61 protein-coding genes, 1 tRNA gene and 2 pseudogenes (2 of these 64 only partly in view) are annotated in these 55,044 nt (G+C 59.3%); 22 read left to right on the top strand and 42 right to left on the bottom strand.

What is annotated here, in order from left to right; all coding sequences use genetic code 11:
• The 4 genes from G9X68_RS08125 to G9X68_RS08140 form a co-directional block, all read right to left on the bottom strand.
• A protein-coding gene (locus tag G9X68_RS08125; RefSeq protein ID WP_171601943.1) for an ABC transporter ATP-binding protein crosses the window boundary here: on the bottom strand, positions 1–706 show its 5' portion. It extends 392 nt beyond the left edge of the window; the window shows 706 of its 1,098 coding nt (coding positions 1–706); it begins with the start codon at positions 704–706; its stop codon lies beyond the left edge, outside the window.
• A 10-nt stretch (positions 707–716) separates the two neighbouring features.
• Positions 717–1,607: a carbohydrate ABC transporter permease gene (locus tag G9X68_RS08130; RefSeq protein WP_171601944.1), complete on the bottom strand. Its 891-nt coding sequence runs from the start codon at positions 1,605–1,607 to the stop codon at positions 717–719.
• Positions 1,604–2,563, bottom strand: a complete 960-nt coding sequence (locus tag G9X68_RS08135; protein WP_171601945.1) for a carbohydrate ABC transporter permease — start codon at positions 2,561–2,563, stop codon at positions 1,604–1,606. The genes G9X68_RS08130 and G9X68_RS08135 overlap by 4 nt, the downstream gene beginning before the upstream one ends.
• 74 nt (positions 2,564–2,637) lie before the next feature.
• On the bottom strand, positions 2,638–4,119 hold the full coding sequence (locus tag G9X68_RS08140) for an ABC transporter substrate-binding protein (RefSeq protein ID WP_171601946.1): 1,482 nt from the start codon (positions 4,117–4,119) through the stop codon (positions 2,638–2,640).
• Between the two features lie 206 nt (positions 4,120–4,325).
• Here G9X68_RS08140 and G9X68_RS08145 point away from each other — a divergent pair, with 206 nt between their 5' ends.
• The 4 genes from G9X68_RS08145 to G9X68_RS08160 all read left to right on the top strand — a co-directional run bounded on the left by G9X68_RS08145 (position 4,326) and on the right by G9X68_RS08160 (position 8,899).
• The gene (locus G9X68_RS08145) at positions 4,326–5,036 is read left to right on the top strand and encodes a GntR family transcriptional regulator (protein WP_171601947.1); all 711 of its coding nucleotides are present in this window, start codon (positions 4,326–4,328) and stop codon (positions 5,034–5,036) included.
• Between the two features lie 53 nt (positions 5,037–5,089).
• The gene (locus G9X68_RS08150; RefSeq protein ID WP_171601948.1) at positions 5,090–6,256 is read left to right on the top strand and encodes a mandelate racemase/muconate lactonizing enzyme family protein; all 1,167 of its coding nucleotides are present in this window, start codon (positions 5,090–5,092) and stop codon (positions 6,254–6,256) included.
• A gap of 64 nt (positions 6,257–6,320) precedes the next feature.
• Entirely contained in the window at positions 6,321–7,682 is a 1,362-nt protein-coding gene (locus tag G9X68_RS08155) for a mandelate racemase/muconate lactonizing enzyme family protein (RefSeq protein WP_171601949.1), read from the top strand.
• A gap of 17 nt (positions 7,683–7,699) precedes the next feature.
• Complete coding sequence (locus G9X68_RS08160; protein ID WP_171601950.1) at positions 7,700–8,899, top strand: mandelate racemase/muconate lactonizing enzyme family protein; 1,200 nt, start codon at positions 7,700–7,702, stop codon at positions 8,897–8,899.
• 107 nt (positions 8,900–9,006) lie between these two features.
• Here G9X68_RS08160 and G9X68_RS08165 read toward each other — a convergent pair whose 3' ends face one another.
• The 3 genes from G9X68_RS08165 to G9X68_RS08175 form a co-directional block, all read right to left on the bottom strand.
• A complete protein-coding gene (locus G9X68_RS08165) occupies positions 9,007–9,459 on the bottom strand; it encodes a GFA family protein (protein ID WP_171601951.1) in 453 nt (150 codons plus the stop codon).
• Between the two features lie 190 nt (positions 9,460–9,649).
• Positions 9,650–10,198 carry a sugar O-acetyltransferase gene (locus G9X68_RS08170; RefSeq protein ID WP_171601952.1) on the bottom strand — a complete coding sequence of 183 codons (549 nt, stop codon included), beginning with the start codon at positions 10,196–10,198 and terminating at the stop codon, positions 9,650–9,652.
• A gap of 11 nt (positions 10,199–10,209) precedes the next feature.
• On the bottom strand, positions 10,210–10,989 hold the full coding sequence (locus G9X68_RS08175; protein WP_171601953.1) for a type 1 glutamine amidotransferase: 780 nt from the start codon (positions 10,987–10,989) through the stop codon (positions 10,210–10,212).
• An 89-nt stretch (positions 10,990–11,078) separates the two neighbouring features.
• Here G9X68_RS08175 and G9X68_RS08180 point away from each other — a divergent pair, with 89 nt between their 5' ends.
• Entirely contained in the window at positions 11,079–11,372 is a 294-nt protein-coding gene (locus tag G9X68_RS08180) for an Rdx family protein (protein ID WP_003544579.1), read from the top strand.
• Between the two features lie 9 nt (positions 11,373–11,381).
• Here the strand turns inward: G9X68_RS08180 and G9X68_RS08185 are convergent, their stop codons facing one another.
• Positions 11,382–11,804 carry a BA14K family protein gene (locus tag G9X68_RS08185; protein ID WP_171601954.1) on the bottom strand — a complete coding sequence of 141 codons (423 nt, stop codon included), beginning with the start codon at positions 11,802–11,804 and terminating at the stop codon, positions 11,382–11,384.
• A gap of 168 nt (positions 11,805–11,972) precedes the next feature.
• Between G9X68_RS08185 and G9X68_RS08190 the strand changes: the two genes are divergently transcribed.
• Positions 11,973–12,059 (top strand) — tRNA-Leu (locus tag G9X68_RS08190).
• An 80-nt stretch (positions 12,060–12,139) separates the two neighbouring features.
• Here G9X68_RS08190 and G9X68_RS08195 read toward each other — a convergent pair.
• Together G9X68_RS08195 and G9X68_RS08200 are read right to left on the bottom strand one after the other, a co-directional pair.
• Complete coding sequence (locus tag G9X68_RS08195) at positions 12,140–12,439, bottom strand: hypothetical protein (RefSeq protein WP_206679631.1); 300 nt, start codon at positions 12,437–12,439, stop codon at positions 12,140–12,142.
• Positions 12,436–13,305: a hypothetical protein gene (locus tag G9X68_RS08200; RefSeq protein ID WP_171601955.1), complete on the bottom strand. Its 870-nt coding sequence runs from the start codon at positions 13,303–13,305 to the stop codon at positions 12,436–12,438. The genes G9X68_RS08195 and G9X68_RS08200 overlap by 4 nt, the downstream gene beginning before the upstream one ends.
• Positions 13,306–13,431: 126 nt before the next feature.
• Between G9X68_RS08200 and G9X68_RS08205 the strand changes: the two genes are divergently transcribed.
• The 5 genes from G9X68_RS08205 (at position 13,432) to G9X68_RS08225 (ending at position 16,718) form a co-directional block, all read left to right on the top strand.
• On the top strand, positions 13,432–13,671 hold the full coding sequence (locus tag G9X68_RS08205; protein ID WP_129421640.1) for a helix-turn-helix domain-containing protein: 240 nt from the start codon (positions 13,432–13,434) through the stop codon (positions 13,669–13,671).
• A 530-nt stretch (positions 13,672–14,201) separates the two neighbouring features.
• Positions 14,202–15,404, top strand: coding sequence for a hypothetical protein (locus G9X68_RS08210; protein WP_171601956.1), 1,203 nt, complete (start codon positions 14,202–14,204; stop codon positions 15,402–15,404).
• A 9-nt stretch (positions 15,405–15,413) separates the two neighbouring features.
• Entirely contained in the window at positions 15,414–16,091 is a 678-nt protein-coding gene (locus tag G9X68_RS31825) for a hypothetical protein (RefSeq protein ID WP_244956122.1), read from the top strand.
• Positions 16,088–16,420, top strand: coding sequence for a hypothetical protein (locus G9X68_RS08220; protein ID WP_171601957.1), 333 nt, complete (start codon positions 16,088–16,090; stop codon positions 16,418–16,420). The genes G9X68_RS31825 and G9X68_RS08220 overlap by 4 nt, the downstream gene beginning before the upstream one ends.
• Positions 16,421–16,424: 4 nt before the next feature.
• A complete protein-coding gene (locus G9X68_RS08225) occupies positions 16,425–16,718 on the top strand; it encodes a ribbon-helix-helix protein, CopG family (protein WP_171601958.1) in 294 nt (97 codons plus the stop codon).
• Positions 16,719–17,102: 384 nt separating this feature from the next.
• Here the strand turns inward: G9X68_RS08225 and G9X68_RS08235 are convergent.
• Positions 17,103–17,261, bottom strand: a pseudogene (locus G9X68_RS08235) (ATP dependent DNA ligase); the annotation flags it as partial.
• 144 nt (positions 17,262–17,405) lie between these two features.
• Between G9X68_RS08235 and G9X68_RS08240 the strand changes: the two are divergent.
• From G9X68_RS08240 to G9X68_RS08250, 4 genes and pseudogenes are all read left to right on the top strand, one after another.
• Positions 17,406–17,669 carry a DUF982 domain-containing protein gene (locus G9X68_RS08240; RefSeq protein WP_171601960.1) on the top strand — a complete coding sequence of 88 codons (264 nt, stop codon included), beginning with the start codon at positions 17,406–17,408 and terminating at the stop codon, positions 17,667–17,669.
• Between the two features lie 43 nt (positions 17,670–17,712).
• Complete coding sequence (locus tag G9X68_RS08245; RefSeq protein ID WP_171601961.1) at positions 17,713–17,892, top strand: hypothetical protein; 180 nt, start codon at positions 17,713–17,715, stop codon at positions 17,890–17,892.
• A 77-nt stretch (positions 17,893–17,969) separates the two neighbouring features.
• Positions 17,970–18,182 (top strand): annotated as a pseudogene (locus G9X68_RS31830) (thermonuclease family protein); the annotation flags it as partial.
• A 236-nt stretch (positions 18,183–18,418) separates the two neighbouring features.
• Complete coding sequence (locus G9X68_RS08250; protein WP_171601962.1) at positions 18,419–19,450, top strand: IS110 family RNA-guided transposase; 1,032 nt, start codon at positions 18,419–18,421, stop codon at positions 19,448–19,450.
• Positions 19,451–20,050: 600 nt separating this feature from the next.
• On the opposite strand, the gene G9X68_RS08255 is transcribed toward G9X68_RS08250, so the two are convergent.
• The 25 genes from G9X68_RS08255 to G9X68_RS08380 all read right to left on the bottom strand — a co-directional run bounded on the left by G9X68_RS08255 (position 20,051) and on the right by G9X68_RS08380 (position 43,848).
• Positions 20,051–20,239, bottom strand: a complete 189-nt coding sequence (locus G9X68_RS08255; RefSeq protein WP_168316854.1) for a hypothetical protein — start codon at positions 20,237–20,239, stop codon at positions 20,051–20,053.
• Positions 20,240–20,964: 725 nt separating this feature from the next.
• The gene (locus tag G9X68_RS08260) at positions 20,965–21,204 is read right to left on the bottom strand and encodes a DUF6894 family protein (RefSeq protein WP_168316853.1); all 240 of its coding nucleotides are present in this window, start codon (positions 21,202–21,204) and stop codon (positions 20,965–20,967) included.
• A 45-nt stretch (positions 21,205–21,249) separates the two neighbouring features.
• On the bottom strand, positions 21,250–21,678 hold the full coding sequence (locus G9X68_RS08265; protein WP_171601963.1) for a DUF1515 domain-containing protein: 429 nt from the start codon (positions 21,676–21,678) through the stop codon (positions 21,250–21,252).
• 8 nt (positions 21,679–21,686) lie between these two features.
• Positions 21,687–23,294 (bottom strand): hypothetical protein, encoded by a 1,608-nt coding sequence (locus G9X68_RS08270; protein WP_168316851.1) that lies wholly within the window; start codon positions 23,292–23,294, stop codon positions 21,687–21,689.
• A 6-nt stretch (positions 23,295–23,300) separates the two neighbouring features.
• Positions 23,301–23,507 (bottom strand): hypothetical protein, encoded by a 207-nt coding sequence (locus G9X68_RS08275; protein WP_171601964.1) that lies wholly within the window; start codon positions 23,505–23,507, stop codon positions 23,301–23,303.
• A 168-nt stretch (positions 23,508–23,675) separates the two neighbouring features.
• Positions 23,676–24,140: a lysozyme gene (locus G9X68_RS08280; RefSeq protein ID WP_130755781.1), complete on the bottom strand. Its 465-nt coding sequence runs from the start codon at positions 24,138–24,140 to the stop codon at positions 23,676–23,678.
• On the bottom strand, positions 24,115–24,369 hold the full coding sequence (locus G9X68_RS08285; protein WP_171601965.1) for a DUF7940 domain-containing protein: 255 nt from the start codon (positions 24,367–24,369) through the stop codon (positions 24,115–24,117). The genes G9X68_RS08280 and G9X68_RS08285 overlap by 26 nt, the downstream gene beginning before the upstream one ends.
• Before the next feature lie 573 nt (positions 24,370–24,942).
• The gene (locus G9X68_RS08290) at positions 24,943–25,299 is read right to left on the bottom strand and encodes a hypothetical protein (protein ID WP_171602180.1); all 357 of its coding nucleotides are present in this window, start codon (positions 25,297–25,299) and stop codon (positions 24,943–24,945) included.
• The gene (locus G9X68_RS08295) at positions 25,299–26,654 is read right to left on the bottom strand and encodes a hypothetical protein (RefSeq protein WP_171601966.1); all 1,356 of its coding nucleotides are present in this window, start codon (positions 26,652–26,654) and stop codon (positions 25,299–25,301) included. Before G9X68_RS08295 ends, G9X68_RS08290 begins: the two co-directional genes overlap by 1 nt.
• A 271-nt stretch (positions 26,655–26,925) precedes the next feature.
• Positions 26,926–29,028, bottom strand: coding sequence for a hypothetical protein (locus G9X68_RS08305; RefSeq protein ID WP_171601967.1), 2,103 nt, complete (start codon positions 29,026–29,028; stop codon positions 26,926–26,928).
• Positions 29,029–31,440, bottom strand: coding sequence for a transglycosylase SLT domain-containing protein (locus G9X68_RS08310; RefSeq protein WP_171601968.1), 2,412 nt, complete (start codon positions 31,438–31,440; stop codon positions 29,029–29,031). It abuts the gene before it with no gap.
• Complete coding sequence (locus G9X68_RS08315; RefSeq protein ID WP_171601969.1) at positions 31,440–32,441, bottom strand: tail fiber domain-containing protein; 1,002 nt, start codon at positions 32,439–32,441, stop codon at positions 31,440–31,442. The genes G9X68_RS08310 and G9X68_RS08315 overlap by 1 nt, the downstream gene beginning before the upstream one ends.
• Positions 32,425–32,823: a GNAT family N-acetyltransferase gene (locus G9X68_RS08320; protein ID WP_171601970.1), complete on the bottom strand. Its 399-nt coding sequence runs from the start codon at positions 32,821–32,823 to the stop codon at positions 32,425–32,427. Before G9X68_RS08320 ends, G9X68_RS08315 begins: the two co-directional genes overlap by 17 nt.
• Positions 32,820–34,643, bottom strand: a complete 1,824-nt coding sequence (locus G9X68_RS08325) for a hypothetical protein (protein WP_171601971.1) — start codon at positions 34,641–34,643, stop codon at positions 32,820–32,822. The genes G9X68_RS08320 and G9X68_RS08325 overlap by 4 nt, the downstream gene beginning before the upstream one ends.
• Positions 34,640–35,347: a phage adaptor protein gene (locus G9X68_RS08330; protein ID WP_171601972.1), complete on the bottom strand. Its 708-nt coding sequence runs from the start codon at positions 35,345–35,347 to the stop codon at positions 34,640–34,642. Before G9X68_RS08330 ends, G9X68_RS08325 begins: the two co-directional genes overlap by 4 nt.
• A gap of 15 nt (positions 35,348–35,362) precedes the next feature.
• Positions 35,363–35,926, bottom strand: coding sequence for a hypothetical protein (locus tag G9X68_RS08335; RefSeq protein WP_171601973.1), 564 nt, complete (start codon positions 35,924–35,926; stop codon positions 35,363–35,365).
• 60 nt (positions 35,927–35,986) lie between these two features.
• The gene (locus tag G9X68_RS08340) at positions 35,987–36,151 is read right to left on the bottom strand and encodes a hypothetical protein (protein ID WP_171601974.1); all 165 of its coding nucleotides are present in this window, start codon (positions 36,149–36,151) and stop codon (positions 35,987–35,989) included.
• 10 nt (positions 36,152–36,161) lie between these two features.
• Complete coding sequence (locus G9X68_RS08345; protein WP_171601975.1) at positions 36,162–36,947, bottom strand: hypothetical protein; 786 nt, start codon at positions 36,945–36,947, stop codon at positions 36,162–36,164.
• Positions 36,948–36,969: 22 nt separating this feature from the next.
• Positions 36,970–37,944, bottom strand: coding sequence for a phage major capsid protein (locus G9X68_RS08350; RefSeq protein WP_171601976.1), 975 nt, complete (start codon positions 37,942–37,944; stop codon positions 36,970–36,972).
• Positions 37,945–37,963: 19 nt separating this feature from the next.
• Positions 37,964–39,040 carry a hypothetical protein gene (locus G9X68_RS08355; protein ID WP_171601977.1) on the bottom strand — a complete coding sequence of 359 codons (1,077 nt, stop codon included), beginning with the start codon at positions 39,038–39,040 and terminating at the stop codon, positions 37,964–37,966.
• A gap of 35 nt (positions 39,041–39,075) precedes the next feature.
• A complete protein-coding gene (locus G9X68_RS08360) occupies positions 39,076–39,387 on the bottom strand; it encodes a hypothetical protein (RefSeq protein WP_171601978.1) in 312 nt (103 codons plus the stop codon).
• 18 nt (positions 39,388–39,405) lie between these two features.
• Positions 39,406–41,487 carry a hypothetical protein gene (locus G9X68_RS08365; RefSeq protein ID WP_171601979.1) on the bottom strand — a complete coding sequence of 694 codons (2,082 nt, stop codon included), beginning with the start codon at positions 41,485–41,487 and terminating at the stop codon, positions 39,406–39,408.
• Positions 41,487–43,058 carry a terminase large subunit gene (locus G9X68_RS08370; RefSeq protein ID WP_171601980.1) on the bottom strand — a complete coding sequence of 524 codons (1,572 nt, stop codon included), beginning with the start codon at positions 43,056–43,058 and terminating at the stop codon, positions 41,487–41,489. Before G9X68_RS08370 ends, G9X68_RS08365 begins: the two co-directional genes overlap by 1 nt.
• On the bottom strand, positions 43,024–43,497 hold the full coding sequence (locus G9X68_RS08375; protein WP_171601981.1) for a terminase small subunit-like protein: 474 nt from the start codon (positions 43,495–43,497) through the stop codon (positions 43,024–43,026). Before G9X68_RS08375 ends, G9X68_RS08370 begins: the two co-directional genes overlap by 35 nt.
• 114 nt (positions 43,498–43,611) lie before the next feature.
• Positions 43,612–43,848 carry a spike base protein, RCAP_Rcc01079 family gene (locus G9X68_RS08380; RefSeq protein WP_129418312.1) on the bottom strand — a complete coding sequence of 79 codons (237 nt, stop codon included), beginning with the start codon at positions 43,846–43,848 and terminating at the stop codon, positions 43,612–43,614.
• 164 nt (positions 43,849–44,012) lie between these two features.
• Here G9X68_RS08380 and G9X68_RS32290 point away from each other — a divergent pair, with 164 nt between their 5' ends.
• Both G9X68_RS32290 and G9X68_RS08390 read left to right on the top strand, forming a co-directional pair.
• A complete protein-coding gene (locus G9X68_RS32290) occupies positions 44,013–44,147 on the top strand; it encodes a YHYH domain-containing protein (protein WP_171601982.1) in 135 nt (44 codons plus the stop codon).
• A 340-nt stretch (positions 44,148–44,487) separates the two neighbouring features.
• A complete protein-coding gene (locus G9X68_RS08390) occupies positions 44,488–44,703 on the top strand; it encodes a hypothetical protein (protein ID WP_171601983.1) in 216 nt (71 codons plus the stop codon).
• A gap of 72 nt (positions 44,704–44,775) precedes the next feature.
• Here G9X68_RS08390 and G9X68_RS08395 read toward each other — a convergent pair whose 3' ends face one another.
• The 6 genes from G9X68_RS08395 to G9X68_RS08420 all read right to left on the bottom strand — a co-directional run bounded on the left by G9X68_RS08395 (position 44,776) and on the right by G9X68_RS08420 (position 50,636).
• Positions 44,776–45,324, bottom strand: a complete 549-nt coding sequence (locus tag G9X68_RS08395) for a hypothetical protein (RefSeq protein WP_171601984.1) — start codon at positions 45,322–45,324, stop codon at positions 44,776–44,778.
• A 21-nt stretch (positions 45,325–45,345) separates the two neighbouring features.
• Positions 45,346–46,926 carry a bifunctional DNA primase/helicase gene (locus G9X68_RS08400; protein WP_244956123.1) on the bottom strand — a complete coding sequence of 527 codons (1,581 nt, stop codon included), beginning with the start codon at positions 46,924–46,926 and terminating at the stop codon, positions 45,346–45,348.
• Positions 46,927–47,118: 192 nt separating this feature from the next.
• On the bottom strand, positions 47,119–47,892 hold the full coding sequence (locus G9X68_RS08405; RefSeq protein ID WP_171601985.1) for a DUF1376 domain-containing protein: 774 nt from the start codon (positions 47,890–47,892) through the stop codon (positions 47,119–47,121).
• Between the two features lie 226 nt (positions 47,893–48,118).
• Entirely contained in the window at positions 48,119–48,334 is a 216-nt protein-coding gene (locus G9X68_RS08410) for a helix-turn-helix transcriptional regulator (RefSeq protein WP_171601986.1), read from the bottom strand.
• Between the two features lie 167 nt (positions 48,335–48,501).
• Positions 48,502–49,440: a hypothetical protein gene (locus tag G9X68_RS08415; protein WP_171601987.1), complete on the bottom strand. Its 939-nt coding sequence runs from the start codon at positions 49,438–49,440 to the stop codon at positions 48,502–48,504.
• Between the two features lie 26 nt (positions 49,441–49,466).
• On the bottom strand, positions 49,467–50,636 hold the full coding sequence (locus G9X68_RS08420) for a tyrosine-type recombinase/integrase (protein ID WP_171602183.1): 1,170 nt from the start codon (positions 50,634–50,636) through the stop codon (positions 49,467–49,469).
• 403 nt (positions 50,637–51,039) lie between these two features.
• Here G9X68_RS08420 and G9X68_RS32295 point away from each other — a divergent pair, with 403 nt between their 5' ends.
• The 5 genes from G9X68_RS32295 to rfbC all read left to right on the top strand — a co-directional run.
• Positions 51,040–51,330 carry a poly(hydroxyalkanoate) granule-associated protein gene (locus tag G9X68_RS32295; protein WP_342355318.1) on the top strand — a complete coding sequence of 97 codons (291 nt, stop codon included), beginning with the start codon at positions 51,040–51,042 and terminating at the stop codon, positions 51,328–51,330.
• A 548-nt stretch (positions 51,331–51,878) separates the two neighbouring features.
• Positions 51,879–52,652 carry a glucose-1-phosphate cytidylyltransferase gene (gene rfbF / locus G9X68_RS08425; protein ID WP_171601988.1) on the top strand — a complete coding sequence of 258 codons (774 nt, stop codon included), beginning with the start codon at positions 51,879–51,881 and terminating at the stop codon, positions 52,650–52,652.
• Entirely contained in the window at positions 52,643–53,707 is a 1,065-nt protein-coding gene (gene rfbG / locus G9X68_RS08430) for a CDP-glucose 4,6-dehydratase (RefSeq protein WP_171602184.1), read from the top strand. The genes rfbF and rfbG overlap by 10 nt, the downstream gene beginning before the upstream one ends.
• Positions 53,704–54,939 carry a class I SAM-dependent methyltransferase gene (locus tag G9X68_RS08435; RefSeq protein WP_171601989.1) on the top strand — a complete coding sequence of 412 codons (1,236 nt, stop codon included), beginning with the start codon at positions 53,704–53,706 and terminating at the stop codon, positions 54,937–54,939. The genes rfbG and G9X68_RS08435 overlap by 4 nt, the downstream gene beginning before the upstream one ends.
• On the top strand, positions 54,936–55,044 hold the beginning of the coding sequence (gene rfbC, locus G9X68_RS08440; RefSeq protein ID WP_171601990.1) for a dTDP-4-dehydrorhamnose 3,5-epimerase. The gene runs 434 nt beyond the window's last position; the window shows 109 of its 543 coding nt (coding positions 1–109); it begins with the start codon at positions 54,936–54,938; its stop codon lies off the right edge, out of view. The genes G9X68_RS08435 and rfbC overlap by 4 nt, the downstream gene beginning before the upstream one ends.

A 55,044-nucleotide genomic window follows, 5' to 3' on the forward strand; every position in this document is an offset into this window, starting at 1 on the left:
TGCCGACGAAGCTGGCAACGAACATGTTCACCGGATGGGCAAAGACCTGCGCCGGTGAATCATATTGCTGCAGGTAGCCGCCGTTCATCACCGCCATCCTGTCGGCCATGGTCACGGCTTCGAGCTGGTCGTGCGTCACGTAGATGATCGTCGCCTTGAGGTCCTGGTGGAAACGCTTGATTTCCGACCGCATCTGCACGCGCAGCTTTGCGTCGAGGTTGGACAGTGGTTCATCCATCAGGAATACCGCCGGGTCGCGAACGAGGGCACGGCCCAGGGCGACGCGCTGCTGTTGACCGCCCGAAAGTTCGCGCGGCTTGCGCTCGAGTAGCTGCGTCATGTCGAGCACGCGCGCTGCTTCCTTGACCTTCTTGTCGATCTCGTCCCTTGGCAGTTTGCGCATCTGCAGCGGGAACGCCAGATTTTTATAGACCGATTTTTGCGGATAGAGCGCGTAGTTCTGGAACACCATTGCGATGTCCCGGTCCTTGGGGTCGAGGTCGTTGACCACCCGGTCCCCGATGACGATGTCGCCCGATGTGATGGGGATCAGCCCCGCTACAAGATTGAGCGTGGTTGTTTTGCCGCAGCCTGAAGGGCCGACGAGCGCAACGAATTCGCCGTCATTGACCGTCAGCGAAACATCGTTGACAGCTTTGAAGCTGCCATAGGTCTTGACAAGATCTTTGAGGACCACGTGGGCCACCGGCAACTCCCTAGTGTTTAACTGCGCCTTCCGTAAGGGCGCGTACGAAGTATCGTTGCAGGACGAGGAACAGGACCACGACGGGCACGCTCATCATAAAGCTGGCCGCCATAAGGCCGGGAAAGTCCGTCGTATTTTCGGAGAAGAAGCGCTGGATGCCGACCGGCAGTGTCAACTGCTCGTTCTTGGAGAGGAATGTGTAGGCGTAGATGTACTCGTTCCACGCGCCGATGAAGGAGTAGATCGCCGTGGCGATGATTCCTGGCGCCGAGAGCGGCATCACGATCAGGAGAAAGGCCTGGAACCGCGTCGCACCGTCGATGCGCGCCGCCTGCTCGAGCTGCACCGGGATGTTGTCGTAGAAGCCCTTGAGGAGCCAGATCGCCAGCGGCAGGCCGAATGTGAGGTAGGTGAGAACGAGCGACCCATGCGTGTTCACCAGCCCGATCGCCCGCATCAGGATGAAGAGCGGCACGAGAAAGATCACCGCCGGGAACATATTGCGAAGCAAGACGGCGAAGAACAGAAAGTTCCGGCCCGGGAAGGTGAAACGCGAAAACGCGTAGGCCGCAGGAACCGCCACGATCACCGAAAGGATGGTCGTGGCCGTGGAGACGAAAAGGCTGTTCCAGAAGAAACGAAGGAAGTCCTGGCCGACGCTGTTTTGCGGATCAAGCAGCTTCTGGTAGCTGCCAAGGGTGGGTTGGTCAGGCCACCATTGCGGCGGGAATTGCAAGGCCGCGAAGCCGGACTTGATCGAGGTGATCAGCATCCAGATCATCGGCAACGCGGTGTAAAGCAGCATGAACGCGAGAAAGATGCGTCCGCCCCATCGCCATCCGTCGATGCGCATACGGCGACGGGCCTGGCCTCGAGAAGCAGCCTCGGCAATCGTGCTCATGCGCTCCCATCCTTCCGCTCGTTGCCGCTTAGCGCACGGACGTAGAAGTAGCCGAGCGACATCAGGATCAGAAACAGCAGCACCGAATAGGCCGATGCCACACCCCAGCGCTGGCGGCCGAAGGCGAGCTCATAAATGTGGGTGATCCAGATATGCGATGCGTTCGACGGCCCGCCGCCGGTCATGATCCAAGGGATGATGAAAGAATTGAAGTTGGCCACTGCCAAGAGAAGGATCGTCACCGTCGAGACGTTTCTCAAGTGCGGGAAGGTGACGTGCCAGAACCGCTGCCATGCATTGGCACCGTCGACTTTTGCGGCGCGCAGCAACTGGTCGGGAACCGTCTGCAGGCCAGCCATCATCATGATCATGGCAAACGGAAACTCTCGCCAGATATTCACGACGATCAGCGACGGCAGCACTGTGCTGACGCTGTCGATGAAATTCGGCGGCCGGTCCGCCAATCCGAGGCCGACCAGCACCGCGCCAATGATCCCAAAGTCCGAATGGTAGATCCACTTCCAGATATAGGACGCGGCAACCGCGCTGATAACCCAGGGAATGATCAGGATGGCGCGCAGGACGCCGCGGCCGACAAAGTCACGATGAAGTGCGAGGGCGCAACCGAACCCCAGGACAAACGCGATGATGGTCGATCCCAATGTCCAGATAAGAGTGTTCGAGGTAACCGTCCAGAACACCGGGCTTTTGAGGATGGAAGTGTAGTTGTCGAAACCTACGAAAATCTTGTCCCGAAGCTGCAGGCCGGGCGGTGTATTGAAGAACGACAGCTCGATCGTGTAATAGATAGGATAGGCTATGACGATGAGCATGACGGCGATCGCAGGAAGCACGTACGCGTAGTCAGCGCGATGCTCCCAGATCTTTCGTAGCACTCCGGACCTACGAGGTTGCAGTCGTCGGGGAACCTCGGCCTTCGCAGTCAAGATCGTCACTGTGCAGAGCCCTCATCCTTGGGAACGAAACCGGCTGCGATCGATGCGCAGCCGGTCAGATCGTCGGACTTGGACTAGAGCCCACCGTCCATCAGGTCTTTGACCTTCTTGGCCGCGTCGTCCGCTGCCTGGTCGACGGTCATGGCTCCGGTCAGGGCATTCTGCAGCATGTCCGGGACGATGATATTCATGATCTCGGGGGACTGCGGCAGCGCCGGGAACGGGATGCCGTATGGCAGCATGGAGGTCGTGACATCAAGGAACTTGATGTTGTCCAGACGCTCCTTCATCCATTTGGTCTTGAAGCCGTTAAGGTTTCCCGGGTTCGAGCCGGCATAGGCCATCTTCAGCGACCATTCGGGGCTCGTCCACATGCAGATGATAGCCTTTGCAGCCGGCTCGTCTACCTTGCCGCCCTCGACATATTCGGGTTTCAGGATGTGAATGTTCGAGCCGCCAAACACGACGGCACGCTTGCCGTCGGGGCCAGTCGGAATCAGACCGTAGCGCATGTTGTCGATGACGGTCTGCGCCTTGTCCTTGTCGGGGCCTGTCGCCTTCTTCTGCAGGTCGAGCATGACATTGTAGTCGGAGGGGTGCGAGACCATCATGCCGAGCTGGCCAGCGAGGAAGAGAGGCTGGTTATCTGCCTGCTGGTTGGTGAGTGCCGAAACCGGAACCGACTTGTCGCGAACATACATATCGTACGAGGCTTGCAGCGCCGCCTTGCTCTGCGGGCTATTGAGCTCGACCTGCTTATAGCTCGGGTTCGCGGTGGCTTCGTCGAAGACGCCGCCGCCATAGGCCCACAGCTGCGGCATGAAGCGGTACGGCGTGTTGCCGGCATTCTTGCGAGCCACGAGGCCGTAACCGGCAATGCCGAGCTTGTCGTGGATCTGCTTGGAATACTTGACGACGTCGTCCCAGGTTGCCGGAGCCTTGTCCGGATCGAGACCTGCGCGCTTGAAGACGTCGGCGTTCCAGATGAACGCCATCGTTTCATTGTTGGTTGGAAGCCCGTAGGTCACCCCCTCCCAGGTCACGGCCTTCATTGCGCCAGGCCAGAAGTCCTCGGTCGAATACCCTATATCCTCTGGTTTGAGCGGCTGCAGATAGCCCTTTGAGGCGAACTCGGTGCCGCCCAGGATTTGCAGGCGGACCGCCATGGGCGCTGCATTGCCCAGGAGCGCAGTCCGGAACTTGTCCAGAAGGTCGTTATAGGTGAGGGCTTGTTCCTCAAGCTGGATGTTTGGATAGGTTTTGCGGAAGGTCTCGAAGAACTCCTTGTAGTACTGGCGCAGGAGGTCGGGGTCGCCCTCGAACACGCCCTGATACCAGAAAGTCAGTCGCCCCTTGTAGTCGAGCGGGGTGACCTTGGCGCAATCGCCCGCCGTGTCAAAATCCTGTGTGCCGGCAATGGAGCGCACATATTCCGGCGACCACTGGTTCAAGTCGACGGGCGGCGCACCCAGCGCCGACGCGGACATCAGCGATACCATCAAAGCAGTGGAGACAGTGCCGCGCAGGACGGCACCGCCGAGTGAAATCCTCGTCATAGGGTATCCTCCAGGTTCTCCCATGCCGCTCTGCGTCGAGGCGAGCGGTCGTTCCTCCCGGTCGCGGGACTTTCCACCCAATGTATCCCTTTGACCTCATCGTACGTTTTCAGATCACAGATTGCCTGTCAACTAGCGAAATCGTACATTGTTTACCGAAACATCGCGTGATATCCGAGCAATGTATGTATTGATTGGGGACAGCCTTGGCCGAAACAAGCGATTTTAAAGCACAGCCACCCGAAGGAATCGACGCTATCGGGGCTTCCAGCGAGGGTGCCTCGCTTTATCAACTGATCAGGGAAGACATCATCGAAGGGCGGCTCGCTGCCAACGAACGGCTTGTGGTCACCGATCTCGCCCGGCGCCACGGCACTTCGACCAACCCCGTACGCGAGGCTCTGCAACTGTTACGCGGGGAGGGCTTTGTCACCTTAGTTCCCAACCGCGGAGCGCGCGTGCGGCCCATAGATCAGGATTTTGTTCGCGACATCTACGAGATCGGAGTCTTGATCGAGCCGGCACTGACGCGATGGTTCGTGAATATGGCCACCGTCGAGGACATTGCTGAACTCGAACGCATCCAAGGCCTGATTGAAGAGAACGACTTCGCCGACACGTTGAGGCACAGCGAGCTGGACACCGCCTTTCACACCGTCATGTACCAAAAGCACTACAACCGCCATGCCGCCGAGCTTTGGTGGAAGCATCGCGAAGTGCTTCGAGCCGTGAGCCGGCGGTTCAACTTCACGCTCGCCCGGCGTGCCGCGATCCTTAGCGAGCATCGCGATCTCATCGCGCATGTAAAAGCGGGAAATGCGAACGAGGCAGCCGAACTCATTGCACGCCACGTCGAGGGCTCCGGCCGGCACATCCTCGAACACATGCGTGCGCGCAGCGCCGCTCGGGCAGGATAGAATACAGGGCCAGGAATATCGTTATCCCGATCACTTCAGCAAAGGCAGTTGAGATGAAAATCACCAGCGTTCGGCCGTGGCTCATCAGATCCGATGCTTCTTATTGGGGAGAGTTTCTGTTCGTCGAAGTGACGACCGACGAGGGGGTGAGCGGCTGGGGAGAGATCACCACCACGACAAGGCTCGCCAATCGCGCCCTCTGCACGATCCTGCGGCAGATCGGTGCCGCTGTGACAGGCGAGGACCCGGCGCGTATCGAGTATCTGTGGCACAAGATATTCCGCAGCTTCACCTACATGGGCAGTCGCGGCGCCGCAGTCGAATGCGTGAGCGCCATTGACATAGCCCTCTGGGACATCCGTGGCAAAGTCCTTGGCAAGCCGATTTATGAGCTCTTGGGCGGACCGGTGCGCGACGAAATTTCGCTCTACACCCATCCCGACCAGCGCAAGTTTACCAGCAAGGAGGCTGTGGTCCGGGAAATTCGAGACATCGTCGAGTCGGGCCACACTGCGCTCAAGTTCGATCCTTTCCCCCACCAGGGCCGCATCGCCGATGGACAGGCTCGCGAGCAGCGGGATGGTTACCTCGATGGCAGCATGACCCGCAAGGATGAGCGTGAGGCCGCCGAACTCACCGCCCTGATCCGCGAAACAGCGGGCTCTGATGTCGATATCCTCATCGATGCGCATGGCCGGTTCGACGTTCCCACCGCCATTCGCCTCTGTCGGAGCCTCGAGGAAGCCGGTCAGATCGACTGGTTCGAGGAGCCCTGTCCGCCCGAGAGCCTCAACGCCCTCAAGCAGGTCCGTGAGAAGGTCAGCGCCGCTATATCCTGGGGCGAGCGCGGCCACACGAAATGGGATTTCGTGCCGGTGCTCGAAAACAAGCTCGCCGACTACATCATGCCTGATGTCACCTGGACCGGCGGCATTACCGAACTCAAGAAGATTTCTGCCCTGTGCGAAGCCTACTACATCCCGGTCTCGCCGCATGACGCCGCAGGGCCGATCAACGTGGTTGCGGGAGCGCAGGTGATGATGACCGTTCCTAATTTCTACAAACTTGAAACGTCGGAGTGGAACCTGGGCAAATACGATCACCTCATCGACAGACCACTCGATGTTTCGAACGGCAGCCTTAAGCTTACGCCCAAGCCTGGTCTCGGCGTCGAAATGAACCGCGACTACCTTCAAAACCACGAGATAGAGCTGGATTAGCGACGCTCTATGCCGCCGCAGCCGCGCGCGGCGACGAACCCCGCCGACAGAACGAGGATAAATCATGCCAGAGGCAGATGGAGCCGACGAGGCGCTCAATCGGGTGAACACGCATTCCAAGCCATCCGACCTTCGCATTACCGACATGCGGGTCGCCGAAATTGTCGGCGCGCCGTTCACCTCGGTGCTGCTCAAGATTTACACCAACCAGGGCATCGTCGGGCTTGGCGAGGTGCGCGACGGCGCCAGCGCCACCTACGCGCTGCTGCTGAAAAGCCGGTTGCTTGGCGAGAATCCTTGCAACATCGATCGACTGTTTCGCCGGATCAAGCAGTTCGGCGGGCACGGCCGGCAAGGCGGCGGCGTATCGGCGGTTGAAATCGCATTGTGGGATCTTGCCGGTAAGGCCTATGGCGTCCCTATCTACCAGATGCTCGGCGGCCGGTTTCGGGAGAAAGTGCGCGTCTACTGTGACACTGATGCCACCGTGCCGAGCGGCACCGAGACCGGCAGGCGCCTCAAGCAGCGCATGGAGCTCGGCTTCACTTTCCTCAAGATGGATTTGGGATTGATGCAGATTGCGGATGTGCCCGGTGCGGTCGTGTCTCCTGCCGGCTCACTTGAAGGGTACCGCGACCATCCCGGCCGCGGCCCGCTGAAGACCATTGAAGAGCGGCGCGTCCGCAACGCTGCATACGATTTGCATAACGTCCCGCACCCGTTTACCGGCCTGCACTTTTCCGACAAGGGCCTCGACTTCCTTGAGCAATACATTGCCGAGGTTCGTGAGGTCATCGGCATGGATGTGCCGCTCGCCATCGACCATATCGGCCATATCTCAGTGCAGAACGGCATTCGCCTTGCCAGGCGCATTGAAAAATACGTGCCAGCCTGGCTCGAGGACGTGATCCCGTGGCAATATAGCGAGCAATACCGACAATTGCAGGACTCCACCACGGTGCCGATCTGCACCGGCGAGGACATATACCTCAAGGAGGGCTTCGAGCCTCTGCTCAAGAGCGGCGGCGTCTCCATTATCCACCCGGACCTGCTCACCAGTGGGGGCATCCTCGAGACCAAGAAGATCGGAGATATGGGCCAGGACCATGGTGTCGCCATGGCTATCCACATGGCAGAAAGTCCAATCGCCGCAATGGCCGCCGCACATGTGGCGACCGCGACCGAAAATTTCATGGCGCTCGAATACCACTCCGCCGATGTCGACTGGTGGGACGATATCGTCACCGGCCTTCCCAAGCCGCTGGTGAAGGACGGCTTCATCACTGTTCCGGACAAGCCGGGCCTGGGGATTGACGACGTCGTCGACGAGGTGATCTCGCAGCATCTGCAGCCGGGTGTCACCGGCATCTGGCAGCCCACGGATCACTGGGACGATGAATATTCCTGGGATCGCACCTGGAGCTGAGGCGAAAAGGAACGAAGATGAAGATCACCGATCTGCGCTGCGCCGTTATCGGCAAACACCCGATCGTCCGCATCGTTACGGACGAGGGCCTCTATGGCTTGGGTGAAGTCGAATTCACCAAGTCCTACCTCAAACCCTTTGTACTGCATTTCCGCGAAGCGCTGATCGGCGAGGACCCGACCGACGTCGAGAGAGTGATGCTGAAGATCCGCCAACGCGGCTCTTTCAAGCCGTACGGCGCGGCGGTGAGCGCTATCGAGCACGCGCTGTGGGATATTGCCGGCAAGGCCGCGGGGGTGCCCGTCTATAAACTGCTCGGCGGCAAGGTGCGGGACAAGGTGCGCGTCTACAATGGCTCGATTCGCCAGAAACGCACGGGCGACCGGCCGGAGGATTACGCCGCTGACGTCAAATGGATGATGGAGCAGCCGCAGAACTTCTTCATGGTCAAGCAAGGAATCTCCTTCCACTCCAACATGAAGGACACCATCGAGGACTTCCACTACGGCGTGACGCAGAAGAAGGCCGGCTATCACGGCGCCATGGATCAGGGCGCAATCAGCGAGCGCGGTTTCAATCACATGCTCGACTGCGTGATCGCGATGAAGGAAGTGCTGGGCGACAAAGTCAGCCTGGCGCTCGACTGCGGCCCGGGCTGGATGCTGCCCGATGCGATCAAGTTCGCTCGCGCGGTCGAGAAGTACAATTTGATGTGGCTCGAGGACATGCTGACTGGCGACTACGTGCCATGGGTCAATCCGCAGGCCTATCGGGAACTGACAACCTCCACCTCGACGCCAATCCACACCGGTGAGCAGATCTACCTGCGGCACAATTTCAAGGAACTGATCGAGACGCAGGCGGTGCGCGTCATCGGCCCCGATCCAGCCGATATTGGCGGCATTGCCGAGCTCAAATGGGTCGCCGAGCACGCCTACATGCACTCGATCCTGATGGCACCGCACGGGGTCGCTAACGGCCTGCTGGGCCTCGGCGCGTTGATCAATGTCTGCGCCACCTTGCCGGCAAATTACATCGCGTTCGAATATCCGAGCGCCTCCGACCCCTGGTGGGAGGATCTGGTAATCGGCTTGCCGCCGCAGATTGTGAAGGACAGCATGGTGGACCTACTGGAAACGCCGGGGCTGGGCCTCGATATCGACGCCGAAGCGGCCAGGAGATATCTCAGAGAAGAGGATGTGGGCTTCTTCGACTGAACCTCTCTGCGCCTGCACAACATGAATCGTCTACGCAATTACTGTCCGGAATGACACGTTTCGGGTCATGCATCATACAAGCGCTTTCTCTTCCAGGGCGTCTGAGATCAACTTCGCGCCATATACTCCTTCACCAGTCCCTCATACGCGTCCATCTCAGGCAGCGCTTCGTAGCTATATATCGCCCCGGTCTCGGCGAATGACAGTTTCTCGCTCGTCCATGTCTCGATGAAGGGCGTGAACCAGCTGGGGTCGTCGAGCATGGTCGCGCGCAGATTGACGAACCAGTCCATGGCTTCCGGCCGGGTGAACATCCAGCTCATGCAATGCGGGCAGAAATAGTGCTTCGTGACGCCATGCAGGCCGCCGATGACCGGCTCGCCTTGCGTCACCTCAAAGCCTTCGCTGGGGATGGCCGCACTCAGCGAATAGGCGCTTGATGTCATCCTCTGGCACCCCGTGCAATGGCAGGCCATGGTGAGCAGCGGCGGGGCACTGATCTTCAGCCGCACCCGGCCGCAACGGCAGCCGCCTTCCATGGGTAAAGTTCGCTCGCTCATGATGTCCTCCCGTTTTTGCCTTCTGATCTAGCGGAGCTTTCCTCGCTGTCGAGGTGCGAGGTCATCGCGGAATGGCGGCCTTGCCGGCGTTAGAGCGTTTCCGTTTTCTCCGAATCACGGAAATGCTCTATCTCTTTGTTTTCACGCAATTCCGGACGCAAAACCGCTACGCACTTTTGCTGGAATTGCTCTAGCGGATGCGGGCCGGATTGCCGACCATGGTTGCGCCGGCCGGCACATCCCCGGTCACCACCGCGCCGGCGCCGACGATCGCACCGTCGCCGATCACGACGCCGCCGAGGATGATGGCGCTGCCACCGATCCAGACGTCACTGCCGATGACGACCGGCCGGGCGATCTCGATGCCTGTGCTGCGCAGTGCCGGATCCTTGTGATGCTCGGCGCAATAGATCTGCACGCCGGGGCCGAACATGCTGCGGTCGCCGATGGTCACCCGGCCGGAATCGAGGATGGTGCAGCCGGCATTGAAATAGACGCGCTCGCCAAGAGTGATATTGATGCCGTAGGAGCAGTGAAACGGCGCTTCGATGAAGATATCGGGCGTGGCCTGCGCAAAGAGCGCTCGCAGGGCCGGCGCGACGGCGCCGCGCTCGTCCGGCGGCAACGTGTTATGCGCGTGGACCGCGGCACGCGCCTGCCGGCGCAAGACATCGAGCTCGTCATCGAGGCAGCAATACCATTCGCCTGCCGCCATCTTCTCGCGTTCGCTCGCCGGCATCGCCTCACCCCTCACGCCGAGGCCTGCGACAGCGTTTCTACCTCTTGCCGATCGATCAGGCTGACCCAGGCGCGGGCGATGGCAAGGCCTGCGGCATCGGCGGCAACGGCATGTCTTGCTGCTGCCAGTTCGGCATGGTTCTCCAGCCAGCCCGGCGCAATGCGCGCGATCGTATCGGGGAATTCGGCCTTCCATTGCTCGACGACCGCTGAATTGGCCTCGAAATGGAACTGGGTGCCATAAACGGCGCGGCCGATACGAAAGGCCTGGTTCTCGGCAACAGGGCTCGAGGCAAGACGCACGGCGCCCTCAGGCAGGGAGAACGTATCGGCATGCCATTCGAAGATGGTGAACTCGCCGCCAAGCGCCGATAGCAGCGGATCGACCCGGCCCTCGCCGGTGACGCCGATCACGTGCCAGCCGAATTCGCAGGCGGCGCCCAAGTGATTGTCGGCGCCATAGGCGCGGGCGAGGATCTGGCTGCCGAGGCAGATGCCGAGCACGGCCTTGCCGGCATCGCCAAAGCGGCGCGTGAGCCGGACGAGCTCCGGCAGATAGGGGTGGGTTTCGTCATCCAGCGCGCTTTGCTCACCGCCGAGAACGACCAGCGCGTCATGGCCGGATATGTCTTTCGGCAGTATGCCGTCCTGCCACACCCGGAACCACTCGATCTCTGCTCCTGCCTCGTCGAGGGCCGCGGCAAGTGCACCAAGGCCGGAATTCCTCATGTTTTCGATGACAGCGACGCGCATAGGCTCTTCCTGGTATGGCCGACAGGGGGAAGAGACCATGCCGGAGGACGAGGCGCAAGACGCTTGTGCGAAGCGATTGCGCGGACGCGCCACAGGGCTTAAATCTCAGCAAACGAAAGGACATCACCATGACCGAAAAAGCCCGTGTCACGATCCTCTACTGCACCCAGTGCAACTGGCTGCTGCGCGCCAGCTGGATGGCGCAGGAACTGCTGCACACCTTTTCCGACAGCCTCGGTGAGGTGGCGCTGATCCCCGCCACCGGCGGCAATTTCGAGATCCGCGTCAATGGCGATCTGATCTGGGAGCGCAAGCGCGACGGCGGCTTTCCCGGGCCGAAGGAGCTGAAACAGCGGGTCCGCGACATTGTCGAGCCCGGCCGTGATCTCGGCCATGTCGACCGCGCCTCGCTCGAAAGCTGATCACGACGATCAGCGATAGGGCGAGCGGCAGGTCTTGTAGATGCCCTCATAAGTGAGGAAACGATCCGTCCTCGGATTGTAGGAGCGGTACTCGTTGCTGCACCAGGCGGCATGGCTGTTCATGTCGCGCGGCTTCGGCTGCACTCGGCGCACCGGCGGCGGATCATAAGTCAGCTGCGGCCGGCCAGCGGCCCCCGGCTGGTAATAAGTCGGCCCCGTCGCACTGCGCGGCCGGTAGTTCGGCTGGACATAGGCGGGACGATGCCATTGCTGCGGCCCGAAACCGAAGCAGCCGCGAAAATCGCAAAGCGTCGATCCGGTGTTGAGCGGCCCGACCCCCGGCTTGCCGAGCTTCAACGAATCAGCCTCGGCGACTGCAGGCGTGAGAATGGCGAGAAGGCCGGCGAGCAATAGCGTGCGAGGAGCGGGCATGAGGCATTCCTTTCGATATTTCCTCTATATAGGGCGGACCAGCCGGAGCGCTATGCCCGCCTTGGGCCACTCCCGCCCATGTGATCGGCAGCTTTCTCGCCAAGTGTCAGAAAAACTTCAAAAACCCAGTTGACAGTCAGGAGCCACCCCCTTACATCGCTCTCCGTCGCCCAGATGGCGGAATTGGTAGACGCGCCAGCTTCAGGTGCTGGTACCCGAAAGGGTGTGGAGGTTCGAGTCCTCTTCTGGGCACCATTCCATTTTAGAAAGACAAGCAATTACAACGCTCTAAGCGGATTGCTTGTTTTTCGATCCCCCTGAATATCCCCCCACAGTTATCCACTGGATTCGGTGAGCTCTTTGGCTTCATCTGGGATGTGGACGCGCAGGCCCATCGGGTTTGACCAACCCAATGTGTCTTCTTCGTCATTGCCATCTTCGTCATCGGAGAGGTCGAGCTCCAGATCATAAAAACATCCGGTGCCGCTGCATTGTGGCGTGCTGCCGATCGACGGTTCGCTGTCACCGTTGTCCTCAAGGTTCGGATCGCCATCGAGAAGATCCAGCAGGGCGATCAGTTCTTCGATGTATCCCTCCAGCGTTTCGCGCCGCAGTTTCTGGACCATATTGCTCATACGGCTGCCCTCCCAGCGACTTCCGCCACGGATTTCACTAACCGGGCGAGCTGACCAAGTGGTGTGCCGTCAGACTCCGTGAGTTTCATGAGGTCACTGGCTGTTACGGTGAGGGCATCAGCCCTCATCCCCAAGCCCGCCATAGTACGAGCGTCGCACCGGGAGACTTCGTCGGCTGCCTTTCGCATGCGAGTGGAAGCATCTCTCACGCGCGCCTGCGCAGCATCCACACCAGAAATAGTACGAAGACGCGCCGTTTGCGCCTCATACCGTTCGGCAAGAGCAATGTCGCGGGTGCATTCCTTTATGGCCTCTTCTTTGAAGGCCAGGTTGCGGGCCAGTGATTTTTCCGTGCGGCCTTTGGGCGCGTGGCGTTCCCATCGGTCGAGCAGTTCCCGCGCTTTTTCGCTGGTGATCAGCGTGAAGCATGTCTGCCGGGTCTTCTCCCTGAATTCGCGTGAAAGCCTTTTCGTCACGGTGCTCGTGTCTCTGAGCAGGAAGCGGCCGATAATGTCTCTTTCGGCGGCTGTGCTGTGGCGGTTGTCTTGTGCGTTTGCGTTCAACAAAAGTTCCTCGGGTGCCAACGGCCATTGATGGCGCCACTCATCCGCCAACCACTCCAACGCGTCCTGCGCCTCTTTCAGCTCGGCGCATGCATCATAGAATTTTTCGTATGCGGAGATCAGTTCGGGGTTTTCTGCCTGGTCGCAGGCAAGGTAAGGCGCTCTGACGACGTCGGCGCCATGCGCATCAGGCGCGACGGCGACCACTGCGGCCGTCGAGGCGGCGGCGAGACCCCAAAGAAGGGCGCGGCGGGTGGTATTTGGCAAGCCTTCGGCGGCTGCCGGAATTACATGGTTCGGCATTTCAAACTCCCGGTATGTGGCGGGTCAGCGTTAACTATCGCCATTAACCTAGTTATGAAAACTAGGTTTGTCAATCGGAAACTAGGTGCTATAACTATGTTTATCGTTTTAAGGGATATTTTCCGAATGCTGACAACTGGAAACCAGCTAAAGGCCGCCCGTATTCTGGCGGAAATTGAGCAGAAAGAGCTCGCCGAAAAGGCCGGCCTAAATGTCAACACTATTCGGAACATGGAGAGTGTGGGAAACGGACCGATCGCCGGTCGTGCAGCAAACGTTCAGGTCGTTCAACGCGTCCTCGAGGCAGAGGGGATCGAATTCCTGAACCACGGTCGCCCGGGCGTCCGCGTGGTTGGTAAGGAATGAGTCATGGCTCTGCCGGCGAATTACACCCCCGAAGAGATAGCCACACATTTCGGCTGGTCGCCGCGGAAACTTCGCGCGCTCGCGCGGGAAATCGGCGCCTGCTCCATCGTCGGCAACAGGATGATCTTGACGGACAATGACGTCGCCCTGCTTCTGGAGGCGTCGAGGCCCAAGCCGGCAGCGATTGCCGCGCCCGCGGTTGGCTCATACGCTGAATTGGTCAAACTGAGGGCTAGAAATGAGCGACGAGGCCGAAAGCCATAAGCTATTCACACCGAAGTCACTTGCCGAGCGATGGTGCTGCTCAGAACGTCATATTCGCAACATGATGGCATCGGGCCAACTGCCATATTTCAGCGTCGGCGCTAAACTGAAGCGTATAAAGTGGGAAGACGTCGACAGCTACGAGCGAAACCAAATCGGCGAGTAGGTGCAGCCATAATCGGTGGCTTTCAGCATTTTCTCTGACAGTTGACTCCGCCCACCTAGCTCGGCAATTTCGTCCAGATCAAGCTCGGATGAAGTGGCCAATGGAAGAGATCAAGCGCGTACTTACCCGCGAAGAACTACACGAGCTCGTGTGGTCGACGCCGATGCAACAGCTCGCCGAGAGATATGGGCTCTCCGACCGTGGGTTGGCGAAGACTTGTGAGCGGCATTTGGTGCCAGTACCCGGTCGTGGCTACTGGGCAAAGATCGAAGCGGGGCAGCGGGTGAAGAAGACGCCTCTGCGCGCGGTACAGAATACCGCCATCCACACCGTGCACATTGGAACCAAGTATATCAGCCCCCAAAGCGCATACATCGCAGGGATGTTAGCCGCGGCGAAAGTCGAGCTTGAGCAAGAAGACGAGGAAATAGAAAAGTCGCGGCCTTCGGCCCTACCTGCCGAACTTGAGCCTGTTCGGCCGGCCCCGCCGGTGATCTCACCCGCAGGCATTCATGCCGATGCCAAGCCTCTTCTCACGGAGCTAAGAAGGCTTGAACCCGATCGCGACGGGTTTGTCGACCTGAGTTACATCAAGGTGTCCCCTTCCGATATCAACCGCGTGGTGAACCTTGTCAGCGCTCTGGCCTACCAACTGGAGGGCTACGACGTTGAGCTTGTGACGGACAGGAATCGGCTTCGATTTGCGAAAGACGGCACGACGATTGGGTTCTCTATAACGGCGCCGCGAAAGCGGGTCGCCACGAAAAGTGGATGGCGTTCCTACGATTACCTTCACATCGGGCGACTGGTCTTCGAGATATATGGCGGTCGTGACGGATCTCGGAAAAATTGGAGCGATACTGACAACCGTAAGGTCGAGGAAGCTATCAGCGAGATCGTGGAGGGGTTCCGCGTCGCGTTGATCGTCGAAAGAGAGCGACAAGAGAAACAACGAATAGAAGACGATAGGCGAGCCCATATGGCTCATCGGAGAGAACTGGTCACGCTCAGACAAAAGAGGGAAAGCGATCGACTTTCCTTTCTCCATTCCATCGCGGCGGCTCGACGCGAGGTCGCTGACCTCAAAGCAACAATAGCAACTGTACCGCAAGACGGTTCCTTGCCGGACGATTACAAGCGGATGATCAGTTGGGCCGAACGGCGCCTCGAGGATCTGGAAGCGGAAACCAGCATCGAACGAATTCAGGAACGGTTGGTCGAACAGCGACTCTACACCGACCCCGACCACCTATTCGATCCGGAGGGCGACCCGCCGCCGAAAGTGAATTACTGGGATGATTGAGGCGGCATCGTGAAGAACACCGAAGATAGACACCTGCCGTATTGGCCAGCCGCGCTTAACAAGAAGATGGCCGCCGCCTACTGCGGTATTTCATATGAGCTGTTCACCCAAATGTGCCCCGTAAAGCCAATCTCGTTTACAGCTTCGGCGTGGGGCCAGCGATACCTGCGACAGCGGCTGGACGAATGGCTGTTGTCGCTAGATCCAAATGAAGCGATCAGCGCGGGCAGCAAGAAGGCCAGCGAAATATTGGAGAGCTGGGACTCATGGGGGACTGATTCCGGCAGGAGCAAACAGCCGCGTAACGGAGCCGGCGGATATCCAGTTATCGACGATCCAAGCGATCCCGTGAAGAAATGGTATGACAGCCTCGGCTTTGATCCTGAGACAATGGACGAGAAGGATATGTCTCGGCTTATGTCCAAGGCTCATGACGAATGGGCTGCCACCGTTCCCGGTTCGAAACTTGGCAAGCGAGAGATCAAAGCATTGAAATATCTCGCATCGATTGGACCCGCCATCAAAATCCATTGGCGCGACGTGAAGGATTGCGGACCAGATACCGAAGAAAGGCTGAAGATCAGGGGATTCATTGAGACATTCCCGCAGGAGAATTATCCAGATCAGATCGGCTATTATATGCTTACAGACGAAGGGTTTGCAGCTTCGCAGGAGTCGGGAACATGAACGACCGCGACGAGGAAATTGGCGACGACGAACTCGTGCCGTTGGCAAAAGCCTGTAAAATTTTTTTGCACGGTCATCTCACGAAATCATCTTTACGCACGGAGAGCCGAAAGGGAACCTTGGAGATCATCCGGATTGCCAACAAAGATTTCGTCACACGAAACGGCATCCGTAGGATGATTGAAAAGTGCACCGTAAGGAATGCCGCGCAGGCACCGCCTCCGATAACTGCAAAGGAGGCTCTTCGGCTCAAACTTGACCAGCGGAAAAAGACTGAGCGGCAACAACCGGTGAGGAGCAAGAGACTCACTTCAAGCGCGGACGGATGAACAAGTGACGACCTCCTCAGATGCTGCCACCCTCTTAGAGGAGGCAGCCGACCGGATCGCCGATATCTCGCGAGCTGATCTCCAGATCATGCTTCGCCGCGCGGCGCTACGACTGCGCAATGCCGGTACCGTCTCGATGGAAGATGATGTGGAGGACGCCTTACGTGACCTGGCAGGCGAGCTCGGCAAGACGCGTAACGACATAATCAGGTTTATCGTTCGAGAGTGGATGGAGAAGAACACCTATCTGCCGGTGCACGTGCTGGATGAAGATGGGGATGTTGACGGATCGGCTTGATGCATTTGCGCCCCAGGTCCGATGCCACCTTGTCAAGGCGTGAGGGTGGGCCTTCGGCCCTCCCTTTGCGGCTAACCATTTCCCCGATAGTTTGCTGCTTTGGCCCAAAGACTGAGCGCTTGCGACCATGTCCTACCTTTGGTATCGATCCGCTTCTCCATGTAGTATCCGGTTGCATGCCAGACGGTTTTCGAACTTTGGTGCAGGCTGACGCTAACTTCTTTGTCCCAGACTCGAACGGTTTTTTCCATTGGGTCCCTCCCAAAAATCCTAGGGGCCGAATTAAGACGGTTTAGCGGGAGGATTCAACCGCTATCACCTCTGCGGAGATTCACCGATGCTAGAGCTGCGGGCCTCGTCTCCGCTCGCTTTCATGGCTGCTGACTAAAGTTCGTAGACAACGCTATTATCCTGCTTCTCCCGCAGCCCCTTATAGGAAGCGTGCCGCAGCTTGCCGTCATCCGTCCAAGCCCTGTACTCGATCTCCGCAACGAGCTTCGGCTTCACGAATATTGCTGCCTTGCGATCGACAGCGGCGGCCGGCGCATCACAATTCACCGCCCGTCTTCCGCCTGTGCCAATTCATTGCCCGTTCAATGCCATGCGCACTTTTAGATAAACCATCCCGTGCATTGGCACGCCCCTTGCACCGTTAACAATATGCCATCCCATCAGGAGTATTGTGTAATGGAATGGGGCACTTCGATCGAATTCGCTCCCGTCATTCTTATGTTCAAGAATCCCGACAGGGTATTTTGCGTCAGGACGGCCATGGGGGCCGCCAACGCGCTCATAAATGAATTCCCCACCGATGATGGAGAGGAGTTTCTTCTTGCGATCAAACTCTGTGTAGACGTCGTAGAGGGGAAGGCTGACCCCGAGCAACTCCGGGCAGCGATTATTCGCGCTGCAGACGAGGCTGGTGTTACGGCTATTGCCGTTCTGAATTGACGGCATGCCCCTCACATTCGAGGGTCTGCGCGAGGAATGTCGCTTGGCAGCTGTCCAGGCCGACGCGGTTGAACCGCCATTAGAGCAGGATACAGGATGCGGTCACCGCGGCGCCAACATCGTCATCGGCTATGCGGTGACGTTCCCGGAAAAGACGCTCGGAGAGATGGCCGCGGTCAGCTCTTCAGTAAAAGATAGTCGTTCAATTCAGCCCGAGCCCTGACGTATTCGTCCCCGAAGAATTTCTCCCATTGTTGAACGCGAGCATCATTTCGGTCAGGCTTGTCATCATGGAGACTGAAGCTTGCGCTGATCGCCAAGGGCCGGCTTAAAGAGCTACTGGCCGAAAAGGGATTGAGGATTGAATGGAGCGGCGCGGTGGACAAGACACCTACTCACCGGCCGCTAATCAATATCTACCGATCGAATGGTGAAGAAATCGGAAAGACGCTGCTCCATGAGGGCTTCGCACGGTCGTGGAGCCCGAAGCAGCGGAACGATTGGTGTTCATGACGTGTTGCCCAGGCGGCCGCCATAACCATTGACCGCCTGTACAGCATTTACAGCATTTACAGCATTTACAGCAAATGACGATGCGGAACTGTTGCGCAAAATCAACGTGAACTTGCAAAAAGGGTGAGCAAGGCGGCAGAAACCTGAAATCTCGGAACGCATGATCGAGGAGGATCACACAGCTTACATGTTCCAAGCAAAAATTGCTCCCGCAACTTCAACAAGAGGATCGGAGCATGGACAAGATTGCAACAATCGGGTTGGACATAGCCAAGCAGGTATTTCAAGTCCACGGCGCGGACGCGCAGGGCGTTACGTTATTCAATCGGAAATTACGACGGAGCGAGGTTCGGCCGTTCTTCGAGAAACTTCCGCCTTGTATCGTGGCGATGGAAGCCTGCGGAAGCGCACACTACTGGGGGCGCGAGATCAGCGCATTGGGGCATGAGGTGCGAATATTGCCGGGGCAATATGTGAAACCGTTTGTCACCCGCGGAAAAACTGATGCCGGCGACGCCTTAGCCATCAGCCAAGCCATGAGGCGACCTGATATCCGGTCGGTTCGGCTGAAGACGGCAATAGAGCAGGCGGCAGCAATGGTTTTGCGGACGCGGGTCTTATTTGTGCGCCAGAGGGCAAGCGCGATCAACGCGCTGCGTGGTCACTTGACTGAATTCGGCCTCGTTGCAGATCGCGGAATACCCAACGTCAGCAAACTGGCGGCTGCAATTCCAGAGAAGGGCGATGCTCGCATTCCTCCGGCAGCACGGTCCGTACTCGATGAGATCCTCGCTGAGATCGAGGTGCTCACATCGCGAATTGAACGCATTGACAGACAGATCGCGTCGGAGGCAAAGCGGGATGAAGATATTCGCCGCCTGACAGCTATTCCCGGTGTCGGAGCTCTGATGGCATCGACCATAAAGGCCTACGTGCCCGATCCAGCCGCATTCAAGTCCGCTCGTCACTTTTCGGCATGGCTCGGTCTCACGCCGAAGCTCAATTCAAGCGGTGGAAGACTGCGATCTGGGCGCATTTCTAAGATGGGAAACCCCGAGCTGCGCTCCCTTCTTTACTTGGGAGCTGTGTCGGTACTCATTGCCGCTCGCAGACGTGGAACGGCATGGACGTGGCTGCGAAGGCTTATGGATGGGCGTCCGCTGAAAGTGGCGGCAATCGCAGTAGCGAACAAGACCGCAAGGATTGTCTGGGCGTTGCTCACCAAGGGCGGACGCTATGAAGCGCCGGGTGAACGAGTGGGAGCTTAATTCCCAGCTAAGCCCATTCTTAAACAACATCAATAGGTGCAGGACGGCATAAACGGCACGCGTGATAAGTATGAAGTAGGACAGGCCGGGACAAAATCCGCACCGATTAGGGTGCGCGGAGCCGCTTTGCCGCCTACTTCCCGCTTCGCACCTGGACCAGCGCCCCAAACAGGCGACTAGGCCGGATAGACGATTGGGTCACCGCCGTGGCCGCTCGATCCAAACCCCTGCACCGCGGGTCGTTCAGTTTTACGCTGAGCGGCCCGCTCCCGTCACACCTCAGTGTCAGTTTTTTCGGCCAATGCTGAAGGGCTGCCACAGTACCATCGCCGGCTTAGGCGACCCGATTGGTGCGACTGATCAAAAGAATTCTGTCGGCGCGGGAACAATTGGCTCCGCCGATCGTAAGGGGTCGGGCCGTGCAGAGATTGTTATGGCAGCCTACCATACACTTCAATATGCGGCCCGCCGAACCCAAACTAGCCCCGTCTTCCAAAGGCGGGGCTTTTTCCGGCATTGGCGTTTCGGCCGAAAATAGTCAAAGCTCTGGCATCGACCATTCTAGGAAAGGTTGGATAACGGCAGCGTCAGCCGACTTCCTCATTTTGACCCGAGCGCGCCGCCGCTGACTTCCTCTGCCTCGATGATCGCGATGTCGAGCAGATGGACGCTCATCCCACCATCAGGATTATCGGCAGTGCGCTTCCGCACAGTTGCCGCGAGCTTCAGCCAGGTCGGCGAGCAGCCGACAAACATGATTCCGGGCCATTGGAAGGCCGCCCAGCGCACAGGAGCTTCAATGCTTGGGGTTTAGCAAGTGATCGCTGAGCGGCCCCCGGATGATACAAATTATTACTCGAAAAGCTGAAGTCAAATTGTATTTTCGAGAAAAACAGGACAATGAACTCTTTAGTTGAGAACGAATCTGTGGGCGCATAACTCTAGAAAGTAATATTTATTGCAAATCCATGTAAGTTGTGCGAATAAGATATTGCAGTGCAAGATGCGCTTTCCTAGAAAACACCCCCCTTCCTGATCCCCGCCATCGCGGGGTTTTCTTTCTCCGAGCTAGCTAAACTTAGATGCATCTCTCAATCGATCAGTAACCAGATTCAGCCTAAGATCTGGCCTAACAGGTTGAAAGCAGGTATACATCGCTCTCGCTTAACTTGTGTCGACGGAGCCTGGCTAAAGATGTTGATGAATTCGGACGCTCCGATCACAGTTCATAGCTGGCGCGCCGGTACTGAGAACAAACAGTTCGTCTCTTTGCAAGCAGCGATCGAATACGCGAGAGATCAATTAGACGAGCTTCCGGCGGTCGAGATCCTAATCCGAACGGGTCAGCACCGTTATGCGATTCTTGGCGGTGATCAACTTGCCGCCTTGGTTAGGCGGGTTTGCGTTACTCACTGAGACAACATCGCCCCGGACGATCTGCGCATTATCATCTGCGGCAATGGACTTATCTCTATGGTTATGCAGCTCCGCGCCTACCACTGAAGACGATTCCATCAATCCAAACCAGCCGCAGATATGAAGGGAACTATCTTCAGAACCGCGCCATCTGAACTTCTAATCTCAAACTCTTGGTCTTCTACCCGGTGACCGGCAAGTATCATCTCCGCAGCCATTTCACGAGCAGCTTTTGTGGCCTCTTCAATGGCCATTTCAGGAGTGGGGAATTCTAGGCCCTCTAGATCCTCTGCGATGGTAATTTCGCCATGTCGGAGGTGAAAAAAGTATCGAGCCATGCGTCCTCGTTGAGGCGGAAATGGGCCTTTGATGCGGAGGCCGCCTTAGTTGATCTTCAACCAATGCCGCAGCGCCGCCACCGCGCCGTCGCTGGCATAGGCAATCATCCCCCCAATCGTTAGCCCCGCGAACGCAATGAGCCCTGAAATGCCGTAGCCGATCGATTTCATCCGGCGCCACTCCTCAAGAGCAGGCTGAACCGAATCGTGATTCTTTTCCACCGTTTCCTTGAGCGCCTTGATCTCATCGCGCAAGGTCGCATCTACGCCGCCGCTTATGGCCACCGTCGTGTCCAGATGTGCAATCTGCTTGGCCTGCTCGTCCAGGCGCCGGTGAATGACCGATCGGCTTTCGTGAGCATTGTCCTTCTCGTCGCTGACATCCTCCCGCAGAAGGGAGACACTTTCTTCTATGCCGGTCAGTCTGCCTTCGACGCGGCCGAGCGCGCGAAGAATATCATCATTGGATGTCATGCGTTCGCCTACGGATAGAATTTCAGCTTTTCGGATTGCGGCAATCGGCTGACAAATCGCAAGACCCCCTGCAGCACCGGATGGACATAAGACGAAACGTCGAGGTTCATGCCGTGGGCGAGCAGCGCCGCATTGTCCTGGACATTGGTGGCAAAGACTTCAATGACCTTATAGTCCGCCGTCCCATCGCCATTGTCGACGCGGTCGTAGGTGGTTCTCGATGTCCAAAGACCAGGCTGATATTCGAACATGATGCGAGTGCCGTTCGGAACCGAAGCCGGCAGCTTGATCGTGTCCCACGTCGTCACGCCGTCCTGATTTCCAGGATGCCCGACGACGTTTCCGAGCGGAAACATTTCAGCGGCCGACGACTTCGTCGGATCAGTGTCCGCAGTGAAGGCAAGCAGCTGATCGATCACCTTGGCGTAACGAGAACTCGCCTTGATGGTGTTGTTCACCGTCGCCAAGGTGGTTGTCCATAAGGCGGGAACGGTATAGCCCGCGACCGTCCGGCCGCTGTCCGACGAAGCGGTCATGGTCGGAATTATGGTAACGCCGACGACATGGATGCCCGCCCCATAGCGCGTCTTGACGCGATCGACCAAGCCAAGCTTGGCGTTCGACCATGTGCTTGCCGTGGCGCTGTTATCGTTGCGGCCGGACTGGTCGAGAACGAACGTCCAGATATTCTTGCCGCCATTGTATGTATCCCGGATCGCATCGATCATGGCCCAGCGCTTGGTTGCCGACGTCGCCAGTTCCTGCACCGACTTCGAGCCGGGGACGCCCATGACGAGGGGTATGATACTGCCCCATACCGGATCTCGGACATCAAGCCAACGCAGCCACATGCCCATGTTGCGCCTGGCATCGGCCGTGGCGGCAATCTCCTGGCGCTCGATGAGGCTATCGGACAGGACCATCGGAACCGGCCGGCCGTCCCACCCCTTGGCCAAAACCATCGCAGGACCATAAGCGAGTGGCTGCGAATTGCTCTCGTTCCCCACGGTATTATAGAACGTGTCCCTGGCTGGCGTGCTTGCGCCGTTCGCTACGGCCAGCGCCTGAACAGACGCCAAATCAGTCGCCGCCCAATATTTTTCGTTCCGGTGGCGCTGGCAGCGATATCCGCCAATGTAGGTCTGCCCAACCGTGCCATGCCATACGGTTCTGATGCCGAAAACGGACCACGCCGGCAGCGCACTCGGGAGCGTCACTTGCCCATAGACAATGCCGGTCGACGCCGTGACGGTCGCAGCGGCGTTGCCGCCGAAAAGCACCGGGTATTCCGTGCCGTTCGGATGGATGAAGAACACTTCGTCGATCAGGATGTCGGCATTCGGCAAGATTGTCTCTTGCGGTGCGAGGCTCCCTTCCGTGCAGCCGAAGCCCACGAAGGGAATAAGGAAATCATTGGTCTCATAATCAGGCGAGCCGAAGAAGAGTTTCGAGCACTGGTAGTTCAGGCCGGCCGCATAGGTCTGCGTGAAACCCGCCGGCCAACGGGTGCCCGCGGCGGCCGGCATATAGCGGTTGGGATCGGGCACCCAAGGAGGAGGAATCGCAGGCGCTCCGCCCATCGGTTTAGTCAGGGCAAGCGAAATGGCATTCATCATCGGTCTCTACTCCCAGCAGCCTTGCGAGGCGCCGAACTTATTGTGGCTGGCAATTTGATTTGCGAACGGCCGATCGGTCTTCAGGATGAACACCGACGTCTGCAGACTCGGCGTCAGGCGCGAGAACCCGTCGCACACATTCTGCTTGCTGGTCGTCTGGCAGCCCGAGATCAGCGCACAAAGCGGCAGCATCAGAAGTGGAAACTTCATCATCGATCGTGTTCCTTTCGCGCAGAACCTGGACGGATTTCGTGAGGGCAGCTGTTGCAGCCATCTGCCTGCCTTCCGACTGCCCAAACCAACGGGCTGGATAGAAGGCGAGGACGGAGCCGAGGGCGATAGCGGCCGGCAGCTTTATGACGTCGGGGATTAGGGAGAGCATCAGATACCCTCCAGGCAGAACTGGCGTTCCTTCTGCCGGCGCCGGGTCAGGCCTGGGAAGACGATCCCCGCGGCGCGGTTCCATTTGAGGAGAGCTTCGCAGCCTTCGGCGGTCTTGCCCTGATTGATGAGCCTGACGGCGCTGGACCCGCAGGCGGCCTTGATGCCGACGTTGTAACCGAATGAGGTCAGCGCAACGAAACGCGCATCCGGCAGTGGGACCGTGACGCAGCGCTCAATGCCGGCCGCATAGGTTTGCAGCTCCAGAGACAGCAGCGCCTTGCATTGGGCGACCGTCTTGTAATCTCCGGGCTTCACGCCGTTGGTGGACCCGTAGCAGATCGTCCACGGCTGGCCTTGTGTGGCCGGATCTGGATAGGCATTCTGGCGCAACCCCTCGAACGAGCCGACCAGCGCCACAGCCATGGCCGCGGCGGCACTACCCTTCTGCAGGCGGTTTGCCATTCAGTTCTCCTGAGATTTTCTGCTGGACGAAAATGCGGGCGATGATCGCCGCAACGGCGAGAAGCCCTGTCGCCACCGACATGGCGAGCTGGATGTAGAGGTTGCGGGACACCCAGGTGGCGGCGACGAAGGTGTAGACGGGCTCGAGGACGATGCAGAGCAGCGCCAGCGCCATCAGACGGACGGACCAGGCACGCTTCAGCACCTCGCGCCAGTTATGGACGAGCATGGAGAGTTCTCCGATTTTGGATGTGAAAATGCCGCTCGGAGGCGGCTTGGCTTTTTAGCGCGGCAGCGCATCAAATGATGTCAGGGAGGTGGGGTAGCCAAGACTCGACATCTTCGCCCTTCGCCATATTTCCTTAACACCATCAAGGAGGGAAATATGTTTCGAGCACTAGCCGTTTCTCTATCTGTCAGTGCCACAGCTATCCTGTGCCAGCCGGTTTTTGCAGCTGACATGATCGAGGGTTATCGCCCACCACCGGCTACGCGCCACGTCGTTTACCACCCTAAAAAGGTGTATGTCAGGAAGACCTTTCACGAGTGCGATCAACTATTGGTGGAGTACCGCCCGCCGTACCGTCCTCACACGGAGATTGTTACCATCTGCCATCCACGCAAGTATGTCCTTACCCGATACTGACGGCCTGGAAGGCCTACTTCATCGTTTTTTTTGTGGGAGTTAAAATTGCTGAAGGACGAAACACGTATGGCAGTTCTCCTCGCCGTCGGCATCGGGGGCGCTTTTTTGATAGCCATTCGATACGGTATACACGCCGGCTATTTGCCCCCCTGACGGTTAGAGAGAAGCCGCGGCCGCAAAAAACTGATCGATCTGCTGCGACGCGAAGCCCATGGCCGCGAAGCCGGCCGCCATCATCGGGCTGTCCTTGACGAAAGTGCCGCTGTACTCGAAGGCGTCTTGCGTTTCGCCATCCTGCTGCGCCACCCATGCCTTGACTGCGTCGAGTAGGCCGGAGCGCCTTAGCATCAGGCGGAACTGGCGTGCTGATACCGAGGACACCTTGGGGGACACAGTCATAAACGCGATAACGGCGGGATCGTCGTCGAGCAGGAATTCTTCTGCAGTTCCCGGCTGCGGCTGCTCGAATAGACCATCGATTTTGCTGTCGGTCGATCGTGAAACATAAGGCATCAGGCCGTCCTTCCGCATGGGAATGTGAAACCATCATTGAAAACCCACAGGCCGGCGGTAGCGCCGGCAACATGCCGGACTTGCCTTGCCGTGTTGGTCCAAACAAAATCGCTGCCAACTGCAAAACCGCTTGCGACCTGCATGGTGCCGACGTTGCCGCCGCTGTCATTGCCGCCCGCGATCAGTATTCCTTTCGCCGGGTCATAGACCAAACATGAATTCGTTGTTGCGGAAGATGAAAACATAAAGCGCAACTTTGCCCTCACTTTCACGCCGTTCGGCACGGTCAGTGCCAGAAGGGTAGAAGTTGTGTTGGTGGTGATATTCAGAGCGTCTCTGACTGGCGTAACAAAGGAATAGTCATCCGAGCTGTTCATAAAGAACTGCCGGATGAGCGAGCTTGCGTCGGTCAGCACGACGCCGATGCATTTGACGATGGTGTAGCCGGTGAGCAGCGTTGTGGTGACACCTCCGATCGTTGCCGAAGTCGACAACACGACGTCAAAGCTCAGATCCGAATCCTTCCGCAGCGCGTAGGCAAAATAGGTGGCGTTCGCAGCGACGGCGCCAGCATCCAGGCCGCCCGCTCCGGTCCCGGCCGCAAACGTCCCCGTCAACCGCTTTGTCAAAGTGGATGCGCTAGAAACGAAGCTTGAACCGGATCTGGCCGACCCTGCAGCGAAATCGATATGGGTGTTTGGGCTGCCGGTGTTGTTCGAAAGCGTGAGTCCGTCGACAAAACTTCCGACGGCGGAACTGTCGGCCTTGGTCAGGATCTTCGTCATAAGCTTGTTTGAAAAGAAGGCCGACCCGCTGCAGATTATGAACGCGGAATACCCGCTCGGAACGATGAGCGTGGCCGCTCCGTCGATAGTCTCTGCCCCGTTAGGATCGATCGTTACGTCTGCGCCGTCGGCGATGATGGTATAGTGCCAGTTACTGCCGAGCGTGGCGGCGGCCGTCAGGGTGACGATAGCGGCCGCCGTGAAGCGATGGACTGCATTATTGTCGGACGCGAGTGCCGTGTAATCGCCTGACTTGGCCGCATAGACCATAGCCTGGTCAAAGGAGACATCAACGCCGTTCTGCGTGAACCCGAGCAGGCCGCCGCCCTTCAGATACATGCCGGTCTGCGGGTTCGACGCGAAACCCACGCCCGGGGCGGACACTGTCCCACTTGCCGCCTTTAGCGGTGCCACCATGGGCGCCGAACCATCGCGCGGCAGAGAATTGGTGATTTCGTTGCCAAGGTCGGTGGTCAGAGCATTCCACGGCACTGGGTCGATGACCTGGCCGACAGAGGGTGTCGTGCCGGCAGGTTTGGAATAGACGCCGGTTGATGGGTTTCTGGGCATTCACCTTCTCCAAGAAGACAAGGCCCCGCGAATTGCGAGGCCATTAATGGTGTAGTATTGGTTGCGCATGCAGATCGATCACGACCCAAATGAACCGAAGCTCGACCGCGGACCGGGGCCGTGGAAGATTGCGATTCCGGTTCTGCTCGTAATTGTCGTTCTCAATCTCGCCACGCGCTCAATCGACTGGATATCGCTGGCCCTCGGAGCCGCAATCGGCGCCTGCATTGTAGCCTGGGCGATCGATATTACCGGCAACAAGATCCCCGACTCATGGCGCGGCAAGGCGTCCCGCTCCCGCCGCCCCTGAACTGACGAGCGCCGACACCAGGCGCGCCCTGAGCTGATCGCTCTGTGACAACTTGTCGGCGCCGCCCCGCAGGACCTCCAGCGCTACATCGGGATTGGTTTCCATCAGGACCTGAGACAGGCGGTGGACGACGGATGGCGGTTGCCCTGTTGCCGTCCCAAGAAGCTTTGCCAAGCCTGTCGTCAATGCTCCGATCGGATCACCCCGCACCAAACGACCGATGACCTGCGGGTCGAACTGGTTCAGATCGGCTGCATCTGCAAGATTGTCGGCGGTCTTCGAATTGCCCAGCCCGGCATTCGCGGTCCGGAACATTGTTTGTTCGCGGGCGATGCGATCTGCAAGCTGTCCACCGCGCTCCGGGGCGGCGAACGCGGGAAGCTCGGCCTCATACTTCGGAGTCTGGAGCATCCGCGCTTTATTTGTCGTCGGCGATGAAGAGGCTCCCTCAAGACGAGCGATCAGCGGATCGACATAGCCGGCGCGGAAATCCACCTGCTCGCCGGGAGGCATCGCCTCAAACTCTGGAATTGTGTCCTGAGCTCTGCGCGATATGCGGCTCGCGTCGCGACCGGCATCAACGGCATCGATCCGACGGGATGCTCTGGCGAATGCATCACGGGCGCCCGTGTATTGGTCAGACGCGTCGGCAAGCGCCTGGTCGACTAGATCCTTGACGCGGGTGAGGTAATGCGCGCGGTTGCCGGCGCCCTGCCCTTCCGCTCTCTGGATCATGTCGTCAAGATCGAGCTTCGTCCGGAACAGGGTGTCGAAGTCGGTTACCTGCGAATTGCCGTCAGACATCATCGCTCGAACACGCGACAAGGCGCCCTCGATCGAGTCGTTGGCAATTCGGTCGCGGGGGTTGGCGAGCTGATTCACGCCAGGCCGGAGTGTCTGGTCGATCTCCTCAAGGATCGGAGTGACATTGACCGGGCCGGCATTGGCCCGAGCAGCAGGATACAGCTCATTCGCCTCAGCGGTTCGCTGTGCCGTGCGGTCGGCGATGCGGCGTCCGGCTGTATCAAAGGTGTCGAAGCCTTCAGCAAGGTAATTTGCCAGCCGTTCCCCCTGTCCTGCTTGCCTGGTCAACAGCGCCTCGGCCAACGCTTGTCTGCCATCATGGGGAACGCGAACGGCTGTCGACATCTGACGCTCACCCGTGTAGCCCAACGCGTCGGCGACGTTGAACATATCCTGGCCGTCATCAGCAGCGGCCCGCATCGAGTTTGTTATTTCCTCCGGAGTTTGACCGGACCGACGCACCGCCGTAGCGATGGCATCACGAGCATAACTAGAGGGCATGAAGGGGGCCACAAACGGGGCCACAGCGGTTTTCAGGGCTTTTGAGGCACCGGCGACCGCTCCAGGAGCCACGCCACCCAAAGCCGCCCCGATGGTTCCCGAGACTGCAGCATTCTCTAGTCTGTTGTACAGACCGCCCTCGCCGCTTCCAAAGCCCTGCAGCATTCCTAGGATGCCGCCATCAGCTAAAGACGCCCCCGAGACCCGAGCGAGGCCAGCACCACGCTCTGCGGCATTGGCCGCCAGCGACAGCCCGTTCTTTGCAAGACCGATGCCACCGGTGACACCGCCGACCAATTGGCCGCCAAGGCGATAACCGAAGCGATTCTCAGCGTCCGACTTGTCGGTCGCGCGCTCTTCGGCCAGCGCCTTTTCGTAGTCGGCTGCTTTCGTGTCGCTCGCGAAGGGCGCGTCCATGGCGCGCGCGATCATGCCAAGCGGATTGTAGTCGCCGGCGTAGATGCCCTTGTCAAAATAGCCCTCCGGCTTCTTCTGCACGGCAAGCGGATTGCTGCGGATCTGGGCTGTCAACTCATCGGAGAGGCCAAGCGTGAGCGTATCAGCCGCACCGCGCATCACGGTATCGACCTTGCCCAGAACGTTGTCCCGAGGGTCCGGCTGTTCGGCGGCCGTCGGCTGCGGCGCGGGTGCAGCGGGCTTCTGTCCCTGAAGCTGGCGCACCGCGGCGCGCACAGCGTCATCATCAGGAGCGTCGATATCGAAGGTCTCGCCGTTCACCTCGACAGTGTATGTCGGCATTTACTGTCTCCTTCGAATGGTGACGCCCGGAACATCTGTCGGGACAACTGCCGGGTCGGCAGGCGCCGATGGTGCCGCCACCTTTGCCCGCTCCTTCATTTTGGCGACGCCCTGCTCGACGGCATCCCGGAAATCCTTCAGCGCAGCCCGGAAATGAGGCTCATCAAGCGAGCGATCCATGCGAGCCATGGCATCCTGAGCCTTGCCGCCCTCGACTTCGGTGATTTGGCCGCCGCCTTTGAGAAGCCCATAAGCCTGCAGGAATGCACCGCCCTGAAGCTGCTTGAGGCGTGTTAGAGCATCGCGACCGTCAGCCCCCATCGTCCAGGAAGGCCGGAACTGATCGACCGAACCGACAATGGAATTGAGCCCCTTGCTGGTCAGCAACTGGTCAATGTTCTTAATCGTCTGGTCGGCCTGCATCAGATCAGCAGGAAGCGACGAGACTGCTTCGCCAGCAGCCTTGCCTTCGGTGCTGCCCTGCGCGGTGTCTTTCGCCGCCTCGTAGTTTTGCTTAGTGGTCCGCTTCACTTCCTGACCGCCAGGGCCGACTGTAATCAGTTCCGTTCCAGTATCGACGGTGCGCGTCGTCGGCGCCGCCGTTGCTCCTGGCCCGAAATCCAGATCCTTGCCGCCGCCCTTGTCGCTCAACTGGCGATATCGCAGGTTCCCATCCTTGTCGTAGTAAGGGACGGTCGCCCCGTAATATTTCTCTCCGCCGGCGCCTCCAGGAGCTTGCCTGAATTCACCCGTGCTCTTGTTGTAGAGCGTTCCATCGCTCAGGCGCTCCCACTGACCATTGCTGAAGTCGGCAATAACCTTGCCGTCGGCGCCGACGAGGCGACCGTTCACCTCTGTCGGCTTCGGTGTGCTCTGATAGATCGGCTGCACAGTCCCGGTTCGCGGGTCGCTGCGCAAGACTGTTCCATCCGGCAGCGTCTGGAAACCGTATTCCGGCGGCTTCATCAGGGTCTGAAGCGATTGCGCGGCCATAGCCTTCATCGGTGCCGGGACGTTTGGGTTCGTGAGCACTTTGACGAGGGCTTGCGCGCGCGGGTTCGCCATCGGGTTTGCCGATGCGGGTGGAGTGGCCCCGTCCAACGCCTGGGCAAGCCGAGCTTGGCCCGACTGCTGCGCCTGCGCAACCTGCTCAGGGGACGCAGGAGACCCGCCAAGCAGCGCCGGCATAATGCCCTTTGTCGGATCGGCATTCATAAGCTGAGGGCTGTTCTGAAACTCGGGCGGGATTTGGCTCACAGGCGGCACGCTAGCGACGTTCGGCGTCGGGCCGACCGTGGACGACGGCAAAGGCGACAACGCAGCCTGCGGGACTCCCTGCTGCGGCATGGGCTGTGCCGGTGCGGATGCTCGCATCTGGCCTGCTGCACCGGGCATGGGAATGCCGATCGACGGATCGAGGCTTGCAACTTCACCCGGGGCAGTCGCTTGCGGCGTAGAAGGAGCAGCGTTCGGCGCAATCATCGGATCGACATAGCCAGGCGTCGGGGCCGGTGCGGGAGGGTTGACCGGCGGCGGCTGGATCGGGGGCGCCGAGGGCATGCCGGCGGCAGGATTCCCGCTTGCTGCTTGCTGACCACCGGAACCACCATAGAAGGCCATGATCTTATTCGCCGCGGCGCGGGGGTCCATGTTCGGATCGATGTTGTTCACGGCGAGATTGTTGCCAGGAACCGACTTGCCGGAAAGCAGGTTGATGGCGCCCTGCAAACCCTGCTGATGGGCAAGCGCAAGCTCTCCATCGGTCGGAGCGCGCCCGAGCGCGTTCGTCAGCCCTGCGCGGTTATCGTTCGTCAGCGCGACAAGCGCCTTGAGATTGGCAACAGGATCTTTGCGCATGTCACCTCGATCAGAGACGAGACCATACTGGCTGCCCGTCCCTCTGGTGAACTGCGCCAAGCCGGTTGCTCCTGTCGGAGAGACGGCGTTCGGGTTGAACGAGCTTTCCTTGCCGATCAGGTTAGTCGCATATCCCTGCATCTCCGGGGGAACGTTGGCTGCGATGAGGTTCTTCACATCGTCCGGCGCCATCACGACAGGGATATTGCCGCCGGCATCCACCTTCGGCATGGAAGAACCGGTCGCGCCAGGATCGCCGGCCTTGTTGCCGCCGAAGATCGACGACAGGAATCCGGCTGCCTTCTCAGGCGGGGTATAAGGCTGGCCCGTCAGCGCCGCCATACCTTCGGCCATCCCTGCCTGTTCTGCCTCGCCTTGCTTGCGGATGGCGAGACCGCCCATCAGTGCCTGGGCCATACGGGCAGCACCTTCCCATGGCGACTGGATCGGGCCGGTGTTGGTGCCCTGCTGGATCATGGCCGCAGCCAGGCGCTTGCGTGCGTCGGTGACGTCTGCCTGCGATTGACCGGTATCGCCGCCGAAGATGAAGCCCATCACAGAACCCCCGCGTAATTGACCATCTTGTAGCCTCCAGGGCCTTCCATGACGGCGCTTGGAGCGACCGCCTCGACCTCATCGGCCATGAAGCCGACTTGCCGACCGCCGCCCCAGACATATTCGTATTCGTAGACGGGTAGCCCCGCGGCGGTGGTGTCGATCCGGTGGACATCGCGCTTCAGACGCCGATCGGACATTGCCCAGCCGCCGAGGAGTGCTGAGCCGAGGCCGAACAAGCCGCCCATGGCGGCATTCGACTTCGCCACCTGCTGATTATAGGCGCCCATCTGCTGATTGTAGTTTTCATTGATCAGCCCGGCCTGGTCGACGGTTGGGAGCTGCGTCGTCGGGGAATTCACGTAGTTCGGCTGATTGACCTGAGAGCCAGACATGAGCGCCGAAATCTCGTTCAGCGGCTGGTTTCGTTCCGTCAGGATCGAGTTTTGGGCATTCGAATACATGTCGCCGAGGTACTGATCCGATGCTGCCTGCTTGCGCGTGGTGAAATCACGCAGCGCGTTGTTATAGGCCTCGGAGCCCATGGAGATGCCCTTGTCGGCAAGGCTCTGGTCAAGACTGGCCTGGTCGCGGTCCCACTGATTGTTGAAGCCGGACTGCCAATGGTCGTTGACGTATTTGTCCACATTGCCGGCGCTGAGGTCGACATTGGTGCCGAGCACGCCCGAAATCTTGCCGGTCTGATCATTCGCCAGCTTTGCAAGCCCGAGCTGCGTCTGCTGCGTCTGGTCGTAGATCGCCTGGTTCTGCGGCGAATAGGTCTGATAGGCCGAATAGGTCGGCAACTGGTAGGTCTTGCCGTTCTGGTCGGTCATCGTCGTGTTGCCGGTGACCTTATATTCCAGCGAACCATCGGGCGTGTACTGGTTCGTATGGCTGAGACCAGCGTTCGCAATAGCGGTGTCGACGTTGGTGGCCGTCTGCGCCGCTGCGGTCTGTGTCGGGTCGGGCGCTTTCGGCGCCTTAGGCGTGGAGACCATAGGGAAAGTCCTCTTTCAAGATTCCATAGAGCAGCGCGTCGCAGTCGCCGAAGTAGGCCGTTTGCCGGCCTTCCAGGCGCGCGCCGAGCCTTTCGAGCGCCTGCTGAGCAGCGATGTTGTCGGCCCGTGTCCTGAATGTCGCTCGGCGGCATCCGAGCTGCTCGACGACGTATCGAAAGACTGCCCGCATCAAAGTTGCCGAAAGCCGATCGGCGGCAAGCGAGACCTCGACGTCATGCTCCGTCCAGACGTTGAAGACGTAAGCGGCGATGATCCGGCCGCCCTGGACTTGCGCCATGGCAGTGAACGGCGGATGGAAGCTCACCCCAATCTTGCCCCCGACCCATGCCGCGATATCTTCGCGAGGCTCGGAGACGATCAAATCGGGGAGCCTTTTTCGTAGAGAACCGATCCGCCGATAACAGCCGCTTCAGACACAGAACCGGACGCGCCTGAAATCAAAGCCCGGATCGTCGGCGCCAGCGCTGAGCCGGAGCCGCCTGCGGAGGCAAATTTCCTGACGATCGACAGACCGGGGAATTTCGAGACGCCCCAGATTGCAGAGCCCCACGTCGCCGCTGCATTGTTCTCGACTGTCGACAGGAGCGCTGTCGGAATCTTGGTCTGATAATCAAACGACATGCCGGCATACATCAGAGTCGAGACGCCGATCTGCGCCGTCACTCCGATAAGTTTCGAGAACTTGGACGCCATATCTTCACCGTAGCGGTTCCATGCTCCAACCATGAGAGCGTCGATCGCCGCGCCGTTGTCGTTGGCCCCTACTTCAGCTTCGTAAACCGTCCCGTCCGCGGCGCCGAAAAACAGCCTGTCCTGCCAATTGCCCCAGCATGAGGCAGCAAGCCCGACGAAGCGGCACCATGCACCGGTTTCGGTGTTCATCACGTACTGATATGGCCCGAGAGACGACGGCAGGTTCACGATGGCCATCTGCCTTGCCGGGAAGCTCGCGAGCTGCCATTCGTCCGATGTCGTTCCGGCTGTCGCCACTGTTTCGCGCCAGGTCGGGCCGATCTTGGCAGTGATGGCGCCAAGGCTGGTTGCCCCTCGATCGAGCTGCACGGCTTTAGTGATCGGTACGATACCGTCGGTGGTCATGATCGCCAGATCGGCGCCAACCGATAGAAAGCATCGTTCGGTTCCGAGAGGCCGGCCAAGCTTGAACGTCCCGATCAGGCCCCAATTACTCACGCTGGAAGGATCCGACCCCTGATAGACGATCACCTCGCCTTCGGACGACATCAGCACCAGACATTGCTGCAGGCCGGTGGAGACCGGGATCGTCCAGACACCAATGGCGATAAGCGTTCCGCCGTACTTCATGTTGCCGCCGACCGGTAGGACCGTGGCCGTGCCGCTGACGGCATCGGTGGCGAGATACCAGACATTGGTCGAGTTCTTCTCGATGAACCACAGCCGAGACCGGTAGGCCGTCACAGCGATCAGCAGCGATGAATCCGAAATGCCGGTGATCATTGTCGACGAGACATAAGGCGTGGCGACGGCGCCTGTTTCCAACTGGGCATTGGTGACAGAGCCGGCCACGGTCAGGGTCAGCGTGCCGGCTACGGGCGTGAATGTAAGGGTGACGCGGTTACCGACGCCGGTCCCGTTCAAGACGCCCGCGAAGGCGCCAGACAAGGTCACGGAACCCGTCCCGAAGAAGCTCAAGGTATACTGGATCGCCTTGACGGCGACGTTCTGCGTGGCGAGCGTTGCGGTGCCGACCAGAATGTTATTCGTCCAGGTCGCTCCATTGTAGAGCAGCGGCAGATCCAGCCCGTTGACGAGGCGCAGATATTCCTGGCCGGCCGGGTTGGTGTACTGCTGAACCGACCAGCGCGCGCTGGACAGCCCCGACACCGCTGCGGCCCCCACCACACCGCCGGCAGTCACGTCAAAAATCTTACTGCCCGCCGCGGCAAACAACCTGTTGCTGACGCCGACATAGGGAATGACGGTCTGAACAGGTGCGCCGAGACCAGTTGCGAAGGCGCCATGGCCATAGCGAGCCCGCACCCGGTTCGCCTCCGGAAAGAAATTGTCGAGCTGGAACGCCGCATCCTTTGGCATGTCCGCCATCTCGACGTCGGTTCGCCAGCCGCCGATCGGCGCGATCCAGTCTTTGCTTGGCGAGACGCGGCCGGTGCGGCCATTCGGGGGAACGGGTTTTCTTGTCATAGCGTCGGGGCGAGAATGATGCCGGGCCAGAAATTGTCAGGGACTTCCCCGCGGTTCGGCATCGACAGGCTCACCGGCTGCGCAGCACGATCGGCACCGATAGCCGCTTCTTTCGCACGCTCGTAGTTTTCGAGCTCTTCGCCGTAGTCCAGCCCCTTCGCGCGCTTCCAGCGCCAGATCAGCGAAAGCTCGAGAAGGTCTTCCGGGAAGCGTGCCGTGTCGGTGTCGTTTTCCCAATTTTCGGCATAGGTCGAGCCGCCCATGACCGCGATCCAAAATTTCGAAACATACTCGTAGCGAAGCGTCTCGCCGACATCATTCGGGAAGAACGCCAGTTTGCCGCCCATCATGCGGTAAATCTGCGGCACCGGGTTGGAATTGAGGATGGTGTTCCGTTCCCATGTCTGAGGCTCGACAGGGCCGTTGAGCTGCCAGAGACGCGACGTGTTCCAGATTACCGAATTGGCGACGTAACGCACGAAATCCGCCGGCGGCTCGGTCGGCTCTGGGATTGCTCCGGTCGCTGTGAAATTGCGCGTGGTCGACAACACGGACCAATCGTGGTCCTTCAACAGATCACGGCCCGCACGATAGGATAGGATCTGCAGCTGCCTAATCTGCGGGTCAGCCGACGACACGACGGCCGTCGGCGGATCGAGGTCAATTTCCGCGCATACGTTCTGGATTATCGTCAAAATCGACATGCGCGGATCTCCGGCTTAGGCTGCTGCGCGACCGCGACCGCCTTGGCGCTCTTTTTCCATTGCCTCGAAGCGCGAGGCCATTTCCTTCATCTGCTCCTGAAGGCGGCCGACTTCGTCCTTGAGACGCTCGTTTTCCGCAGCAAAGGCCGAAGCCGCCCGGGAGTCCTGCGCGGTCGCAAGATAGCCTTGCGCGGCAGCGACGAGCTCGTTCGCGCCCATGCCGATTTTCTGCTTGGCCGTGTCGGAGAGTGCAGCGAGCTGCTCGACGGTATAGATGTTGATCGCTTCCAGCTCCTTGATCTGGCTGGGCTTCAGATAAGGCCACTGCGCCAGCGGTGTGCCGACAAGCTGCTCGCGGGCCTCGGCGCCTTCCTTGAAGCGCTTGTAGGCGTCGGAAAAGCGCTGTTTGTCGTTCTCCGTCACTTCGCGATAGACTTCGGTGTGCTTATCGCCGGCGATGAAGATCCGGACGAATTCCTTGTCGGCGAAGATGGGGCGACCTTCCTTCTCCGTCAGAAAGGTCTGTTCGACCGGTTCGAGGCTGAAGGAGGCATAAATTCCGGTGTTGCTATCGGCCATGATGCTGTCTCGCTGTTGATGGCGGGGAAAGGAAACGGGCGCCGAAGCGCCCGTCGTTGATCACTTGCTGCTGTCGGTCGACTTTGCAGGGGCTGCCTTCTTGGCGGCCTGCGGCTCGACCTTCTCGGCGATCATCAGAAGCAATTCCTCGATCACCGGGGGAATGTCGCGGCCGGCCTCGCGATCGGCCGCAATCTTCCTTGCAATCTCATTTTTCAGGGACATAGCGTCCTCCTTAGTTCACCTTCGACAGGAAGGGGCGCATCAGCGTCGCTTCAAGCACGCCCGTCGCTGTGACCGTGATGGCGGTGCCATTGGCCGTGGCGTTGGCGGACATGGTGATGCTCTGGATCGTGCCCGAGGGGGTGTAGGTGATCCCGCTGATTGTGGTGGCACCCGGAATGCCGGTGCCCGAGATGGCGGCGCCGATGAACGGGCCGCCTGCGGGGCTGACGTTTCCGAGTGCGGTCAGCTGGTTGGAGCCGTTGACCGTGGTTGCCGTGAAGGTCTGGTTGGCTGCCGCGAAATTCACATTCGCGATTGCCTTGGTGGTCGCCGTTGCGGATGCGGGAGCGTTGGCGAGGCCTGCGGTCGTCGTGGTCTCTGCGACGACGAGAGCCGCCGTTGCCGTTGTCACGAGTGCCGGAGCCTGCCCGTTGCGTTGCAGCCAGATGTAATAAGTGCCGGCCGCAAGGCTGATGGCCTGAACCGGTCCACCGGACTGGGTCGGGGCCTGGCTTGCCCCAGCGAAGACGCCGCAACGATTGCCGACGACGGCGGCTGCCGTGGTCAGCAGCGAGGCGACATAATCCCGGGTCCACTGGAACCACAGACCCGGCTGAAGGGTCGTCTGCGAGGCCAGCACGAGCTGGCAATAGACCCATTCGGATTCGCGGTCTCCGCCGGCAACAGTGCCGAGGGAGAAGTTCGGACCCGGAATACCGGAGCCGGCAACGATCGGGCCTTCGACGACGAACGGGTTCGCGCCAAGACGATCGGTCTGGGAAATTGCGATGGTCATTGGAGTTGATCCTTTCGTTCGATCAGGCGAACAACACGCCCTGCAGGAAGGCGTTGTTCATGGTGAGGTTGCCGGCGAAGCCCATGAGCTGCACGAAGGCATCCTGGTTGGTGTTCATGCGCTCGTCGCCGATCGGAGCCATGTCGCGGTCGCGGTGCGGGCGATAGAACAGGTACTTGGTGTTCAGGAAGAACATCTGGTTGAGTGGCGCACCGCCGCCGAAGCCGCCATCGAAGATCACGTCGGCGCCCATGTACTGGAGCGACTGGAAGCCGGCCATGCCCTTGTCCGCCGAGGTGATGCGCTGGATTGCCTGCAGCGATTCCCAGTAGAGGCGGAAGAAGTTGTTGTCGGCGACAACAAGATCAGGCGCATCGGAGCCGCGAACGCAGGACATGTAGAGCCGGTTCATGTAGCTCTGGATGTTCGCATTGGTGGCGGCCGCACCGCCGTCGGCCGAGGCCGAGAATTTCTGGTTGCGCCAGAAACCCCAGGTGGCGCGAGAAATGCCGCCGACGGTGCCAGACGTCGGCGAGGTCGAGATCAACAGCTGCAACCCGCCGATCTGACGCCCGCCATCGGCCGTGCCATCGGAATAGCAGTCGAGCGCGATGTTGTTCTTCAGCGTCGTTTCGGCGTTTTCGATGCGCTGCTCAAGCAGATCGAGGACCGCGTCTTCGCCGGAGTTCTGCAGCTGTTCGAGGCCCGACATCGAGACGGCGACCGCGGCCTGCTTCAGGTCGTATTCGGCGGCCGTAATCACATCGGACGGCTGCACATTCAAAATGTCGTATCCGGAATATCTGCGAAAGGTCGAATTTTCGGCATATTGCAGTTCCTGGACGATGGTGCGGCCGCCGGAGATGGGCTTCTTGCGGCCACGGCTGTTCAGACGGGTGAGAAGACCATTGTTCTTCGTCACGTCGTCGGCGACCGTGCCGCTGCGGTTGCGCAGCGTCGTGGTCACGATTTCAGAAAGGTTGGGGGAAACGGGCATGGATCACTTTCCTTTTGGATCAAGCGCGACCATTCGCGGCGTGCAATGCACTGCGGAGGGAATCGCGGATTGAGGTTGGTTGGCCGGCGCCGGCGCCCTGGGTTGGTCCAGGCGCGGAAGAGCCGGAAATCGATCGCGAGGCGCGGCGGGCCTGATCTGCCGCTGCTGCCTTTTGGGACGTCTGGTCTTGAACTGGGTTCGATGGAGCAGCCTGGCTGATCAGCTGCTGGCGAATATCGGGGCGCATCCAGCAGGCCGCGTCGTAAGCATCCTTGAGCGACGATGCGCGCCCTGCGCTGATGAGGGCAACCATGTCGTCGAGAACGGCTTCGGCGTGCACGTTTGCTGGGTCGGAAATGAAGGCATTGACCTGAGTTTCAGTGTCTCGTTTCCGAAGTACCTGTTCAACCGTGGCCTCGACATTGACGGGCTGAGGCGTTGGCTGTTGCTGAGCCTGTTGCGGCCGGCGCTGCAGGATCTGATCCTGCTGCCCGGCTACGAGGGCCTGAAGATTGACGCCGGCCATCTTGGCGACGTGAATGACGGTGTTGATCGGGTCGCGAATAAGCGACTGCTCCCAATCGATCGCCTTCCGCATGACATCGGCATGTGTCGTGCCGGCCTGCCTGACGATAGGCGTGAACTCCTCAAGGCCCTTGTAGTCCTGCAGAACGCGGAAGCCGTTGTCGACCTCCTGCTCTCGCTTGGCGACGGCGGCCTGGACCTCGGGCGGCAGAGTCCCGAACTGGGCCTTTGCCTCAGCCGACCAGCCAGGGGGCACACGGTGCGTCGTTGCGGCCGGCTGCTGTTCGGGTGCCACGGCTGGCGTCTGTGGGGCAGCAGCGGCGGCGTTGGCCGCTACTGGTGCATCTACAGGCTTCGGCACTGCCGCTGCGGCCGGGGTTCCCTTGTCTGTCTCCTTCGGGGCAAAGCGGCCGTGTTCGTCGCGCTGTCGATCCGTGCTGCTGGACGCCGAGACGTTACCGTCAGCACTGTCGATCGCAGCCCTGAGGCTGTCGCGGATGCTTACCGGCTTTTCATTGGACGTGCCGAGGTCTTCGCTGCCGTTGCCGGCCTCGTTAATCAGGTCTTCCATGTCGGATGTTTCCTATTTCGGGGATTGATGCCCGTTCAGGCGCTGTACTCGGCGTGAACTCGCCGCAATTCGTTCCGGATCGCCTTTCGATCCGTTTTCGGCGTCTCGATCGGCTGGGGCTTTTCATTGCCTATCTCGACGACGCCGGCCGCCCGGTAGGCGGAGCGCAGCTTGGCTTTCGAGGTGTAGTGCTGGCCGTCATGCATCGACTGGATATCGATGCTGTCGCTGACGAAGTGCGGCGCCGGCAGATCCGACTGCGCGAGGTTCTTCACCGGCATGCAGTTGTGCGGCCATTTATCGAGTTGGTGCCAACCGCCGCAGATCCTGCAAAAGCGTTCTCTCATGGTCTGACCCCTAAATATTTACTGGTAGGCTGGCGGCTGTTGCTGGAACTGCTGCAGCGCCTGGGCGGCCATGGCGCTGCGCGCCTGCTCCACCGTGGTCTGATGCTCGATTTGCGCCTGGGCCACGCTGAGCTGGGCCTTCTTTTCCTCGGCGCCGGCCTTCACCTGTGCCGTCTTCAGATTGATCATCTGCTCGGGCGTGGGCTCCGGCGGAGGCTTGGGAGCGGTCGCCGACTGCGAAAGCTGCGCCCCTACCTGCTCCAGTGTGTTTTCGAGCTGCCGCCCTGCCCTGAAGCCGCGAGCTGCAAACAGCAACGTCTCGACCATCACGGGGACGAGCATCGGCGTCTGCTGTGCGATTGCGCCCGCCTGCTGCATGAAACCGCCGACCATCTGGACGAATTCCATTCGCCGTTGCTTCTCGGCGTCCTCATCCGGCTCGATCGTCGAATCCGTCTCGATGTCGATCCTGAAGCCTCGCACGCTGTCATTACGGAGCAACTGCACGACTTCATCGATCGTCGGCTGCTCCATCATCTTCTGCATTTCAGGCGGCAACTGGGGAGGCTGCGTCGGCGGTGCGGGCTGTCCCATCTGCTGGGCGCGCATCGCTGCCTGCTGCTGCGCCATCTGCTGCTGTTGCATCTGCATCTGGATCTGCTGCTTCTGGGCCGCGGTCGGAAGTTGGATGCCGCTGACAAGCATCAGCGTCTCCGGCTGGAACTGATCGCAGATGATCTCGCCGGCGAGGTTGACGATATCGCGCGCAAACCTTGCCAGTTCGGCCTGGCGGTCGCGGATGCGGATCGAACCCCACTGGCTTTTGATCCGCTGCGCCGTTGCGGTCTCGGATGCCTGCGTGTCGCCCCGCACAATGTCGCTGATGCCGGTGATCTGATAGACGTCCTCGACAAGCTGCTTGCGCACCTCGATGCAGGCAACGATGACCTTTTGAACCTGGTCGATCGGCAGGGTCACGATAGCGTTCGATCCGCCCTTGTCAGTGAAGGCGGCCCATTCCGGAATCGGAACCATGACCGTATCGTTTTCCGGTCGCATCGCCTTCTCGATCGCCGGCGATACGGAACCGTCACCCGACGGATAGAACACCTTCAGACGGAGCTGATCCGTCAGCTTGTTGATGCGCTTCGTCAGAACATCGATTTCGTCGCACTGGCCCTGGTAATAGACGTAGTCCGGAACGGGGATAAGTGAGCCGGTCGACAGTGTCCCGAACGCGGGCCGTGGGCATGGAAAGAAGCGCGTCAACTTCAGCGGCGGCTCGGATACCTCCAGAGCAACCGGCGAGCCCTCGGCAATCCAGGCTGTGTAGTTTTCCGTCTTGCACCAGATCTCCCAGACGTACGTCTTGCCCTCGTTCTGAGCACGTTCCGTCTGGTTGGTCCCGTGATTGGAGCCAGCGCCGTTCGCGGCCAGGCTTGCCCGCCCCTCGGGAAAGCGCTTGTCGAACTCCTCGTCTGTCATGGGGACGCGGCGCGCCACCCACGTTACATCCTTCCACCTGCGTGCCGGCGAGTGCAGGAAGTCCGACCAGTGGACATAGTCCATGCAGACCCGTTCATCGGTGATCTGCTCAGGCGTTGGGCCGCCATCATCGCCCTGCATGTCCAGAGCCGGAGCATTCGACGGTTCAACGCCTATGTCGAGCGGTTCGAAATCTGCCTCATACCTCAGCCAGACCGTGCCGCGGGCGCAGAGCAGGAAGTCGTCGCGCACCGCGCGCATCAGCGAATCCAGATCCGCGTCATCGGCAGTGAAGGCTAGATTGCGCTCGACCAACTCCGACGCCATGCGCGCCACCGGCTGAGAGTCCTTGAACCGGCGCTCGACGACCGGCTGCGGGACACGGGCATAAACGGCCGGCTGCAGAACAGAGATGTTCGCCCAAAGCATCGGGAACCGGCGCTTTGCGGTCTGCTGGTCGGCCTGCTGCAGGTAGATCTTCTCAATCTTGGTGCAGCGATCGATCCAAGATTTGAAGTATCGCTGTCCGCGCTCAAGCTCCTGCTGCCAGTGCGCGCCAACCTTTGCCAGGTCGTACCTATCACCGCCCGGCAATGTCGTGGCTTCGTCGTCCATCAAACGTGCTCGCTCTGGGTCGGTGTGGAGTTGACGAAATCGTTGAACGTCATGGTCTGGAACGTCCGCAGCGGTTTTGGTTCAGGCTTGAGCGGTTCGGCCGCCAATCCGGTGAAAATAATCGCAAGCCCGCCGAAAGCATCGGCGCCGTGGGATGCCCAGTTGTGCAGGGGTACGTCGCGAAAAACGCTCAGATCCTCATCCCATTCTTTTCGATAGTTGCGCAGGCACTTGATGCCCTGTGTGCACCCCGCCTGGTCGAACTCGATCTTTGCGAGGATTCGCCGGGTGCCGTTGATGCGGTCGTGAACATAGGCGCGCTCGATCTTGCGGACCGTGCCCAGGTTTCTCGCCTTGACCTCCGCCAGCATCACCTCGATGCGGGTCAGTCCGCCGCGGGTCCACTCCCTGACGCGAATGTCATGCGGCATGTTGTGGACGCCATAGACATAGCCATGTTCGCCCGCCCGCCGCTCCAGCTCGTCGAGCATGCCATCCATGCCGGTGCCAGTGTGTTCGAAGTAGCCGATCATCCGGACCCGGCTCGGAAGGACTTGGAACAGCCACACGCTGTTTGTGTCATCCATGCCAATGTCGGATATCGTGTGGACCGGGTAGCCCGCCACATGCGGATAGATGCCTATACGCTCCTCGGCGTCGGCCACCGCCATCTGATCCGAATAGTATGCACCCTCGACGCTGGCTTCGAACGCTTCAGCCGGCGACGACGGATATTCGCGCTTCATGTCCCCCAGCTGCGTTTCAGCCTTTTTGACGTACCAAGCCTTTTGACCGTCCGTCAGTTCGATGCCCTGGTCAGACAAGGCGCGAAAGTACTTGGCGAAAGCGTCGGTGATGATGACGCCGGCCGGATCGATCGAATATTGCGGCTCTTTCCACCACGGAAAGAAATGGAATTTGAAATCCAATGGCGTCAGCGCTGATGCCTGGCGGTGCTTTACCTGAGCGTCCTCGCAGAGATTGTAGAAATGCCCCTCCTGCCCCTCGGCAGTGCTTTCGATGAACACCAGCTGCCCAGCCTGGACGGTATTGAGGGCGCCGGTTCGGACCTCCCTCGCCTTCTCCGGATACTTGGCGCAGAGCTTCCCATACTCCGAGATATGCAGGTATTGCAGCGTTCCAGATCGGAGAGACGTGCCGACGCGGATGCTCGAGTTATTCCCCAGGAGCAGTTCCGTCTGGTTATCCCTGACGATCGGCACCGCTTCCCGGATGCCCTCGGGCAAATTGTCGTACGGGTATTTCACCTTGTCCCGAAAGATGGTCTGCGCATCGCCAAGTGTGTGGGCAATCGTCCCGGCGCGAATGTCTCGATTGAACACGCAAGCATCGAGCATGAAGATCTGAATGAACGTCGTCAGCCCGAGCTGGCGAGCCTTCAGCAGCACGTTCAGATAATGCATCTGCTCAAAGAAGGTCATCTGAGCCCAGTTCATTTCGAACCGGACCCGTTTGCCTTCCTTGTCGGTGATCCAGTAGAGATTGTTCAGACGCCAGCGCCAGTCCGAGAACTGATCAACTGCCGCTTGGAAGTCCGCGGGTCTTGCCATTGATAGCTTCCAGCAGCTGCGACACCTCGCCGGTCACGCCGTGTTCCAGCTCGACCTTGGCGCCATACTTTTTCGGCTTCAGCTTCTCGGCAATCCATTGCCGCGTCGAGATGCGGAGCTGCGAGCGTCGGAGCGCCTCGCCGTTCTCCTGCCAGCCGGTCGTTTGTCCGTCGGCGTTTTTCTTTTCCATCCAGTCGTTCGTGCCGTCGTCGGCAATCTCGACCATCTCGTCGACAAAGCCGTCGGCCTGAATCTCGCGCGCCTGCGCATACTTGGTCCGAAAAGCGGTCTTGTCGTCATCAGCCAGCCAAGCGAGGACGGTCGATTTCGCCGGCATGGCGTCATCCCTGCAGATCGATCGGAGGCTTTCGCCATCAGCGATGCGCTCGCAGATGATGTCAGCGAGTGCGGTGGTGTACTTTGTCGGTCTGCCTGTCATGGTCCCCTGCCTTCTGATCGGCTGGATGGGTGGTGATGAAGATGGGCGGCGACACCTTGGTCGCGCTACCCAGTATCCCGATCTCGTTCACCGGGACGTTCTTGCCGCTGTCCATCAGAACAACGCGATGATGTTGGACGCGGTGGTGCCGGTCAGCGCCACAATGGCGGCATGAACCGGCAGGATCGTCCCGGCCGGCACGTTTCTGAAGATGACCGGATCCATGTCCCGGCGCGGCGCAATGGCAACATCGCCGGCCGTGCCGATATAAAGCGCGCGCGCACCGACAATGGCGGTATCGTTCGGCGTCACTGCCGCAGCCCGGGAAGCCGGAGCAATCGAGGGGTCCATTGTAGTTCTCCATTCAGTATCGAAAGTATACGCCCTAGCATCGTCACACGCTGCGGCTGTTAACTATCGTGTTGGAAATGAGTCCCGTAAGTTGAAATACAGTCGACTTCTAGTCGTGCGGGTGGTTTACTAGAAGCTGTAAATCAGTTGAGGGGAATCAACCTATGAAGTTCTTTCAAATCGCTCTTGCAGCGACCGTATTCGCTTTGTCTGCAATCAGCTCTTTAGCCCACAGTGGCGGAACTGACGGCAACGGATGCCATACCAATCACAAGACCGGCGGCTATCACTGTCATTGACGGCGTAAGCAAGAATAGAACGGCGCATCAATCCTGGGGCCGACAGATAATGAGATATTATTTTACCTATGACGCCTCAAGCGTGATGCGCCGTGTAATCATCATCGCGCCGAGCGATTCAGATGACGTACTGGTTTACTGCCCGCCGATCGACGGACAAGATCCATGGGTCGAGGAGATGGATGACCTCGAGGCGGCGGAGAAATTGGCTTCCGCACTGATCCCAAAGACCAGCCAGTCGGTCGTCCTACTGACAAGGGACTCCGTTGACTGGTGGAAAAGCGGACTGACCCCACGATAGGCGACGGCCGCGGCGAAAATCAAACCATCGGAGACGCAAATGGCCTTCATCACTGCAACATCTACCAATCTCAGCCACCAAGTGACAATCAACGTGAACCACATCGTGGCTGTTGTCGTGATCGGCAGCAGCACGGTTGTTCAAATGGCAGTACCGGACGCTGACCGTGGCCCCTACGGAATTTACGTAGCTGAAAGCTACAGTGACATTGTGGGGCGGATTTCGACTGCCGAAGCATATGGCCCAGGTCGGTAATCCGCTTCTAGACCGCGCAAATCAAGACTATAGCTAATCTATACCCGCTTCGTTGTAACGGCGCAAGTGCCGTCACGCGCTGTTGCGCCTATCTCCACGGCTTTCATATCCCCAATTTCGGGCCATCTCGTCGAGACCATCCTTTAGATAATCTGCAAGCGTGGTGCGCTCCCGATGCGATTTGGCAAGCTCGCCGATGGCATAGCCTTGGCCGGCAACCTTGCTCATGATGTCGTAGGCTTTGATTCCGAGGATCTCCCTGCAGCGCTTCAGCTCTTGGCCGGCGCGGATCTGTCGTTCCGTCAACGGTTCGCGAGATCCGCCGCCGTCGACCGGCTCGCGGCTGTAGTCGAACGATCCTGCTCCTGCCCCGCCCATGGCCTCGTAGAGCGCCCTGAAGCGCGTTGCTGCGGCAAGCTGCGCCTCGTTGATCTGCTTCCTGGCAGCGAGAGTGACTATAGCGCTCTCACGGATATTCATCTGCGCCTGGATCTTCACCGGGTTGGTTTCGATGCCCTGGTGGGCCTTGGAATAGAACGGGTTGTCGACGGTGACCTTTTCGACCTTGATCTTGGGTTGCCATTCCAGTCCGCTCGTCTGCTTCTTGCGCTTTTCAGACATCTTTGTCCCTCGTATCAATTTTCAGAATTCGCCATTGGACTTTTGCCGATACTGCTGGTGGTCTGCCTGCGCTGCTTTCCAGAGCGGAGCAAAGCCATTCAGAGATCGATAGCCCTCAGTCTCCGGCAGGTATTCCAGCGTCACGTCACCCTTGCGGCCGGACCATGAGAAGCGGGCTTTCTTCACCCAGACCACCGTTTCGTGGAGATCTGGATCGGGGACATCGATGACGACGCCGTGGTCGGGTTTGTTGTACCAGGCTGCCGACCCCTCGATGTCGTACAGGGTCGGAGTCCTGGATTCGCCGCCCTTGCCGAGTTCCTTGGTCGGATGTGCGACGACGATCGCCAACACCCCGTATCTAAGCGCAAACTTACGGATCTGACGGAGCGCCCGATTTATGTACTGCGTCTCGCTTTCACCCTTCGGCCGGTAATGCTCAACCTCGTTCCATGGATCGATGACCAGCACCCGGATCGAATGCCGCATGACGGCGTCCGCGGCGCGCTCAAGAAGCCATTCCAGCGTCATGTCGTCATCAGCCTCTCCAGTTGGATCGGCATCGATGAAGACGAAGTGCTGCTGAATGAAGACGTCCGCTTCCGCCACGTCGTCGCGGGTCCATTGCTTGGTGCCGAGCCCCGACGCAGCCAGCCGGAGCTTGAAGCGCAGCGCCGGCACCGTCGGGATTTCGAATGACGCCACGCCGACGCGCCAACCGTGTTTGCGGGCGAGGTTGATGCAGAGATTCATGGTCCAGGTGGATTTGCCGTGGCCCGGAATGCCGGTGACCACCATCAGCTCGCCCAGCCAGACGCGGAGATAGTCGTCGAGGTCCGGCCATCCTGTCGAATAGGTCACCGGCTCGTCAAGCTCCGGGTAATCCGAGAGCAGATAGATGCCCTTGACGGGGTACGGCTTTGCTTCCGTGATGACGCGAACGACCGCATCCGGTCCCTGCCGCATCTTCACATCGTTCAGGTCTTTGCAGCCCTCCGGATAGGTTACGAACGAGCATCGAGCGGCGCCGAGGCGCCGGACCAGCTCCGCGGCCAGCCTGCGTCCAGGAGGATCGCTGTCGACCGCCAGAATGAACCGCTTGATGCGCTTGATCCGATGACGGTTGTTGAAAACGAACTCGAATTTCCCATGGCTGTCATCGTCGGGGACGGCGTCGTCGAGCTGGTCGGGGTCTTCACCGTCCCTGACAGGCGGGGCACCGTCCGGGACGCTGACGGTCGTGTGAAAGCCGCAGTCGATCGAGGTCAATGCGTCGATTTCACCTTCGGTGATGATCAGCGCCTTGTGCCCTTCCTCAAGCGCGGGATCATCCATGCAGTCCGCGTTCCAGAATGTTTTCCGGCCGCCCTTGCGCTGCCAGAACTTCTTCCCTGGCGCCCGGTATTTCTCACCGACTGGCCGGCCGCCGTCTATGAACGGGAAGACGACGATGTTGCCTGCAGCATCAGGCTCAACTGTGGTGACGCCGTCGGCGCCGGTGACGGCCTTACCCGTATAGGCTCCGGAAAGAACGGCGACCTGAGGGTCGATCTGCCGGTTTTGGAATGCCAGTGCGCCCGCCGGGCCGAGAATGTTGGTCAAAGAAATCGCCTCCATGGAAGCCGCAATGGTGACAGTTGAACTGGACGCCTTCAGCATCGATCCGGACGGAGAGACAGGGCTCACGCTTGTTGCGCCGGCTCGACGAGCATTTCGGGCAGGTTGTTTTCTGATTGCCGGCGGCGACGCGCCTAAGCTGGATGCCGTTTTCGCGAATGATCTGATCTATGGTTTTCATATTCGTGGGTCGGCCCGCCGTTGGCCGCCTCCTCGATCGCGAACTGCTGCGGCGGTGCTAACGCGATCGACCGCCGCTCGTTCTTTTTTCGCCAAAGCTCCACTGACGGCAGTGAACCACTTGTTGCCCTTGGTACCCGCCCACTCGTCCAGGGCCCAAAGCTCCGCTTCAAGGGCGACATGCGGGAATGCCTTCCGCCACTGCTCCAGATTGGCTGCAGTCAGCCTGATCGACTGCGCTTCGAAGGCAAAATCCTGAGAAATCGAAGGGGCGACGGCAACAACATCGTCAGATGTTGTTTTATCTTCTATTCCCTTCTCTTCCCTTCCCTTCCCTTCGTGCTCTGTTACAGAGGCAGTGACATTCTCTGTCACAACGTCTGTCACAGAAGACTGACGTTGAAGTTCCCGCGCCTCCCGAGCTGCCGCAGTGCGCGATTTGTTCATGCGAAGTTTGCCGACAGCTTCTGTCGCAATTTCTATGACAGTGCTGTGCCAGACACGCCCGTCGCGGCGATCCCAGCCCTTGAGGATGTCATCTTTCAGCTCTTCCCACTTTTCCGGCGAGCACATGGCGGCATCGGCCAAAACGTCGTCGTCATCCTCAATGCTGCCGGCCGGGATCTCGTGCCAGGCGCGCATCCAGAGGTTCACCATGTAAAACGCGATTTCCGGATTTCGCTTGCAGCGCAGCCACGCCTTCGACTTGCGAAGGCGCTCGATCTGCAGCGGCATGTATGGCAGCCGTTGCACGTCAAGATCTTCGTTCATCGTTGCTTCCGTCGGCTGCGGACATTGTGCACTGGGAAGATAAGGACCTTGCGGTCAGACACCAGGTCGACCGGAGACGGTGGAGGTTCCCCGACAAAGGCGGCATAAAACGCGCGATACGCAGATGCCACCGCACTCCTATCCGAGTAGTCGACTGAGCTGTCAGCCTTCATCCTCGCTAATCGGTAGGCTTCCCAGGTCTCTGATTGCTCCTCCAGTGACGCGATCATAGCGGTGCCCCTCTAAAGGGCTGCGGAGCACGAGCGGATTTGGCCTCTTCGATCGTGCTAAGAATATCCGACAATGGCCATTTGGAGAGCGATCCGATTTTGATTGGCCTAGGCACAGTGCCGTCTGCGACTCTGCGATAGAACGTAGGAACGCTGATTTTCAGAATGGCTGCGGCTTCTTTTTTGGTGAGAAGCGGATCGGTAATCTGCATTTGTGTCGCCTGTAGTTCGGTTGATACAGGCTGAGCATATTTGACGAAAAACAGTCGAACCGACGGTTATGTGATGGAAATCGTCATAAGCGATGGTTCACTGTAATCTTTTTGCATAACCAGTGGTTCCTTTATGGAACACGTAGGAACCACTGGTTATTCTTTTCCTAAGCCTTTGCTCTCATTGCCTTTATCAAGGCCCGATAATGCTTCACCCAATCCTTGTACCACCCCGGACCGAGGCTCTTGTTTTTGATCTGAAAAAGCTGCGTACCCTCTTTGCGGTCGTACTCCGCGGCGAGCTTCTTGGCAGCCTTGATGATTTCGTCATTGTCGCAGAATGCTAGTTTCTCGCCCTGCGCCGTCACAAGGCGATCAAGAACCCTATAACGCTCAGCAGCTGCCTTGCCTTGGCCGCCTTTTCTGCCGTTTTCCGAATTTCGCTCAACGACTTCCATATGTTTTAAGGCGAACGCTTCGTACTGCATTTTCATTTGGTACTCTGCCCAAAGGAAGCCTAAGCGCAAATCATCGTTGTGGCAGTAATACAGCGACTTCATGTTCGCCACATACCAAAGTCTGCTCAGCGGCTTCGCCAGATGCCTCGCCGCAAGTTCCATCGCGTAGAGTTCCCAATTTTCGCCGAAGCTTTGCTTTGCTTCATCGATGGCGGATCGTCCCTCGATCGCCTCAAGCTTCGACAAAATCTCGGGTGTAAGGTGGCCGCTTTTTGTCCAGCCATGAGCCTCGAGAACGCCGAAGCATTCGCCATACCAATCCATCTCGTTGAAAACGGACAAGTGTCTCGCAGTCAGCCCGCGGTTAGACCGATCTGCGCTAATTCCCTCCATCGTAAGCGAATGCCGAGCGATGCCAGAGGCAATCAACGGACCCGCATCCTCGAACTCGTAGAGTGTAGGGAACTCGGTTTTGTCGTCATCGGGAAAGCAAGGCATTAGAAAATCCGCGCCGTCGCTTTCTTGCGGCGGCTTGTTGGGATTCAACGCGTTCATCATCCCGGTCCACTCCTGATGCGGAATCTTCCAAAACTGGCGCCCTGCGATCTTCACCTTTTGCCACGAGGCCGGCTTGCTGTTCAGATCCATTATCATTCCTTTACAAGCTGGGTCATCTAATGGGTTTTGCCTGCGACGTGTTTTGCCCATTGCGCCAGGATACTTCGGCGCTGTTCCAAAAAGTCGGTTCGTCGATATGCCCGCTCGACAGCGCCCCCGACGGTATGGCCGAGCATTGTTTCAGCCACGTCGTGTGGAGTCTCCGTCGCTTCGGCTATCCAGTCGCGAAGGCTGGACCGAAAGCCATGCGGACGCGCTTCTAGTTTCGCCCGCTCCATCAGCCGGCCCATAGTCATATCGCTGATAACGCCCCGCTTCACACTCGGGAAAAGGAACCCTTCACGCGATAATTTTCGCGCTTGCTCGACAATCAAAAGCGCCTCTTCAGAAAGCGGGACCCGAAAATCCGGCGTCTTACCCTTTCTGCCTTTCATCGCCTCACCTGGAATGGTCCAGACAGCGCCAGTGATCTGGCTTTCGTGAAGGAAGCGCAGGGGGCCAGAGCGGACACCCGTGAGAATGAGCAGACGCAAGGCAAGGTGCGTCACGCTTTCATCGGCTAACGTGCTGTAGAACGCGGGCACTTCACGCCAAGGCATAGCCGGAATATTCGTTGCCTTGTGGCGCTGCTGGCCAAGAAGGGCGCGAGCCTTCTCAGGTGCCTGAATGTCAACATCGAGACCGAGGGCGGCGGCATGCTTGAAGCAGATGCTCAGACGGTTCAACGCCTTTCTTGCTGTCTCTGCTTTTGTATGCCAGATGGGCGATAACGTGTCGCGAATATCGATTTGGTCAACTTCGGCGATCGGAACTTTTCCCAGCTTCGGAATAACGTGAAGCTTCAATGGAGTGAACCAGCGTCCGGCCAATCCGTCGCCTTTGAGCTCCGCTTTTCGACTTTTGAATGCGTCTTCCGCGATTTCCTCAAGTAGATGCAGATGCCTCGCAGCATCTCGCTTAAGCCGCTCTCTCTCCTTGATAGGATCTATGTTTTGCCGAGCGACGGCACGCCACTTTGCTGCCTCGGCGCGGGCATCTTTGAGAGATACGTCAGTGGCGGAGCCTAAACCCATCTCCCGGCGCCTGCCGTGCACTGTGACGCGAAGCACCCATTGTCCGCCGCCGTCCGGCCGTTTATGGTACCAAAGTCCTCCCCCATCAGCATGCTTGCCAGCACCAAGGTTCTTCACCGATAATGCTGTCAGCTTGTTTAATTCACGCCCCATCGATCCACCTTTCAATCCACCCAAAGCAAGGCGATTGGTTGCTATTTGGTGATATACGATGAGTCGAAACCAGACAAGTAAGCCACTGAAAATAAAGCGCTTTGATAGTGGTTGAGACAACATGACTTCAGGTGATGTTCGAGTCCGGTGCCTCTTCTGGGCACCATTCCATTCTTGATCGCTACCAAGATCAAGGAGTTAAGCCTTTCCAGCTAAGTTATGCATTGGTGCCTTGTAGCAAAGGCCAGCCACGATGCGCTTGAGGCCTGTTCACTCGATAGCTCCCAAGAACTCTCCGAAATCCAGATTTCTGGACGCTTATTCCCACAGCTCTCGATAGCTGCCTCCATTGACTCCCTCACTCCAAAATGTGAACATATGGCGAACATAATGGAGTCTTGCGATGATCCGATACGCCACGTCCGCAGCCGGTAACCCCCAGCCGCCAAAGGCGCGCGAGGTGTCGGCTACCGAGCCGGCCGTTGAAATGCCTCCCTCCAGGTCGGTCGTTGAGGTGACCTCTGCCGGTGCGGTGCTTGCTGCCTACCCGCTGCTTCCCAGCTCCGAGGCGGACGAGCTCGGCTCCGACCCTCAACCGAAAACCACCAAGCCAGCACGCCGTGCGGCAACAAAACGTAAGTCCAAGGTCGTCGAGGCACACGACACTTCCCTGCAGCTTAGTCTAGAGGCTTAACCGCAAACGATCCGGCCAAGATATGGCGGCAGCAAACTCTCACCATAATCTATATAGCACTTCGGAAACCCGAAATTGGCTGCGGGCCTGAAATCATTGGATGTTTTTCCAGGATGACAGCCCGCGAAAGGCGGCGAATTTCGGGATCCCGAAGCGCGGGAATTTCGGGATTCCGAAGTGGGATTTTTTCTTCGGGCCGGCGCGCGGGGCCTTTGCCGGGGGGCAATCGGCCGGCAGTATCTGACGCTTTCCTATCAGGATCAGCCGCTTTCTGTTCGGATCAATCGCGCCCGCTTGGCTCCCTCGCAAAACTGGAAGGACGTGCCCTTCGGCCAAACGGGATGTCCCGAATGGCACGTTGTTCCATTGCTCAACGCACGGCCTGCGAAACGCGCGGCTGCCCGTTCCGACACTCCCGCAAGCCTCGCACAAGAACGAAATCGGATACCGGGGCAAGGATGAACATACGGCCGTTCCGCCTGTAAAGAGCCCAGGCGGCTCTGTGGGTGGTCGGGAAACCTGACTACACACTCTGGAGTTCGCTTGGGATGAAAGTCGTAATTCTCGCCGGTGGCCTTGGCTCTCGTCTTGCCGAGGAGACCAGTATCCGACCCAAGCCTCTGGTCGAAATAGGCGGCATGCCGATCCTCTGGCACATCATGAGCATCTATGCTCATCACGGGCTCAATGATTTCATCATCTGCGCCGGCTACAAGGGCTACATGATCAAGGAATATTTCGTAAACCTTGTTCTGCACCACAACGACATCACCGTCGACCTCGCCTCCAACAGCATCAATTATCACGGCGGCACGCGGCCGAACTGGCGCGTGACTGTGGTCGATACCGGCATGCATTCGATGACCGGCGGGCGTATTGCGCGCATTCGCGACCATCTGACACCCGGCGAGCCTTTCTGCCTGACCTATGGCGACGGCGTCGGCGACGTCGATATAGCCGCCGAAGTCGCCTTCCATCGCAGCCATGGCCTCAAGGCGACGATGTGCGCTGTAACCCCGCCCGGACGTTACGGCGCCACGAATATCGAGGGGCAGTTCATCACCTCCTTCGTCGAGAAACCGAGAGGCGACGGCCAGCGCATCAACGGCGGCTTCTTCGTGCTCGATCCTTCGGTGGTCGACCTCATCCCGGACGACGACACGATCTGGGAAGGCGGGCCGCTGGAATGGCTCGCCGCCAACAACCAGCTCGCCGCCTTCAAGCATGACGGCTTCTGGCAACCGATGGATACGCTTCGCGAGCGCAACCACCTGGAAGAACTCTGGAATTCCGGAAAGGCGCCGTGGAAGCTATGGGCCTGACGGACTTCTGGAATGGCAGGCGCGTGTTCCTGACGGGACACACGGGGTTCAAGGGATCCTGGCTGTCGTTGTGGCTGGAAAAGCTCGGTGCGAAAGTGGCGGCGGTCTCGCTCGAACCCGAGACCAATCCCTCGCTCTATGGGCGGCTTGCGCCCTGGAACGGACAGGGCCATCACATTGCCGACATCCGCGAGGCGGCGACGTTCAAGCAGGATTTCATCGATTTCGAGCCTGAAATCGTCATCCACATGGCAGCGCAGGCGCTGGTACGGCGCTCCTACGAAAATCCGACCGAAACCTTCGCGACCAATGTGATGGGAACGGCAAACGTGCTTGACGCGGTGCGGGAAACGCCTTCGGTCAAGACGGCTCTCGTCGTCACCTCCGACAAGGTCTATGCCAACAACGGCAGCGGCGTTCCCTTCGTCGAGACGGATATGCTGGGCGGCAAGGACCCCTACTCCAATTCCAAGGCCTGCACCGAACTCGTCGTCCAGAGCTACCGCGACAGCTTCTTCAAGGGGCGCGATATCAGGCTTGCGACGGTACGTGCCGGCAATGTCATTGGCGGCGGCGACTGGTCGAGAGACCGGTTGATCCCGGACTTCATCCGCGCCTTTGAAAGCAGCCAGCCGATCCTGCTGCGCTATCCCGAAGCGATCCGCCCCTGGCAGCACGTGCTGGAGCCGCTCGGCGGCTATCTCGCCTTCGCCGAGGCCTTGACACTTGCCGGCGAAAAGGAATTACCCGAAGCGCTCAATTTCGGGCCCGATCCGCAGAGTTTCGCAACGGTCTGCGAAATTGCGGAAGCGCTCGGCCTCGCCCATGGCGTGAATGACGTCTGGAAGCCGGCGCCGGGAAAACATCTGCCGGAAGCGCCTGCCCTTACCTTGAGTTCGGCTCTGGCGCTCCACACCATCGGCTGGCGCCCGCGGCTCAGCCTGCAACAGACGATCGACTGGACGGCCGCCTGGTACAAGGCCAACCGCGAGGGCGCAGACATGCGCGCCTTCACGCTCGCCCAGATCGCGGCATATGAGGAAACAGGATCATGACAGCACATAATTGCCGGTTTTGCGATGCCCCGCTGAAGCATCGTTTCGTCGACCTGGGATCGACGCCGCTCGCCAATGCCTATCTGACGGAGGAGCAGCTCAAACTGCCCGAGCCATCCTATCCGCTGCGCGCCTTCGTCTGCACGGAATGCTGGCTGGTGCAGGCCGATGCCTTCGTTCCGCCGGAAGACATCTTCAGCCACTATGCCTATTTCTCCTCCTATAGCGACGGCTGGGTGGAACATGCGCGCCAGTTCACCATCATGGCACGGCAGCGTTTCGGCCTCGACGCCACATCGCAGGTGATCGAAGTCGCGAGCAATGACGGCTACCTCCTCAAGCATTTCGTCGAGTCGGGCGTGCCGGTGCTCGGCATCGAGCCAGCTGAGAACGTTGCGGAAGTGGCGCGGCAGATCGGCGTTCCCACGGAAGCGCGCTTCTTCGGCAAGGAAACCGCTGCCGATCTCGTCTCCCGCGGCCTGGCCGCCGACATTGTCATCGGCAACAACGTGCTGGCGCATGTGCCTGACATCAACGATTTCGTCGGCGGGCTTTCGGCCGTCCTGAAGCCGGACGGCGTCGTCAGCGTCGAATTCCCGCATCTGCTGCGGCTGATGGAAAACATCCAGTTCGACACTGTCTACCACGAGCATTTCTATTATCTGTCACTGCTCGCCGTTGAAAAGGTCTTCGCGGCGCACGGCCTCAAGGTGTTCGACGTGGAAGAACTGCCGACCCATGGCGGGAGTCTCCGCGTGCTTGCCTGCCGTGCAACATCTACCGCTCACGCAACCGGCCACGGCCTTGCCAAGGTCCACGCCGACGAGGTGGCCGCCGGCTTCGACAAGGTCGAGACCTACGAGGCCTTCCAGAGCCGCGTGGCGCCGATCAAGGATGGCCTGCTTGCCTTCCTCGCGGAAGCCAAACGCGGCGGCAAGAAGGTCGCAGCCTATGGCGCTGCCGCCAAGGGCAACACGCTGCTGAATTTCTGTGGCGTCAGCACGGATCTCATCGAATATGTCGTCGACCGCAATCCGCACAAGCAGGGGCATTTCCTGCCGGGGAGCAAACTGCCGATCTACGCGCCGGAGAAGATGGACGAGACGCAGCCGGATTACATTCTCATTCTGCCTTGGAACATCAAGAATGAGGTCGTTGCGGCCAACAGCAGGGTCGGCGCCTGGGGGGGACGCTTCGCGGTCGCCGTGCCCGAACTGACGGTGCTCGGATGAAATTCGTTCCGACAGCGGTTTCGGGTGCCTTTGTCGTGGAAGTCGAAGCGCGCTCCGACGACCGGGGAATGTTCGCACGAACCTTCGACGCGCAGACCTTCGCGA

This window comes from Rhizobium changzhiense (assembly GCF_013087625.1).
GTDB lineage: Bacteria > Pseudomonadota > Alphaproteobacteria > Rhizobiales > Rhizobiaceae > Rhizobium > Rhizobium sophorae.

Coding starts and splice junctions, on each gene's coding strand:
- G9X68_RS08200 (WP_171601955.1), bottom strand. CDS start 13,305: ATGCCGAACCATGTAATTCCGGCAGCCGCCGAAGGCTTGCCAAATACC.
- G9X68_RS08195 (WP_206679631.1), bottom strand. CDS start 12,439: ATGAGCAATATGGTCCAGAAACTGCGGCGCGAAACGCTGGAGGGATAC.
- G9X68_RS08165 (WP_171601951.1), bottom strand. CDS start 9,459: ATGAGCGAGCGAACTTTACCCATGGAAGGCGGCTGCCGTTGCGGCCGG.
- G9X68_RS08175 (WP_171601953.1), bottom strand. CDS start 10,989: ATGGTCTCTTCCCCCTGTCGGCCATACCAGGAAGAGCCTATGCGCGTC.
- G9X68_RS08415 (WP_171601987.1), bottom strand. CDS start 49,440: ATGGATCTGAACAGCAAGCCGGCCTCGTGGCAAAAGGTGAAGATCGCA.
- G9X68_RS08260 (WP_168316853.1), bottom strand. CDS start 21,204: ATGGCTCGATACTTTTTTCACCTCCGACATGGCGAAATTACCATCGCA.
- G9X68_RS08280 (WP_130755781.1), bottom strand. CDS start 24,140: ATGGCAAACCGCCTGCAGAAGGGTAGTGCCGCCGCGGCCATGGCTGTG.
- G9X68_RS08240 (WP_171601960.1), top strand. CDS start 17,406: ATGGAATGGGGCACTTCGATCGAATTCGCTCCCGTCATTCTTATGTTC.
- G9X68_RS32295 (WP_342355318.1), top strand. CDS start 51,040: ATGATCCGATACGCCACGTCCGCAGCCGGTAACCCCCAGCCGCCAAAG.
- G9X68_RS08335 (WP_171601973.1), bottom strand. CDS start 35,926: ATGGCCGATAGCAACACCGGAATTTATGCCTCCTTCAGCCTCGAACCG.
- G9X68_RS08285 (WP_171601965.1), bottom strand. CDS start 24,369: ATGCTCGTCCATAACTGGCGCGAGGTGCTGAAGCGTGCCTGGTCCGTC.
- G9X68_RS08160 (WP_171601950.1), top strand. CDS start 7,700: ATGAAGATCACCGATCTGCGCTGCGCCGTTATCGGCAAACACCCGATC.
- G9X68_RS08205 (WP_129421640.1), top strand. CDS start 13,432: ATGCTGACAACTGGAAACCAGCTAAAGGCCGCCCGTATTCTGGCGGAA.
- G9X68_RS08170 (WP_171601952.1), bottom strand. CDS start 10,198: ATGCCGGCGAGCGAACGCGAGAAGATGGCGGCAGGCGAATGGTATTGC.
- G9X68_RS08330 (WP_171601972.1), bottom strand. CDS start 35,347: ATGTCGATTTTGACGATAATCCAGAACGTATGCGCGGAAATTGACCTC.
- G9X68_RS08435 (WP_171601989.1), top strand. CDS start 53,704: ATGACAGCACATAATTGCCGGTTTTGCGATGCCCCGCTGAAGCATCGT.
- G9X68_RS08370 (WP_171601980.1), bottom strand. CDS start 43,058: ATGGCAAGACCCGCGGACTTCCAAGCGGCAGTTGATCAGTTCTCGGAC.
- G9X68_RS08380 (WP_129418312.1), bottom strand. CDS start 43,848: ATGGACCCCTCGATTGCTCCGGCTTCCCGGGCTGCGGCAGTGACGCCG.
- G9X68_RS08315 (WP_171601969.1), bottom strand. CDS start 32,441: ATGGTCTCCACGCCTAAGGCGCCGAAAGCGCCCGACCCGACACAGACC.
- G9X68_RS32290 (WP_171601982.1), top strand. CDS start 44,013: ATGAAGTTCTTTCAAATCGCTCTTGCAGCGACCGTATTCGCTTTGTCT.
- G9X68_RS08130 (WP_171601944.1), bottom strand. CDS start 1,607: ATGAGCACGATTGCCGAGGCTGCTTCTCGAGGCCAGGCCCGTCGCCGT.
- G9X68_RS08305 (WP_171601967.1), bottom strand. CDS start 29,028: ATGCCGACATACACTGTCGAGGTGAACGGCGAGACCTTCGATATCGAC.
- G9X68_RS08405 (WP_171601985.1), bottom strand. CDS start 47,892: ATGAACGAAGATCTTGACGTGCAACGGCTGCCATACATGCCGCTGCAG.
- G9X68_RS08410 (WP_171601986.1), bottom strand. CDS start 48,334: ATGCAGATTACCGATCCGCTTCTCACCAAAAAAGAAGCCGCAGCCATT.
- G9X68_RS08355 (WP_171601977.1), bottom strand. CDS start 39,040: ATGGAAGACCTGATTAACGAGGCCGGCAACGGCAGCGAAGACCTCGGC.
- G9X68_RS08180 (WP_003544579.1), top strand. CDS start 11,079: ATGACCGAAAAAGCCCGTGTCACGATCCTCTACTGCACCCAGTGCAAC.
- G9X68_RS08310 (WP_171601968.1), bottom strand. CDS start 31,440: ATGGGCTTCATCTTCGGCGGCGATACCGGTCAATCGCAGGCAGACGTC.
- G9X68_RS08265 (WP_171601963.1), bottom strand. CDS start 21,678: ATGACATCCAATGATGATATTCTTCGCGCGCTCGGCCGCGTCGAAGGC.
- G9X68_RS08150 (WP_171601948.1), top strand. CDS start 5,090: ATGAAAATCACCAGCGTTCGGCCGTGGCTCATCAGATCCGATGCTTCT.
- G9X68_RS08345 (WP_171601975.1), bottom strand. CDS start 36,947: ATGACCATCGCAATTTCCCAGACCGATCGTCTTGGCGCGAACCCGTTC.
- G9X68_RS08290 (WP_171602180.1), bottom strand. CDS start 25,299: ATGCCTTATGTTTCACGATCGACCGACAGCAAAATCGATGGTCTATTC.
- rfbG (WP_171602184.1), top strand. CDS start 52,643: ATGGGCCTGACGGACTTCTGGAATGGCAGGCGCGTGTTCCTGACGGGA.
- G9X68_RS08350 (WP_171601976.1), bottom strand. CDS start 37,944: ATGCCCGTTTCCCCCAACCTTTCTGAAATCGTGACCACGACGCTGCGC.
- G9X68_RS08250 (WP_171601962.1), top strand. CDS start 18,419: ATGGACAAGATTGCAACAATCGGGTTGGACATAGCCAAGCAGGTATTT.
- G9X68_RS08375 (WP_171601981.1), bottom strand. CDS start 43,497: ATGACAGGCAGACCGACAAAGTACACCACCGCACTCGCTGACATCATC.
- G9X68_RS08220 (WP_171601957.1), top strand. CDS start 16,088: ATGAACGACCGCGACGAGGAAATTGGCGACGACGAACTCGTGCCGTTG.
- G9X68_RS08365 (WP_171601979.1), bottom strand. CDS start 41,487: ATGGACGACGAAGCCACGACATTGCCGGGCGGTGATAGGTACGACCTG.
- G9X68_RS08325 (WP_171601971.1), bottom strand. CDS start 34,643: ATGACAAGAAAACCCGTTCCCCCGAATGGCCGCACCGGCCGCGTCTCG.
- G9X68_RS08390 (WP_171601983.1), top strand. CDS start 44,488: ATGGCCTTCATCACTGCAACATCTACCAATCTCAGCCACCAAGTGACA.
- G9X68_RS08185 (WP_171601954.1), bottom strand. CDS start 11,804: ATGCCCGCTCCTCGCACGCTATTGCTCGCCGGCCTTCTCGCCATTCTC.
- G9X68_RS08295 (WP_171601966.1), bottom strand. CDS start 26,654: ATGCCCAGAAACCCATCAACCGGCGTCTATTCCAAACCTGCCGGCACG.
- G9X68_RS08395 (WP_171601984.1), bottom strand. CDS start 45,324: ATGTCTGAAAAGCGCAAGAAGCAGACGAGCGGACTGGAATGGCAACCC.
- G9X68_RS08270 (WP_168316851.1), bottom strand. CDS start 23,294: ATGATGAATGCCATTTCGCTTGCCCTGACTAAACCGATGGGCGGAGCG.
- rfbF (WP_171601988.1), top strand. CDS start 51,879: ATGAAAGTCGTAATTCTCGCCGGTGGCCTTGGCTCTCGTCTTGCCGAG.
- G9X68_RS08360 (WP_171601978.1), bottom strand. CDS start 39,387: ATGAGAGAACGCTTTTGCAGGATCTGCGGCGGTTGGCACCAACTCGAT.
- G9X68_RS08340 (WP_171601974.1), bottom strand. CDS start 36,151: ATGTCCCTGAAAAATGAGATTGCAAGGAAGATTGCGGCCGATCGCGAG.
- G9X68_RS08420 (WP_171602183.1), bottom strand. CDS start 50,636: ATGGGGCGTGAATTAAACAAGCTGACAGCATTATCGGTGAAGAACCTT.
- G9X68_RS08275 (WP_171601964.1), bottom strand. CDS start 23,507: ATGATGAAGTTTCCACTTCTGATGCTGCCGCTTTGTGCGCTGATCTCG.
- G9X68_RS08140 (WP_171601946.1), bottom strand. CDS start 4,119: ATGACGAGGATTTCACTCGGCGGTGCCGTCCTGCGCGGCACTGTCTCC.
- G9X68_RS08155 (WP_171601949.1), top strand. CDS start 6,321: ATGCCAGAGGCAGATGGAGCCGACGAGGCGCTCAATCGGGTGAACACG.
- G9X68_RS08210 (WP_171601956.1), top strand. CDS start 14,202: ATGGAAGAGATCAAGCGCGTACTTACCCGCGAAGAACTACACGAGCTC.